Origin of the sequence: Curtobacterium sp. MCBA15_007, assembly GCF_001864905.1 — a bacterium.
Taxonomy (GTDB): domain Bacteria; phylum Actinomycetota; class Actinomycetes; order Actinomycetales; family Microbacteriaceae; genus Curtobacterium; species Curtobacterium poinsettiae.
The window spans coordinates 226,503-283,337 of sequence record NZ_MJGM01000001.1; the positions used below are offsets into that span (position 1 = coordinate 226,503).

54 protein-coding genes and 2 pseudogenes (1 of these 56 cut by a window edge) are annotated in these 56,835 nt (G+C 67.0%); 40 read left to right on the forward strand and 16 right to left on the reverse strand.

The annotated features are described in order from the left end of the window. The 4 genes from rsmG to BIU95_RS01090 form a co-directional block, all read left to right on the forward strand. On the forward strand, window positions 1-410 hold the 3' portion of the coding sequence (gene rsmG / locus BIU95_RS01075) for a 16S rRNA (guanine(527)-N(7))-methyltransferase RsmG (RefSeq protein WP_071249963.1). 250 nt of this gene lie to the left of the window's left edge; 410 of the gene's 660 nt are visible here — the last part of the coding sequence; its start codon lies off the left edge, out of view; it ends in the stop codon at window positions 408-410. An 81-nt stretch (window positions 411-491) separates the two neighbouring features. Then, entirely contained in the window at window positions 492-1,385 is an 894-nt protein-coding gene (locus BIU95_RS01080) for a ParA family protein (RefSeq protein WP_017887823.1), read from the forward strand. Further along, on the forward strand, window positions 1,385-2,353 hold the full coding sequence (locus tag BIU95_RS01085) for a ParB/RepB/Spo0J family partition protein (protein WP_071249965.1): 969 nt from the start codon (window positions 1,385-1,387) through the stop codon (window positions 2,351-2,353). The genes BIU95_RS01080 and BIU95_RS01085 overlap by 1 nt, the downstream gene beginning before the upstream one ends. 164 nt (window positions 2,354-2,517) lie before the next feature. Continuing rightward, complete coding sequence (locus tag BIU95_RS01090; RefSeq protein ID WP_071249967.1) at window positions 2,518-3,006, forward strand: RES family NAD+ phosphorylase; 489 nt, start codon at window positions 2,518-2,520, stop codon at window positions 3,004-3,006. 111 nt (window positions 3,007-3,117) lie between these two features. Here the strand turns inward: BIU95_RS01090 and BIU95_RS01095 are convergent, their stop codons facing one another. The 5 genes from BIU95_RS01095 to BIU95_RS19005 all read right to left on the reverse strand — a co-directional run bounded on the left by BIU95_RS01095 (window position 3,118) and on the right by BIU95_RS19005 (window position 11,215). Next, the gene (locus tag BIU95_RS01095; RefSeq protein WP_071249969.1) at window positions 3,118-4,080 is read right to left on the reverse strand and encodes a D-alanine--D-alanine ligase; all 963 of its coding nucleotides are present in this window, start codon (window positions 4,078-4,080) and stop codon (window positions 3,118-3,120) included. A 60-nt stretch (window positions 4,081-4,140) separates the two neighbouring features. Further along, window positions 4,141-5,445 (reverse strand): PLP-dependent aminotransferase family protein, encoded by a 1,305-nt coding sequence (locus BIU95_RS01100; RefSeq protein ID WP_071249971.1) that lies wholly within the window; start codon window positions 5,443-5,445, stop codon window positions 4,141-4,143. A 150-nt stretch (window positions 5,446-5,595) separates the two neighbouring features. After that, a complete protein-coding gene (trxA, locus tag BIU95_RS01105; RefSeq protein ID WP_017887828.1) occupies window positions 5,596-5,922 on the reverse strand; it encodes a thioredoxin in 327 nt (108 codons plus the stop codon). 66 nt (window positions 5,923-5,988) lie between these two features. After that, window positions 5,989-6,987 carry a thioredoxin-disulfide reductase gene (gene trxB / locus BIU95_RS01110; protein ID WP_017887829.1) on the reverse strand — a complete coding sequence of 333 codons (999 nt, stop codon included), beginning with the start codon at window positions 6,985-6,987 and terminating at the stop codon, window positions 5,989-5,991. 94 nt (window positions 6,988-7,081) lie between these two features. Next, complete coding sequence (locus BIU95_RS19005) at window positions 7,082-11,215, reverse strand: DUF6049 family protein (RefSeq protein ID WP_254783234.1); 4,134 nt, start codon at window positions 11,213-11,215, stop codon at window positions 7,082-7,084. 127 nt (window positions 11,216-11,342) lie between these two features. On the opposite strand from BIU95_RS19005, the gene BIU95_RS01120 reads away from it, so the two are divergent. The 8 genes from BIU95_RS01120 to BIU95_RS01155 all read left to right on the forward strand — a co-directional run bounded on the left by BIU95_RS01120 (window position 11,343) and on the right by BIU95_RS01155 (window position 19,083). Next, a complete protein-coding gene (locus BIU95_RS01120; protein ID WP_042540011.1) occupies window positions 11,343-12,809 on the forward strand; it encodes a CCA tRNA nucleotidyltransferase in 1,467 nt (488 codons plus the stop codon). Window positions 12,810-12,985: 176 nt separating this feature from the next. Next, window positions 12,986-13,381 carry a 30S ribosomal protein S6 gene (gene rpsF / locus BIU95_RS01125; protein ID WP_042539967.1) on the forward strand — a complete coding sequence of 132 codons (396 nt, stop codon included), beginning with the start codon at window positions 12,986-12,988 and terminating at the stop codon, window positions 13,379-13,381. Window positions 13,382-13,384: 3 nt separating this feature from the next. Continuing rightward, window positions 13,385-13,954, forward strand: coding sequence for a single-stranded DNA-binding protein (locus tag BIU95_RS01130; RefSeq protein ID WP_017887833.1), 570 nt, complete (start codon window positions 13,385-13,387; stop codon window positions 13,952-13,954). Window positions 13,955-14,054: 100 nt separating this feature from the next. After that, window positions 14,055-14,312 (forward strand): 30S ribosomal protein S18, encoded by a 258-nt coding sequence (gene rpsR, locus BIU95_RS01135; protein WP_017887834.1) that lies wholly within the window; start codon window positions 14,055-14,057, stop codon window positions 14,310-14,312. A 14-nt stretch (window positions 14,313-14,326) separates the two neighbouring features. Continuing rightward, entirely contained in the window at window positions 14,327-14,779 is a 453-nt protein-coding gene (gene rplI, locus BIU95_RS01140) for a 50S ribosomal protein L9 (RefSeq protein ID WP_017887835.1), read from the forward strand. A 619-nt stretch (window positions 14,780-15,398) separates the two neighbouring features. After that, window positions 15,399-16,712 (forward strand): replicative DNA helicase, encoded by a 1,314-nt coding sequence (dnaB, locus tag BIU95_RS01145; RefSeq protein WP_017887836.1) that lies wholly within the window; start codon window positions 15,399-15,401, stop codon window positions 16,710-16,712. Between the two features lie 504 nt (window positions 16,713-17,216). Further along, on the forward strand, window positions 17,217-17,945 hold the full coding sequence (locus BIU95_RS01150; RefSeq protein WP_071249973.1) for a hypothetical protein: 729 nt from the start codon (window positions 17,217-17,219) through the stop codon (window positions 17,943-17,945). Then, entirely contained in the window at window positions 17,935-19,083 is a 1,149-nt protein-coding gene (locus tag BIU95_RS01155; RefSeq protein ID WP_071249975.1) for an ImmA/IrrE family metallo-endopeptidase, read from the forward strand. The genes BIU95_RS01150 and BIU95_RS01155 overlap by 11 nt, the downstream gene beginning before the upstream one ends. A 152-nt stretch (window positions 19,084-19,235) precedes the next feature. Here the strand turns inward: BIU95_RS01155 and BIU95_RS01160 are convergent, their stop codons facing one another. After that, window positions 19,236-19,589: a metalloregulator ArsR/SmtB family transcription factor gene (locus BIU95_RS01160; RefSeq protein WP_071249977.1), complete on the reverse strand. Its 354-nt coding sequence runs from the start codon at window positions 19,587-19,589 to the stop codon at window positions 19,236-19,238. A gap of 116 nt (window positions 19,590-19,705) precedes the next feature. Here BIU95_RS01160 and BIU95_RS01165 point away from each other — a divergent pair, with 116 nt between their 5' ends. The 6 genes and pseudogenes from BIU95_RS01165 (at window position 19,706) to BIU95_RS01190 (ending at window position 25,299) form a co-directional block, all read left to right on the forward strand. Continuing rightward, window positions 19,706-21,109, forward strand: coding sequence for an FAD-dependent oxidoreductase (locus BIU95_RS01165; protein ID WP_071249979.1), 1,404 nt, complete (start codon window positions 19,706-19,708; stop codon window positions 21,107-21,109). Window positions 21,110-21,120: 11 nt separating this feature from the next. Next, window positions 21,121-22,515, forward strand: a complete 1,395-nt coding sequence (locus tag BIU95_RS01170) for an arsenic transporter (protein ID WP_254783236.1) — start codon at window positions 21,121-21,123, stop codon at window positions 22,513-22,515. A gap of 20 nt (window positions 22,516-22,535) precedes the next feature. Further along, window positions 22,536-22,952: pseudogene (locus BIU95_RS01175) on the forward strand (arsenate reductase ArsC). 20 nt (window positions 22,953-22,972) lie between these two features. Continuing rightward, window positions 22,973-24,370 carry an FAD-dependent oxidoreductase gene (locus BIU95_RS01180; RefSeq protein WP_071249981.1) on the forward strand — a complete coding sequence of 466 codons (1,398 nt, stop codon included), beginning with the start codon at window positions 22,973-22,975 and terminating at the stop codon, window positions 24,368-24,370. A gap of 14 nt (window positions 24,371-24,384) precedes the next feature. Next, a complete protein-coding gene (locus tag BIU95_RS01185; protein WP_071249983.1) occupies window positions 24,385-24,780 on the forward strand; it encodes a low molecular weight phosphatase family protein in 396 nt (131 codons plus the stop codon). A 114-nt stretch (window positions 24,781-24,894) separates the two neighbouring features. Then, window positions 24,895-25,299: a hypothetical protein gene (locus BIU95_RS01190; RefSeq protein ID WP_139179581.1), complete on the forward strand. Its 405-nt coding sequence runs from the start codon at window positions 24,895-24,897 to the stop codon at window positions 25,297-25,299. A gap of 80 nt (window positions 25,300-25,379) precedes the next feature. On the opposite strand, the gene BIU95_RS18045 is transcribed toward BIU95_RS01190, so the two are convergent. After that, window positions 25,380-26,123 carry a hypothetical protein gene (locus BIU95_RS18045; protein ID WP_139179582.1) on the reverse strand — a complete coding sequence of 248 codons (744 nt, stop codon included), beginning with the start codon at window positions 26,121-26,123 and terminating at the stop codon, window positions 25,380-25,382. A gap of 106 nt (window positions 26,124-26,229) precedes the next feature. Next, the gene (locus tag BIU95_RS01205) at window positions 26,230-26,817 is read right to left on the reverse strand and encodes a hypothetical protein (RefSeq protein ID WP_139179583.1); all 588 of its coding nucleotides are present in this window, start codon (window positions 26,815-26,817) and stop codon (window positions 26,230-26,232) included. A gap of 837 nt (window positions 26,818-27,654) precedes the next feature. Here BIU95_RS01205 and BIU95_RS01210 point away from each other — a divergent pair. From BIU95_RS01210 to BIU95_RS18055, 7 genes are all read left to right on the forward strand, one after another. Further along, a complete protein-coding gene (locus tag BIU95_RS01210; RefSeq protein ID WP_071249993.1) occupies window positions 27,655-28,605 on the forward strand; it encodes a hypothetical protein in 951 nt (316 codons plus the stop codon). Further along, window positions 28,602-30,728: a Mu transposase C-terminal domain-containing protein gene (locus tag BIU95_RS01215; RefSeq protein WP_071249994.1), complete on the forward strand. Its 2,127-nt coding sequence runs from the start codon at window positions 28,602-28,604 to the stop codon at window positions 30,726-30,728. Before BIU95_RS01210 ends, BIU95_RS01215 begins: the two co-directional genes overlap by 4 nt. Beyond that, window positions 30,725-31,858, forward strand: a complete 1,134-nt coding sequence (locus BIU95_RS01220) for an ATP-binding protein (protein ID WP_175470698.1) — start codon at window positions 30,725-30,727, stop codon at window positions 31,856-31,858. Before BIU95_RS01215 ends, BIU95_RS01220 begins: the two co-directional genes overlap by 4 nt. A 49-nt stretch (window positions 31,859-31,907) precedes the next feature. Continuing rightward, window positions 31,908-33,863: a TniQ family protein gene (locus BIU95_RS17645; protein WP_175470699.1), complete on the forward strand. Its 1,956-nt coding sequence runs from the start codon at window positions 31,908-31,910 to the stop codon at window positions 33,861-33,863. Window positions 33,864-33,965: 102 nt separating this feature from the next. Further along, the gene (locus tag BIU95_RS01225) at window positions 33,966-36,998 is read left to right on the forward strand and encodes a DEAD/DEAH box helicase (RefSeq protein WP_083389168.1); all 3,033 of its coding nucleotides are present in this window, start codon (window positions 33,966-33,968) and stop codon (window positions 36,996-36,998) included. A 79-nt stretch (window positions 36,999-37,077) separates the two neighbouring features. Further along, window positions 37,078-38,661 (forward strand): ATP-binding protein, encoded by a 1,584-nt coding sequence (locus BIU95_RS18050; RefSeq protein ID WP_139179584.1) that lies wholly within the window; start codon window positions 37,078-37,080, stop codon window positions 38,659-38,661. Continuing rightward, window positions 38,661-39,857 carry a hypothetical protein gene (locus tag BIU95_RS18055; RefSeq protein ID WP_139179585.1) on the forward strand — a complete coding sequence of 399 codons (1,197 nt, stop codon included), beginning with the start codon at window positions 38,661-38,663 and terminating at the stop codon, window positions 39,855-39,857. Before BIU95_RS18050 ends, BIU95_RS18055 begins: the two co-directional genes overlap by 1 nt. A gap of 642 nt (window positions 39,858-40,499) precedes the next feature. Here the strand turns inward: BIU95_RS18055 and BIU95_RS01230 are convergent. Further along, window positions 40,500-40,985 (reverse strand): GNAT family N-acetyltransferase, encoded by a 486-nt coding sequence (locus tag BIU95_RS01230; protein ID WP_017887837.1) that lies wholly within the window; start codon window positions 40,983-40,985, stop codon window positions 40,500-40,502. 68 nt (window positions 40,986-41,053) lie between these two features. On the opposite strand from BIU95_RS01230, the gene BIU95_RS01235 reads away from it, so the two are divergent. Continuing rightward, entirely contained in the window at window positions 41,054-41,623 is a 570-nt protein-coding gene (locus tag BIU95_RS01235; RefSeq protein WP_017887838.1) for a GNAT family N-acetyltransferase, read from the forward strand. 134 nt (window positions 41,624-41,757) lie between these two features. Beyond that, on the forward strand, window positions 41,758-42,132 hold the full coding sequence (locus tag BIU95_RS01240; protein ID WP_017887839.1) for a DUF3021 family protein: 375 nt from the start codon (window positions 41,758-41,760) through the stop codon (window positions 42,130-42,132). A gap of 69 nt (window positions 42,133-42,201) precedes the next feature. On the opposite strand, the gene BIU95_RS18060 is transcribed toward BIU95_RS01240, so the two are convergent. Together BIU95_RS18060 and BIU95_RS01250 are read right to left on the reverse strand one after the other, a co-directional pair. After that, window positions 42,202-43,020, reverse strand: a complete 819-nt coding sequence (locus BIU95_RS18060) for a hypothetical protein (RefSeq protein ID WP_139179586.1) — start codon at window positions 43,018-43,020, stop codon at window positions 42,202-42,204. A 209-nt stretch (window positions 43,021-43,229) separates the two neighbouring features. Beyond that, window positions 43,230-43,697: a tetratricopeptide repeat protein gene (locus tag BIU95_RS01250; protein WP_017887842.1), complete on the reverse strand. Its 468-nt coding sequence runs from the start codon at window positions 43,695-43,697 to the stop codon at window positions 43,230-43,232. Window positions 43,698-44,021: 324 nt separating this feature from the next. Here BIU95_RS01250 and BIU95_RS01255 point away from each other — a divergent pair, with 324 nt between their 5' ends. After that, window positions 44,022-44,444, forward strand: a complete 423-nt coding sequence (locus BIU95_RS01255) for a hypothetical protein (protein WP_017887843.1) — start codon at window positions 44,022-44,024, stop codon at window positions 44,442-44,444. A gap of 78 nt (window positions 44,445-44,522) precedes the next feature. Here BIU95_RS01255 and BIU95_RS01260 read toward each other — a convergent pair whose 3' ends face one another. Next, window positions 44,523-44,957 carry a hypothetical protein gene (locus BIU95_RS01260; protein ID WP_139179587.1) on the reverse strand — a complete coding sequence of 145 codons (435 nt, stop codon included), beginning with the start codon at window positions 44,955-44,957 and terminating at the stop codon, window positions 44,523-44,525. A gap of 283 nt (window positions 44,958-45,240) precedes the next feature. Between BIU95_RS01260 and BIU95_RS01265 the strand changes: the two genes are divergently transcribed. The 4 genes from BIU95_RS01265 to BIU95_RS01280 are packed head-to-tail and all read left to right on the forward strand — an operon-like array spanning window position 45,241 to window position 47,756. Next, window positions 45,241-45,705 carry a hypothetical protein gene (locus BIU95_RS01265; protein ID WP_139179588.1) on the forward strand — a complete coding sequence of 155 codons (465 nt, stop codon included), beginning with the start codon at window positions 45,241-45,243 and terminating at the stop codon, window positions 45,703-45,705. 54 nt (window positions 45,706-45,759) lie between these two features. After that, the gene (locus tag BIU95_RS01270) at window positions 45,760-46,179 is read left to right on the forward strand and encodes a MauE/DoxX family redox-associated membrane protein (protein WP_017887847.1); all 420 of its coding nucleotides are present in this window, start codon (window positions 45,760-45,762) and stop codon (window positions 46,177-46,179) included. A 48-nt stretch (window positions 46,180-46,227) separates the two neighbouring features. Further along, window positions 46,228-46,788, forward strand: a complete 561-nt coding sequence (locus BIU95_RS01275; RefSeq protein WP_017887848.1) for an MOSC domain-containing protein — start codon at window positions 46,228-46,230, stop codon at window positions 46,786-46,788. Beyond that, a complete protein-coding gene (locus BIU95_RS01280) occupies window positions 46,788-47,756 on the forward strand; it encodes an NAD-dependent epimerase/dehydratase family protein (protein WP_017887849.1) in 969 nt (322 codons plus the stop codon). Before BIU95_RS01275 ends, BIU95_RS01280 begins: the two co-directional genes overlap by 1 nt. Before the next feature lie 23 nt (window positions 47,757-47,779). On the opposite strand, the gene BIU95_RS01285 is transcribed toward BIU95_RS01280, so the two are convergent. After that, window positions 47,780-48,226, reverse strand: a complete 447-nt coding sequence (locus tag BIU95_RS01285; protein ID WP_139179589.1) for a MarR family winged helix-turn-helix transcriptional regulator — start codon at window positions 48,224-48,226, stop codon at window positions 47,780-47,782. A 174-nt stretch (window positions 48,227-48,400) separates the two neighbouring features. On the opposite strand from BIU95_RS01285, the gene BIU95_RS01290 reads away from it, so the two are divergent. The 4 genes from BIU95_RS01290 (at window position 48,401) to BIU95_RS01305 (ending at window position 51,698) form a co-directional block, all read left to right on the forward strand. Next, window positions 48,401-49,054 carry a hypothetical protein gene (locus tag BIU95_RS01290; protein ID WP_017887851.1) on the forward strand — a complete coding sequence of 218 codons (654 nt, stop codon included), beginning with the start codon at window positions 48,401-48,403 and terminating at the stop codon, window positions 49,052-49,054. Between the two features lie 105 nt (window positions 49,055-49,159). Next, window positions 49,160-50,044 carry a S26 family signal peptidase gene (locus BIU95_RS01295; RefSeq protein WP_017887852.1) on the forward strand — a complete coding sequence of 295 codons (885 nt, stop codon included), beginning with the start codon at window positions 49,160-49,162 and terminating at the stop codon, window positions 50,042-50,044. Then, the gene (locus tag BIU95_RS01300; RefSeq protein ID WP_071250004.1) at window positions 50,041-50,898 is read left to right on the forward strand and encodes a LamG domain-containing protein; all 858 of its coding nucleotides are present in this window, start codon (window positions 50,041-50,043) and stop codon (window positions 50,896-50,898) included. Before BIU95_RS01295 ends, BIU95_RS01300 begins: the two co-directional genes overlap by 4 nt. 230 nt (window positions 50,899-51,128) lie before the next feature. After that, window positions 51,129-51,698 (forward strand): manganese efflux pump MntP family protein, encoded by a 570-nt coding sequence (locus BIU95_RS01305; RefSeq protein WP_017887854.1) that lies wholly within the window; start codon window positions 51,129-51,131, stop codon window positions 51,696-51,698. 83 nt (window positions 51,699-51,781) lie between these two features. Here the strand turns inward: BIU95_RS01305 and BIU95_RS01310 are convergent, their stop codons facing one another. After that, window positions 51,782-52,117 (reverse strand): DUF4190 domain-containing protein, encoded by a 336-nt coding sequence (locus tag BIU95_RS01310; RefSeq protein ID WP_017887855.1) that lies wholly within the window; start codon window positions 52,115-52,117, stop codon window positions 51,782-51,784. A gap of 86 nt (window positions 52,118-52,203) precedes the next feature. Here BIU95_RS01310 and BIU95_RS01315 point away from each other — a divergent pair, with 86 nt between their 5' ends. Next, window positions 52,204-52,560 carry a hypothetical protein gene (locus BIU95_RS01315; RefSeq protein WP_071250006.1) on the forward strand — a complete coding sequence of 119 codons (357 nt, stop codon included), beginning with the start codon at window positions 52,204-52,206 and terminating at the stop codon, window positions 52,558-52,560. A gap of 29 nt (window positions 52,561-52,589) precedes the next feature. Here BIU95_RS01315 and BIU95_RS01320 read toward each other — a convergent pair whose 3' ends face one another. Beyond that, entirely contained in the window at window positions 52,590-53,990 is a 1,401-nt protein-coding gene (locus BIU95_RS01320; protein WP_017887857.1) for a hypothetical protein, read from the reverse strand. 139 nt (window positions 53,991-54,129) lie between these two features. Between BIU95_RS01320 and BIU95_RS01325 the strand changes: the two genes are divergently transcribed. Together BIU95_RS01325 and BIU95_RS19205 are read left to right on the forward strand one after the other, a co-directional pair. Then, the gene (locus tag BIU95_RS01325) at window positions 54,130-54,852 is read left to right on the forward strand and encodes an SDR family NAD(P)-dependent oxidoreductase (RefSeq protein WP_017887858.1); all 723 of its coding nucleotides are present in this window, start codon (window positions 54,130-54,132) and stop codon (window positions 54,850-54,852) included. Between the two features lie 67 nt (window positions 54,853-54,919). Beyond that, window positions 54,920-55,390: pseudogene (locus tag BIU95_RS19205) on the forward strand (DUF6766 family protein); the annotation flags it as partial. A gap of 206 nt (window positions 55,391-55,596) precedes the next feature. Here the strand turns inward: BIU95_RS19205 and BIU95_RS01330 are convergent. Further along, the gene (locus tag BIU95_RS01330; protein ID WP_017887859.1) at window positions 55,597-55,992 is read right to left on the reverse strand and encodes a MerR family transcriptional regulator; all 396 of its coding nucleotides are present in this window, start codon (window positions 55,990-55,992) and stop codon (window positions 55,597-55,599) included. A gap of 95 nt (window positions 55,993-56,087) precedes the next feature. On the opposite strand from BIU95_RS01330, the gene BIU95_RS01335 reads away from it, so the two are divergent. Beyond that, on the forward strand, window positions 56,088-56,789 hold the full coding sequence (locus BIU95_RS01335; RefSeq protein ID WP_017887860.1) for an SDR family oxidoreductase: 702 nt from the start codon (window positions 56,088-56,090) through the stop codon (window positions 56,787-56,789). Window positions 56,790-56,835 lie beyond the last annotated feature (46 nt).

The following is a 56,835-nucleotide window of genomic DNA, read 5'->3' on the forward strand; positions in this document are numbered from 1 at the left end:
GGGCAGGACTGCCAGGCCTTGTGCTCGCCATCGCCCGCCCCGACGTCGAGTTCGTGCTCATCGAGCCGATGGAGCGTCGGACGGATTGGCTCCGCGCTGAGGCCGACCGGCTCGGCCTGCAGAACGTGACGGTGCTCCGTGGCCGTGCAGAGGACGTCGCTGACGAAGTGGTGGTCGACCAGGTCACCGCTCGGGCCGTCAGCGCGCTCTCGAAGCTGATCCCCCTGACCGTGCCCTTGGTTCGGTCCGGTGGCCAGCTCATCCTGATGAAGGGTGCGCGTGTCGACGAAGAGATCGAGAAGGCCCGCAAGGTGATCCTCCGGAAGCGCCTCTCCGACGTCGAGGTGCTCGAGCTCGGAGACGGTGTGGTCGACGAGACCACTCGCGTCTTCCGGGCTACAGTTGACTGACGCTGCGGCTCGGGCCGGGTCATCCGGCCGCCAGTGGCTCCGCGTTCCACGTGAAACATCGAACCGGGGAAGAGGCACTCGTTGAGTTCATCGACCGACTACGACGCGTCGACACCGCTCGCTCGCGAGATCGCCGACCTCAACCGTCGCCGCCGCGCGATTGCGACGCAGCAGTTCCCGCTGCCTGCTGAGACGCGGATCATCACCGTCTCGAACCAGAAGGGTGGCGTCGGCAAGACGACATCGACGGTCAACCTCGCAGCGGGACTCGCCCACGGTGGCGCTCGAGTGCTCGTGATCGACCTCGACCCGCAGGGCAATGCGTCGACCGCACTCGGCGTCGATCACCAGGCCGAGGTCGCGAGCATCTACGACGTCATCGTCGATGAGGCACCGATGGCCGACACTGTCCAGGCCTCCCCCGAGTCGGACACGCTCTGGTGTGTGCCGGCAACGATCCACCTCGCCGGTGCAGAGATCGAGCTCGTCTCCCTCGTTGCACGTGAGCAACGCCTGCGGACCGCGCTCGACATGTACCTGCAATCGCTCGACGAGCCGTACCACTACGTCTTCATCGACTGCCCGCCGTCGCTCGGTCTGCTGACGATCAACGCGTTCGTCGCGGCACAAGAGGTCCTGATCCCGATCCAGTGCGAGTACTACGCGCTCGAAGGGCTGAGCCAGCTCCTGCGGAACATCGAGCTGATCGAGCGCCACCTCAATCCGAACCTCCGGGTGTCCACGATCCTCCTCACGATGTACGACAGCCGCACGAACTTGGCGAACCAGGTGGCGAACGACGTCCGGGAGCACTTCGGTGACCAGGTACTCAAGGCGATGATCCCCCGTTCCGTCCGAGTGAGCGAGGCACCCAGCTACGGGCAGAGCGTCGTCGCGTACGACGTGAACTCCACCGGGTCGCTGTCCTACCTGGAAGCGGCCGCCGAGATCGCAGCACGAGGAGCGAAGCACTGATGGCACCGAAGCGAACCGGGCTCGGCCGAGGCATCGGCGCCCTGATCCCCACAGCGACGGACCAGCAGGACCGTCCCGTGGATGTGTTCTTCCCGACCGGGGGCTCCCCCGCCTCCGCGCCGACGGCGGACGATCTCGTGGCAGTGCCGGGCGCCCGTCTGGCGAACCTCAACCCGCTCGACGTGATCCCCAACGCGCAGCAGCCGCGGAAGGAGTTCCGCGAAGAGGAGCTCCAGGAGCTTGTCCACTCCATCCGCGAGATCGGCGTCCTACAGCCCATCGTCGTGCGTCCCATCGCCGGCGCGACGGGGACGGAGCCGCAGTACGAGCTCATCATGGGTGAGCGTCGTCTGCGAGCCACCAAGGAACTCGGGCTGAGCACGATCCCTGCGATCGTGAAGGACACCCCTGACGACGCGATGCTCCGGGATGCACTGCTCGAGAACCTCCACCGGGCACAGCTCAACCCCCTCGAAGAAGCGTCTGCCTACCAGCAGCTCCTCGCGGACTTCGGCATCACGCAGGAGCAGCTCGGTCAGCGCATCGGTCGGTCTCGACCGCAGATCACCAACACCATCCGGCTCCTGCGCCTCCCCTCCCCCGTCCAGCGCCGAGTGGCCGCAGGTGTCCTCTCTGCCGGGCACGCTCGTGCGATCCTCGCTGCGCCGGACGCAGAGGCGATGGAGTACCTGGCAGAGAAGATCGTCAACGAAGACCTCTCGGTCCGGGTGGCTGAGGCGATCGCGCAGCAACTCGCCGCGAAGACCCCGCAGACGAAGCCGAAGCCCGAGCCGTCGAAGCGTCAGGCGCACTTCGACGACCTCGCAGAGCGGCTCGGTGACCGGTTGAACACCCGGGTGAAGATCGCGGTCGGCGCCCGGAAGAGCTCGGTCACCATCGACTTCGCGAACGGCGACGATCTCAACCGGATCCTCGCCGAGCTCGGCGTGCGGGACCTCGAGAGCTGAAGCAGGCCTCACGCGGCGCTGTGGGGCGCTGTGAGCCTCTGGGACGCCGGAGCCGGGGTCCACGGACGCGCTACTCCTGCCGCGCGCTCTGGCGGCAACGCAGCGCTCCGGACGATGCTGCGCCTTCGGTGGACGCGATCGGCCTCAGCTGAGATGGTGGCGTCGTGACCACCAGCGGCTCGCCTTTCACGCCGGCGATCCGGGGGACGTTCTTCCGGGCCGTAGATCCGAGGTTCCGAGAGTTCGCGATCGCGGGATCGCGCTCCGTGGGCCGGTATTCCAGGGCCGATGAGCCGACGTTGTACCTCAGTGCGTCGGTCGGAGGAGTCGAAGCTGCGATGGTCGCGCACAGGGACGTCCGTGCGGAGACGTTGGAGATCGTCGCGATCGATGTCGACGCTGCACGAATCGTCGACCTGTGTGATCCAGGCACGCTCGATTCGATCGGCATCGACCTGCAGGACACTGTTGCTCCATGGCAGGACATCGCCGCCGCCGGTGGTACGCCCGGCTCGTGGCAGGTGCGCGACCGCTTGCTCGAGATCGGCGCCGACGGACTCATCGATCCGTCTCGGAAGAGCCCCGGCCTGTGGCACTTGGTGCTGTTCCGGTGGAACGAGGACGACGCGCCAACCGTTGTGATCCGTCGATGAGATCGGCCGGATGAGCAGTGCGACGTTCCACGTGGAACATCGAAGTCCGTCAACCACGCCGGCGTGGTCCCGAGCGCGCGGTGTTCCACGTGGAACATCGCGCGGCACTGATCAGGCGCGGTGGTCCCGGATGGCCTGCTCGGCGAGCTCGGCGTAGGTCCAACCGAGGTCGAAGCCCGACGCTGAGAGCGCTTGCGGCAGCAAAGACGTCTCCGTGAGCCCGGGGAGCACGTTGGCCTCGAGGAACCACGGTGTTCCGGCGCCGTCGATGATCAGGTCAACGCGCGACAGGTGACGGAGTCCCAAGGCCGTGTGCGCGGCGACTGCTGCTTCTGCCGCTGCCGCCGCGAACTCGTCTGACAGCCGCGCCGGCGTGTAGAAGGTCGTCTCCCCCGCGTTGTAGCGAGCCTCGAAGCCGTAGATACCGTTGCGGGGCACGATCTCGACGGCGGAGAGGGCGACCGGGCCGTCGCCGGTGTCGATGATCCCCACGGCCACCTCGGTGCCGCGGATGAGCTGCTCGACCACGACGTCGTCGCAGTACGTGTAGGCAGTGACCATGGCGCGTGGCAGGTCGTTGACGTCGTCGACGAGGGTCACGCCCTGGGCGCTCCCGCCACGTGCGGGCTTCACGGCGAGTGGCACCGGGTGCTCGGTGGCGATCGACTCGAGGACGCCGACAGCGCCGAGCTCACGGAAGACGTCGTGGGACAGCGTCACCGAACGAGGGGTCCGGACGCCGGCGCGGGCGACCAGTGCGGACGCCGTGGGCTTGTCCCATGCCAGCCGAGCCGAGGTCGAACGCGAGCCGACGAACGGGATGTCCACGGCCTCCAGGATGCCCCGCAGGGCCCCGTCTTCACCGGAGGCTCCGTGCAGTGCCGGCCACACGACGTCCGGGCGGGACTCCGCGAGGGCGGGCAACAGGAGCGCGTCGGCGTCGCGGAGATCGACATGCCAGCCGTAGCCGGTCAGTGAGTCGGCGACCCGGCGACCGGATCGCAGGGAGACGTCCCGCTCGTGCGAGATGCCTCCGGCGACGACGACGACGTGACGACGGGTGAGCTCGGCCATGCGGGGTCCTCCGGTGTGGAACTGCGGTGCTGTGCGATCAGCGTCGCGCAAAAGTGCTGATCAGGAGATGTTCGGCGGCGGTGCACTGACGGACGATGTCGCTCGCACCACCGTGTTGGGGCGCGTGGTCGGCCCGAAGGTCTCGATGAGTTCGAGCTCGTCGTTGACGACGTTCGCCAACCGCTTGACGCCGACGCGGATCTGCTCCGGCGTCGGGTAGCAGAACGACAGGCGGATGTGTCCACCGCCACGTCCGTCGGCGTAGAACGCCGTCCCCGGCGTGTAAGCGACGAGCTCCTTGACAGCACGCGGCAGCATGCCCTTGGAGTCGAGCGACTCCGGCAGCGTCAGCCAGACGAAGAAACCACCGTTCGGCTTGGTCCAGGACAGGTCGGGCAGGAACTCCCCCAACGCGGACAGCATGGCGTCACGTCGCTCGGCGTAGATGCCCCGGAAGGTGTCGACCTGACCCTTCCAGTCCGCGGCGTCGAGGTAGGCGTTCACGACGTACTGGCCGAAGGAGTTCGGCGCGAGGACGGCCGACTCGTTGGCGAGCACGAGCTTCTCGCGGATCGCGTGCGGCGCGAGTGCCCAGCCGACGCGGAACCCGGGCGCGAGCGTCTTGGAGAAGGAGCCGAGGTACACGACGCCCTCTTCGTCGATCGAGCGGATGGCCTGGGGTGCCGGCTCGTCGAACCAGAGGAGTCCGTAGGGGTTGTCCTCGAGCACGAGGATGTTGTTCGACCGGCAGATGTCGAGCACCTCGATGCGTCGCTCTCGGCTCATCGTGACGCCGGCCGGGTTGTGGAAGTTCGGGATCGTGTAGAGGAACTTGATCCGCTTGCCCTGGGTGCGGAGGTTCGCGATCGCCTCACGCAGCGCCTCGGGGACCAACCCGAGCTCGTCGGTCGTCACGTGCACCGTCTCGGCCTGGTACGACCGGAAGACACCGATCGCACCGACGTAGGACGGCGACTCGGCGAGCACGACGTCGCCGGGATCGATGAACAGCCGCGTGACGAGGTCGAGCGCGTGCTGTGAGCCCGTGGTGACCACGACGTCCTCGGCGCTGGCACGGATGCCCTCGAGGCTCATGACGTCCACGATGTGCTCGCGGAGGGAACGCAGGCCCTGTCCCCCGCCGTACTGGAGCGCCATGGCGGCGTGCTCGTTCATGACACGGTCCAGAGAGCCCGTGACGAGCTCCCTGGGGAGCGCGGAGACGAACGGCATGCCGCCGGCCAGCGAGACGACTTCGGGGCGCGAGGCGACGGCGAACAGGGCTCGGACCTCGGAGGCGCTCAGCCCGGCGGTGCGCTGGGCGTAGGAGTCGTACCAGGGGTCGAGGCTGTTGCCGTTCGTCATCGAGTGCTCCGTTCAGTGGGACATTCCCGCCACACTACGACATCGGCCCGGGGAACCCGGGTTCCGCGACGGGGCCGATCGGCATCCGGTGGCTCCGGACGAGAACGGCCCCGCTCTCCGGGGAGAGCGGGGCCGTTCGTGCGGGGCGACCTACGCGAGGAACTCGGCGAGGTCGGCCTCGAGCGCGGGCTTCGGCTTGGCGCCGATGACGGTCTTGACGACCTCGCCACCCTTGAAGACCTTCATCGCCGGGATCGACGTGATCTGGTAGTTCATGGCCGACTGGGGGTTGTCGTCCACGTTGAGCTTCACGATCTCGATCTTGCCGGCGTGCTCTTCGGCGATCTGGTCGAGGATCGGCGAGACGGCGCGACACGGGCCACACCACTCGGCCCAGAAGTCGACGAGGATCGTCTTGTCGGACTTGAGGACCTCGTCCGAGAAGGTGGCGTCGGTGACAGCCTTGGCGTTGGACATGTGTGCTCCTTCGAGAAGTCGTTCAGGGGGTACAACGGCGATGCCGTCGTGGTATTCCGAGACTGCTCAGGCCCGGGAGGCGATGACATCGACCATGGCGGGTTCGGTCGGACCGACACCCTCGGCCTCGTTCGTCAGTTCGTCGTCGAGCTCGGCGAGGTACTTCTCGGCGTCGAGCGCGGCGACCGTACCCGAACCGGCGGCCGTGATGGCCTGGCGGTAGGTCGGGTCGATGACGTCACCGGCGGCGAAGACACCCGGCAGGTTGGTCTTCGACGAGCGGCCCTGGACAGCGATCGTGCCCTCGGGCGCGATGTCGATCTGGCCGTGGATCAGGTGCGTGCGCGGGTCGTTGCCGATCGCGATGAACAGGCCGTCCAGTGCGAGCTCGGACTCCTCACCCGTCACGGTGTCCGTGAGGGTGACGCCCTCGACCGCGGAGTCACCCGTGATGCCGGTGACCGCCTTGTTCCACGCGAACTCGATCTTCGGGTCGTTCATCGCGCGGTCCTGCATGATCTTCGACGCACGCAGCGAGTCCTTGCGGTGGATGACCGTCACCTTGTCGGCGAAGCGGGTGAGGAACGTCGCCTCTTCCATCGCGGAGTCGCCACCGCCGACGACAGCGATGTTCTTCTGGCGGAAGAAGAAGCCGTCGCAGGTCGCGCACCACGAGACACCGTGGCCGGACAGGCGCTCTTCGTCGGGGAGACCGAGGTGGCGGTACGCCGAGCCGGTGGCGTAGATGACCGCGAGGGCCTCGTACGTCTCGCCCGAGCCGACGGTGACCTTCTTGACCTTGCCGGTCAGGTCGACGGAGACGGCGTCGTCGTACAGGACCTCGGCACCGAACTTCTCGGCCTGCTCCTGCATCTTGATCATGAGGTCGGGGCCCTGGATCCCCTCGGGGAAGCCGGGGAAGTTCTCGACCTCGGTCGTCTTGGTGAGTTCACCGCCCGTCTCGACACTGGAGGCGACGATGAGCGGCTTGAGCTCTGCGCGCGCTGCGTAGATGCCGGCGGTGAACCCGGCCGGACCGGAACCGATGATGATGAGCTGGCGCATGCCTGATTGCCCTTCCGTTGCGTCTGACCGGGTCAACCCATCGTACCGGCGTGGCATTCCGCACGACCCGTGAGCGTGCGGTGCTCGGCTGGGATCAGCGGCCGAGCTTGCTGCGGAGCATCCGGACGGCGTTGCCGATCTCGCCGTTCTTCGCGACGACCAGGGCTCCGAAGTACACGGCGACCATCGCGGCGCCGGTCAGGACGATCGTGATGAGGGCCCCGGTGCGGTCGGACATCGCGAACCCGGACTCCGAGAAGGCACCGAAGAAGTTCACGACGAGGAGCCCGACGACGCCGGAGATCAGCGCCGCGATGACGAACTGGACGTGCGACCGGGTGATCACCGGCCCCTCGATGTGCCCCAGCCGCTTGCGGACGACCACGAGCGCGACGATCGTCTGCGCCGATCCGGCGATCGTGGTGCAGGCGGCGACACCGATGCCGATGACCGAGGTCGGGAACGTCGAGACCGCCAGGGCCCCGATGACGAAGAGCACCGACTGGATGCACTGCATGAGGAACGGGGTGCGGTGGTCGTGCATCGCCCAGAAGACGCGCTGGATGACGAACAGCATGCTGAACAGGACGAGACCCGGCATGTAGGCGACGAGCACGGCACCGACCTGCAGCGCGCTCTCGAACGTTCCCTCGTACAGGCGGCCGAACGGGACCGCGACGACGATCAGTGCCACCGAGGCGAAGACGGTGAACAGCCCGACGATGCGCAGGGACAGCGACAGGTTGCGGCGGACCGCGTCGAGGTCACCGCGCTCGGCGTCGTGGCTCATCCGGGTGAAGTAGGCCGTCGCGATGGACACCGTGATGATCGAGTGCGGGAGCATGAAGATCAGCCAGGCGTTTCCGAGCACGGCGTTGCCCGGACCGTCGTCCCGTCCGAGCCACGCGACCTGCGACTGCACGATGCCGGCGATCTGGGTGACGAGGATCATCGCGAAGAGCCAGCCGGCAGCGGTCCCCGTGGACTTGAGGCCCACGCCGCGCCACCGGAAGTCGGGGCGGAACGACAGGCCGGCGCGCTTCCAGAAGAACGGCAGGAACGCGGCCTGGGCGAAGACACCGAGCGATGCGCTGCCGGCCAGGAGTGCGATCTTCGCCGGCGTCCACTGGTCGAGCTGGCTGCCGCTGGTGCCGTACAGGGCGATGAACACGACGAGGCCGCCGATGGCGATGACGTTGTTGAGCAGCGGCGCCCACGTGAACGGCCCGAAGACCTGCTTCGCGTTGAGGACCTCGCCGAGCAGCGAGTACATCGCGTAGAAGAGGATCTGCGGCAGGCACCAGAACGCGAAGGCGACGGCGAGGTCGGTCGCCTCGGGCCCGGAGCCGACCGATGAGCTCGTGTAGAACCGGACCAGCAACGGTGCGAACACCGTCGCCACGATCGCGATGACGATGAACACGGATCCACCGAGCGTCACGATCTTGTTGACGTACGCCTGGCCGCCGTCCGTGCCGGTCTTCATCGCGCGGACGATCTGCGGGATGAGCACGGCGGACAGCAGACCGCCGGCGATGAGCGCGTAGATGTTGTTCGGCAGCTGGTTCGCGACCGCGAAGGCGTTGGCCGAGGGGCTCGCGTTCTGCCCGATCGCGTACGCGAGCACGAACGTCTTCGCGAAGCCGAGGATCCGGCTCACCATCGTGCCCGCCGCGAGCATCGCGCTCGCCCGGCCGAGACTGCGCTCGGCGACCGGCTCGGCGTCGACGTCGGGCTGGGGCTGGCTGGCGCTGATGGTCGGCTCCTCGGCGTCGCGGTCGTCCGCGACGGTGGTGCGTGCTGCGTCGGACGGGAGGCGCGGCTCGGCCCCGGCGCGCGCGATGGCGTCCTGCAGGGGGCCGTGGTCCACCGCCGCGGCCGGCGCCGTGGTCGACGTGGCGGCCGGCGTTCCTGCGGCCGCAGCGGCCGTGGACGCGGCCACGCTGGGTGCGGTGGCTGCTCCGGAGGGGCGATCCGTGCCTCCAGGCCGGGTCGTCGTCGCCTGCGCGCCCCCGACCGTCGGCTGGACCGCCAGGGGGCGGTTCGGGTCGTCGTCATCCTCGTCGTCGAGTTCGCCGTTGCGGCGCCGGATGCGCTTGCGGATGCTGCGGAAGATGCCGAAGCCGAAGATGCCGATCAGGGCGATCGCAGCGACCGCGGTGATGACGGTCTCCCACTGCGCCTGCACGTTGAGCTCGACCGTGGCGGGCTGGGCGACGGCGACACCGGTCGGACTCGAGAGCGACATCGTCAGTTCGACCGTGCCGTTCGCGACCGACTGCACCGGGACGGTGGCACGGGTGGAGGAGTCCGGCTGGATCTCGACGACGATGTCGTTGCGGACGACGCGGAGCGCCGAGTTGGACGGCTGCACGGACAGGTGCACCGTGACCGGGTAGTCGGAGCTGTTCCGGATGGACACCGGCAGCGACGACCGGTCGCCGAGCAGGGTGAGACTGCTCGAGTCGACGATGCCGACCTCGGTCGTGCTCTTCGCCCACGCGGCCGCTCGGGCCTCCACCGCGGCTGCGAGACCCTGGTCGTCATCGCGCCAGGCGTTCGAGGCGAGGGCGAGCAGGCGGAGCCGTGCCGGGGCCGTCAGCTGGTTCGGGTCGCCGAGGATCGTCGCGAACGCGGTGAGGCCCTGCTCCCCCCGCACGAGCTTCTGGAGCTGGTCGATGCGGGATTCGCCGGTGGACGCGCTGGCGAGCGTCAGTGACCCGGGTGTGGCGTCCGAGGCGGTGGAGAGGTCGGCGGGAGCGACCCACGGCGTGCCTTCGAGCGCGTCCAGCGCCTGGCTGAGCCGCGTGGAGTCGGACGGCCACTCGCGACCCAGGGTGAGCAGGATCGGGCCCGTCGCCGAGCCTTCACGGGCCGAGGTGGCCAGTGTCGCGGTGAGCTCGGACATCGTCGACGACCAGCTCTGGCGGTCGGGGGCGGTCGCTGCGCGGCGGAGCATCGACGACATCGACTGGTCGGAGACGAGCACGTGGTCGCCGCCGATCTTCTCGGACGCGGCGATCGTGGTGTCCGCGCCGGCCGAGGTGTTGCCGCTCGAGACGATGGTGGTCTTGGTACCGGCTCGCCGGAGTGCGGGGAGGTCGTCGGAGGACACCGTGCCGTCGGTCGGCCAGGCGATCGGGTCCATCGAGTAGGGGAAGTCGAGCAGGGACTCCGTGGTGGGCAGGGTCTCCTGCGCCTGGTCGGTCCCCGGGTCGGTCGTGGCGTCGTCCGGGGCCTGGGCGGGCGCCGGTGACGAGGTCTGCCCCGGGGTGGCGCTCGGCGTCGGCGCCGGGGTCTCGGCGCCGGGGAAGTTCTCGGCCTTGACGGACTCGTCGAGGGAGATCGGCGACAGGATGCCGTCGGACCCGGCCTGCCGGAGCCCGGTCACGTCCGCGTCGGCGTATGGCAACGCGAAGGTCTCGTTGCGCATGGCCTGCAGGCGTTGGAGCCAGCTGACCGCGCTCGAGGGGGCGTTCTCGCCGAGGATCCGGATCGAGGCGATGATCCGGGGGTCGACGGCCACGGCGACGTTGTGGTCTTCGGCCGCGTCGAGCTGCTGCGTGAGGGTGCCGTCCACCGAGGTCGCGGCGGCCAGCACCGGGGCGGTGAGGATGCCGTCGGTGGACTTCGGCACCGTGACGGGCATCGCGACGGACACGCTGACCGGAGCCTGCTCGAAGTCCGGGTACCAGGTGATCGCGGACCGGTCGACGGCGAAGGCGTCACCCGCCGTGTACTCCGCCGCGATGCGCCGGGCACCGAACGACGAGTACCCGCCGAGTGCCACGTTGCCGGAGACGATGTCGACCGAGTCGATCGTGACCGAACGGTGCGCCGGGACCGCCGGGATGTCCACGGAGTCCATCGGGGCGCCGAGGTAACCGGTTGTGGTGGTGTCGTTGAGCCAGCTCGCCAGGACGTCCCGGGTGCTCACCGAGCGGAAGATGTCGAACTCCGCGGTGCCCGCCGGCAGGGCTGCGTCGGTGTCGTTCGTGACGGTGACCGACAGGGTGAGGTCCTGGTCGCGCTGGACGATCCCCCGGTTCGCGGGGGCGATCGAGATGGTCGCCTTCCCCGCGTCGGCGGCGGCTGGGTCGGCGACGTGGCTCTTCGGTGCGGAGACCGTGGCGGCCGAGGCGTGGTCGGTGGTGACGGGCGCGACGACCAGGCCGAGCGCGACGAGGGTCGACGCGGCTGCGGCGAGCGTGGTGCGGAGCATCTGCATACGGGGAGCGGGCCACGGGGTCGGTTCGGGCCGAGCACGAGTGTATGAGGCGCGACCATGAACAGGACCCGTGCGCGCGCGGCTTGTGGAGAACTCGGGCCCTCGATCTGGGAGGATGAGCACCGTCATGCAGTCCGTTGCCCAGGCCGTCGAACGACTCGACGCACTCGCCACCACCGAGCCCGTCGACCTCCTCGCTCGGGCCTTCGCCGACGCCGGACACGAACTCGCCCTGGTCGGCGGGCCCGTCCGTGACGCGTTCCTCGGCCGTCCGGTGACCGACCTCGACTTCACGACCGACGCCCGGCCCGACGACATCCTGCGGATCGTCGAACCCATCGCGAGCGCCACGTGGGACGTCGGCCGCCAGTTCGGCACCATCGCCGCACGGGTCGCCGGCGAGCAGGTCGAGATCACCACGTACCGCAGCGACGTCTACGACGGCGAGACCCGCAAGCCCGAGGTCGCGTTCGGCGACACCATCGAGGACGACCTGCTCCGTCGCGACTTCACGGTGAACGCCATGGCGCTGCGGCTGCCGGCCCGCGAACTCGTCGACGTGCACGGCGGTGTCGAGGACCTGCTCGCCGCCCGGCTCCGGACGCCGCAGACCGCGGTCGTCTCCTTCCGCGACGACCCCCTGCGGATGATGCGCGCGGCCCGGTTCACGTCCCAGCTCGGGTTCACCGTCGACGACGACGTGCGCGCCGCGATGCAGGAGCTCGTCGCGTCGATCGACATCGTGTCCGCCGAGCGCGTGCGCGACGAGCTCGTCAAGCTCCTCAACACCAGCGACCCCGTCCCCGGCATCCGGCTGCTCGTCGACACCGGCCTCGCCGAGCGGTTCCTGCCGGAGCTGCCCGAGATGCGGCTCGAGGTCGACGAGCACCACCACCACAAGGACGTCTACGAGCACTCGCTCACCGTGCTCGAGCAGGCCATCGGGTACGAGGCCGAACGGCACGCCGGCGATCCCCCGGACACCGTGCTCCGGCTCGCGGCGCTGCTGCACGACATCGGCAAGCCCGCGACGCGCAAGCTCGAGCCCGGCGGCGCCGTGAGCTTCCACCACCACGACCTGGTCGGCTCGAAGATGGCGAAGAAGCGACTCCGTGCGCTCCGCTTCGACAACGACACCATCGCCGCGGTGTCCCGGCTGATCGAGCTGCACCTGCGCTTCTTCGGGTACACCGAGGGCGCCTGGACCGACTCGGCCGTCCGCCGCTACGTCCGCGACGCCGGGGACCAGCTCGAGCGACTGCACGAGCTCACCCGCTCGGACGTGACCACCCGCAACCGCCGCAAGGCCGACCGGCTGGCGTTCGCGTACGACGACCTGGAGGAACGCATCCGGGTGCTGTCGGAACAAGAGGAACTCGAGTCGATCCGTCCGGACCTGACCGGCGACGACATCATGCGCATCCTCGACATCCCGCCGGGGCGTGCCGTGGGCGAGGCCTACCGGTTCCTGCTCGAGGCCCGGATGGACGAAGGACCCCTCGGCGAGGAGACCGCCGAGGAGCGCCTGCGCGCGTGGTGGGCCGCCCGGGGCGAGACCGGCGGCACCGGCGCCACCGGCGCCACCGGCACCTGAGACGCGACCGCCTGACGGGCGGAACCGTTCTCCACAGGCCGGTGGCGCGCCTCCAGGCAGTCCGGTAGGCTACCCAGGTTGCCCCACGCGCACCTGCGTGGTCTGGGGCACATGCATCAACCCTCCTGCCCCGGGAACCGCCCGGGGCCGCTGAGACCAGAGGAGGTGGGTTCCGCATGCACCAGTACGAACTGATGGCGATCCTCGACCCCGAGATCGATGAGCGCACCGTCGCTCCCAGCCTGGACAAGTTCCTGGCCGTGATCCGCAACGCGGGTGGCACCGTCGACAACGTGGACGTCTGGGGCCGTCGCCGGCTCGCGTACGAGATCGCGAAGAAGTCCGAGGGCATCTACGCCGTCGTCGACTTCACGTCGTCGCCCGAGGCCGCCAAGGAGCTCGACCGTCAGCTCGGTCTCTCCGAGGCCGTGCTCCGCACGAAGGTCCTCCGCGCTGAAGAGGGCATCGCGCAGGTCGCCGCCCAGAAGCAGCGTGACGAGGCACGGGCGGCCCGCAAGGCCGCCAACGCCTCCCAGGCCGCAACCGCGACCGCGACCGCGAGCGCCGAGTAACCCGTGGCCGGCGAAACCGTCATCACGGTGGTGGGCAACCTCACCGCGGACCCCGAGCTGCGCTACACGCAGAACGGGCTCGCCGTGGCGAACTTCACCATCGCGTCGACCCCTCGCACGTTCGACCGTCAGGCGAACGAGTGGAAGGACGGCGACGCGCTGTTCCTCCGTGCGAGTGTGTGGCGCGAGTTCGCCGAGCACGTGGCGGGGTCGCTGACCAAGGGCTCGCGCGTCATCGCGCAGGGTCGTCTGCGTCAGCGTTCCTACCAGGACCGTGAGGGCCAGCAGCGCACGAGCATCGAGCTCGAGGTCGACGAGATCGGCCCGTCGCTCCGCTACGCGACCGCACAGATCACCCGCGCAGCGGGTGGCAGTGGCGGCGGTCGTGGCCAGGTCGGCGGCGGCGGCAACGCCCCCGCGGGCAACGGCGGCGGCAACTGGAACAACAACGGTGGCGCTCAGTCGGACGCGCCCTGGTCTCCCCAGGGCGGCCAGCAGGGTGGCGGCAACGCACAGTCGAACGACGTGTGGAGCACCCCCGGCGGCAACTTCGACGACGAGACCCCGTTCTGATCGGAGCACGCAGCGCCGCCTGACAGCGGCAACTGCGAGTTCCGGACTGATCCTCCCGGTTCCGACGGACACACAACTTTTCTTCTAAGGACAAATCACTATGGCTGGAAAGAGCACCGGCGACCGCCGGAAGCCTCGCGGCAAGGGCGGCAAGAACGCTGCTCCCGCGAAGTCGATCAAGGTCGGCGTCATCGACTACAAGGACGTTGCGACCCTTCGCAAGTTCATCTCGGAGCGTGGAAAGATCCGCGCCCGTCGCATCACCGGCGTCTCCGTCCAGGAGCAGCGCCTCATCGCCCGTGCCGTGAAGAACGCCCGTGAGATGGCGCTCCTCCCCTACGCCGGCTCCGGCCGCTGATCGGAGGTCGACACATGTCGAAGCTCATCCTCACCCACGAGGTCTCCGGCCTCGGTTCCGCTGGTGACGTCGTCGACGTCAAGAACGGCTACGCCCGCAACTACCTCATCCCCCAGGGCTTCGCTGTCGCGTGGTCCAAGGGCGGCGAGAAGCAGGTCGAGTCGATCCGTGCCGCGCGTACCGCGCGCGAGCTCGCCACCATCGAAGAGGCACAGGACCTCAAGATGAAGCTCGAGAACGCGACCATCACCCTGTCGGTCAAGGCCGGCAAGGACGGTCGTCTGTTCGGCTCCGTCCGTCCGGGTGACGTCGCTGACGCCGTCCAGGCGCAGGGCGTCGGCTCGCTCGACAAGCGCAAGGTCGAGGTCCCCGCGACCATCAAGACCGTCGGTGACCACGAGGCCACCGTGCGCCTGCGCGAGGACATCACTGCCGTGATCTCGCTCCAGGTCGTCGCTGCCAAGTAGCACTGACGTTCCGCTCCACGACGGGCGGGTCTCCTCCGGGAGGCCCGCCCGTCGTTGCGTTCCAGGGGCGGTCGCGCGGCTTGTCGTACGGCTGTCGCCGAGACGGTCACCGGCCTGGAGGCGCGGGTCGACTCGGCTGGCTGGTTACGTTGCAGGCGGGGTCAGGCTGGCTGGGAGCGGGCCGAGAACTCTTCCCACAGGAGGGGTGCTTGTCAAGTCGTTTTACACAGTGGAAACGTGTCAAATCGGAACCTTCAACGGGTAGTTGAACCCCACTTTTCCACACATCGTGTGCAACACAAAAGCCCAGTTCAAGCGGTCGAAAGTGTGTTCGTACGGGCCTTTTTCCACAGGCTCCTCCACAGTTGTCCACACAGCAGTTCGGCGTGTTCCGCAACCTCTCCACAGAGTTATCCACAGGGCCGTTTGTTGGGGATAACTCTCGGGCCATAGGTTGGGCCAGCGACTCGGGGATGTCGGTCGCCGGGGGTAGAAACAGGGGTGCGGGTTCCGGCCGGTGGGTGCTGACCCGCCGCTTCCGGTCCGTGTCGTCAACAGAGGAGAGCGTGTGTCGATCGCACATCTTGAGCCCGCACCGCAGGACTACGCGGAGCGCGGCATGGAACGCACCCCGCCGCACGACATGCTCGCGGAGCAGTCGACCATCGGCGGCATGCTCCTGTCGAAGGACGCCGTCGCCGACGTCATCGAGACCGCACGCGGCGTGGATTTCTACGTCCCCAAGCACGAGGTCATCTTCGACGCGATCCTGTCGCTCTACTCGCACGGTGAACCCACCGACGTCATCGCCGTCACCGACGAGCTGACCAAGACCGGCCTGCTGTCCCGCGCCGGCGGCGCCGAGTACCTGCACAGCGTCACGAGCATGGTGCCGACCGCCGCGAACGCCGGCTACTACGCCGGCATCGTCGCCGAGAAGGCCGTGCTCCGTCGGCTGGTCGACGCCGGCACCCGCATCGTCCAGATGGGCTACGCGTCGGAAGGTGAGGTCACCGACCTCGTCAACAGCGCCCAGGCCGAGGTCTACAACGTCGCCGGTGGTGTGCAGACCGAGGACTACGTCCCGCTGACCGACGCCATCTCCGCCGCGCTCGACGAGATCGAGGCCGCCAAGGGCCGCGACGGCCAGATGACCGGCGTGCCGACCGGGTTCGCGCAGCTCGACGGCCTGACGAACGGCTTCCACCCCGGACAGCTCATCATCGTCGCCGCCCGCCCTGCGCTGGGCAAGTCGACGCTCGCGCTCGACCTGTGCCGCGCCGCCGCGATCAAGCACGACCAGACCGCCGCGTTCTTCTCGCTCGAGATGGGCCGCGCCGAGATCGCCATGCGTCTGCTCTCCGCCGAGACCAGCGTGCCGCTGCAGAACATGCGCAAGGGCACCGTGGACTCCCGCGACTGGACCACCATCGCGCAGACCCGCGGTCGCATCAACGACGCCCCGTTCTTCATCGACGACTCCCCCAACATGACGCTCGTCGAGATCCGCGCCAAGTGCCGTCGACTCAAGCAGCAGCACAACCTGAAGCTCGTGGTCATCGACTACCTGCAGCTGATGACCTCGGGCAAGAAGGTCGAGAGCCGCCAGCAAGAGGTCTCCGAGTTCTCGCGTGCCCTGAAGCTGATGGCCAAGGAGCTCCAGGTGCCCGTCATCGCCCTGTCACAGCTGAACCGTGGGCCCGAGCAGCGTGCCGACAAGAAGCCCGCGATCTCCGACCTGCGTGAGTCCGGCTCCATCGAGCAGGACGCCGACATGGTCATCCTGCTGCACCGGGAGTCGGCGTACGAGAAGGACAACCCACGTCAGGGTGAGGCGGACCTGATCGTGGCGAAGCACCGTAACGGGCCGACGGACACCATCACCGTGGCGTTCCACGGGATGTTCTCGCGGTTCGTCGACATGCCGCAGTAGGCGCCTGTCGTCGCGCACACATGTGAAGTGAAAGACAAGTCGTCGTTTTGAAGCGCAAGTTGTCGCGATTGAAAGCCAACTTGTCGCGACCCGCGGCGCTGGACACGCTCGCGAACCTCCCGGGCTGATTCGGCTCAACTTGACGCCGGGTCGAGGGCCCGCCCGCTTCTGGTATGCCAAGCAACGTGTCCAACTGCCACCGAACAGGTATCGGTCACGGCGGTGAACACGTTGTACTCAGGGGCGACATTGATGTTCCGTCGCCTAACAGCACCGTGGGCACCATCAGGTCCAAGGGAGGCGAGGCGGGCGGCAGACCAGCCCGGCTCACGGCGGCCGACCGTCCGGGCGCGCCTTCCGCGTTGGCTCGGGCTGGGTGAGTGGCCGCGGAGTGTCCGCAGCTAGCGTCGAGACCAAACCGTAGATGACTGTTTGGAGCACTTTTCTAAAGTTTCGATGTATGATTGTTGACGACGACGACCCTCGACTCCCGGGAGCAGGACAATGAGCAGCACCGATTACCGGCCGACTTACTGGATGCTCGAGGCGTTCGGCGCTGACAGCGCGGACGTTGCCGCGGGGCTCGCTCGCGCCGCGGCGTCGGCTCAGGCAGATGGGCATGACGCGAAGACCAGTAGCCGCCTGCGCACCAATGAAGCGTACGGCGCGACCACGTGGATCTCGCTCGCGCATCACGTAGCGGCGGAGCTCGAAGACCTTGGCGCGGAGGTCGTTCGGCCCGCGGGTGGCCGTTACCGTGTCGCCGTCCTCAACACGACGCTGGTGTTGGCGGCCAAGCTCCCGGCGAGCACCAACGGGATCGACGACTTCAAGATCACGTCCGCGATTCGCCAGCGCATCCTGCGGCTCTCGCCGGTCGAGGTGGACACTCCTCTGAACTTCGGGGACGACTACGACCTCCTCGACGCGGGCGGAGAGGTCGTCAATGACTCGGAGTTCGGTACGGCCACTCGTGCAGTTCTCGTTGTCGTCGAGGGCTCCGACCGCAGCGGCGTCGAACGGATCCACATCGGAGACGTGCGCGTCAGTGACGACGGAACGGTGCTCTGGGTGCACCGCGAGCAACTCCCGACGGCGGTCGAAGTCGCGGCCGACCTGGGACTTGTGGCCCTCGATCTCGAGCAGCCAATGGATTCCTTCTCGGCCGGCGATGCGCCGGAGGTGTCGCTTGGGCTCGTCGAAGGCGAGGACACTGGTACCGATGAATCTTGATCGAGCATTCGGTACTGCCGGACGGGTGTCCCTCTCGCTAGAGAAGGTCGCCGAGGCCTTCGACGGTGATCGGCTCCGGCAAGCACGTCAGCTTGCCCTGAAGACGAAGCAGGACGTTGCGGCAGCTATAGGTGTCTCCGCCGCCGCGGTGGGTCAGTACGAATCGAATGTCATGGCACCGCGCCCTGAACTCGTGGGCGCACTCGCCTCCGCTCTCGACGTTCTACCCGAGTTTTTCTCTGCTGGACGCCCGCAGTCCAAGCTTGAGTCCGGAGACGCGTTCTTCCGCAGCCTTCGGTCAACGACGGCTCGTCAGCGAGCGAAGGCGACGTCTTACACGGAGCAGGTGTGGGAGCTCGTCAACGTCATCGAGCGGCATGTTCGCCTGCCCGAGGTCAGCCTGCCTCGTCTTGACTCTGAGGCCAGGCAACCGTTCGATCCGGTGATGACGGCCCGAGCTGTTCGTCAGTTTTGGGGGTTGGGCGGTACGCCCGTCCGTCATCTCGTACGACTGCTCGAGAGCAAAGGCATCGTCGCAGTGCTCGTGCCGATGGTGGAGGAAGAGGTGGCTCGCATCGATGCGTTCTCGACTCTCGCGTTCGATCGGCCGCTCATGGTGCTCTCGGTCGACAAAGTGGATGACGTGTTCCGGCACCGTTTCACTGCTGCGCACGAACTCGGTCACCTGCTCATGCATGGGGAGTACAGCGCGGGAGACCCTGCCCTAGAGCGGCAAGCAGACCGTTTTGCTGCTGAATTCCTCATGCCGACCAACGTCGTCCGACACGAACTTCCGAGCAGGTTCGACATGCGAAAGCTTGCTCAGCTCAGTGAGCACTGGGGAGTGTCGGTTCAAGCGCTGGTTTACCGCAGCAAGGAGCTCGGACTGATCTCGGACTCTGCTGCGCGGCGTGCGTACATCAAGCTCCACGAGCTCGCCGGGACCCCAGCGGTTACTTCGCGACCTGTACGTCAGTATCCGGGCGAGGTGCCCGGGATGCTTGCTCAAGCAGTTGAGCTCGCGAGCAGAAGCAACGTGACGATCGCATCTATCGCGGCCGAGCTCGCATGGAAGCCGTCACGGGTGCGTCGTCTCCTCGGCGAAGTCGACTCTCGTCCAACGCTGACGCTCGTCTAGACGGAGTCGACCGTGATCGAGTTCAGGCCCGCCGTCCGTCCGGTCAGCGGGCCTGCACCAGTTCCTGCAGTACCAGCAACCCCAGGGGGCGAAGGGCAAGTGCCCCGCCGCTCGGCCCACCACTCGCAGAGAACGTCGGGCGTGACTGAGGGCTATCGCGTCGGCGCGGTGATGAGGCCGGCAAGGGTGTCGAGGGCACCAGGGATGAGTGAGAAGTAGGCCCAGGTGCCGCGCTTTTCGCGGTGCAGGATCCCGGCGTCGACGAGGACCTTGAGGTGGTGCGACACGGTCGGCTGGGACAGGCCGAGCGGTTCCTGCAGGTCACACACGCAGGCCTCGGCGCCGTCGTGTGCGGCGACCATCGAGATCAGCCGGAGCCGTGCCGGGTCGGCGATCGCTTTGAGCGACTTCGCGAGGACCTCGGCGGATGCCTGGTCCATCGCCTCGGTGGTGACGGGCGAGCAGCACGCCGTGACGTCCTGGATGGGAAGCAGCTCGATCGTCATGGGCTCATCCTCCCACGTGCTTCGACACGCGTCTATATTTGCGTTCATCGATATCGACGTGCTTCGATGTGGACGCCGGGTTCCGGCTCCCGCTCGATCCGTGAAGGACCAGCTTGATGACTCACCTCCTCGCCGTCGGTGGCAGTGACGCCGGCATCGCCGCAGCGCTCCGCGCCCGTGAACTCGACCCGTCGACCGATGTGACGGTGGTGCTCGCGGACGAGTTCCCGAACTTCTCCATCTGCGGCATCCCGTACTGGGTCTCCGGGGACGTCGCCGCGGAAGCGTCGCTCGCGCACCGCACCCGCGCGGACCTCGAAGCCGCTGGCATGACCGTCCGCTCCTCCACCTGGGCTTCCGCGGTCGACGTCGACCGCCGCCGGCTCACCGTCACCGGCCCTGCCGGAGTCGAGGAGATCGACTACGACGAGCTGCTGATCGGTACCGGCGCCGAGCCGGTGCGCCCGGCAGGGGTGCCGTTCGGGGAACCGGGCATTCACCTGCTGCACTCGATGACGGATGCCGAGCAGGTCGTCGCTGCCCTCGAGCTGCTGCCGGCGGGGAGCCGTGTGGCGGTCGTCGGTGCCGGCTACATCGGCCTCGAGATGACCGAAGGGCTCGTCGCGCGCGGGTTCGACACGACGCTGATCCAGCGTGGCCCGGAAGTGCTCTCAACCCTCGACCCGGAACTCGGGTCCCTCGTCACCGCCGAGGTCCGCCGCCATGGCGCAACCGTCCTGACCGGTTCCACCGTCACGGGCATCACCCCGGGCGGCAACCGGCAGTGGCGCGTCGCCACCAGCTCCGCCTCCGGTGACGCGGAGGGCACGTTCGCGCTCGTCGTGGTCTGTGTCGGCGTCCATCCCGTCACGGACCTCGCGGTCGCCGCTGGGGCACGGCTCGGTCAGGCCGGCGCGATCGTCGTCGACGCGAGCATGCGGACCGGGGTACCGCACGTGTGGGCTGCCGGTGACTGCGTCGTGACGCACCACCGCCTCCTCGGCACCACCTGGTTGCCGCTCGGGACGACAGCGCACAAGCAGGGCCGCGTCGCCGGGGAGAACATGCTCGGCGGCTCGAAGACGTTCGCCGGGTCGGTGGGGACGCAGGTGGTGAAGGTGTTCGACCTCGTCGCCGCCCGCACCGGCCTCCGCCAGCACGAGACCGGCCCACTGGACGTGTCGCCGCTCACGCGGGTGACAGTGGCGGATGACCACAAGCGGTACTACCCGGGTGCCGTCCCGTTGACGATCAGCGTCACCGGCGATCAGCCAACCGGCCGGCTCCTCGGTGCGCAGATCGTCGGGCAGCGCACGGCGGAGATCAGCAAGCGCATCGACACGTTCGCCACCGCCCTCCACGCCGGCCTCTCGGTCGATGACGTGATCGATCTCGACCTCAGCTACACGCCGCCGCTCGGGTCCCCGTGGGACGCCGTCCAGGTCGCCGCGCAGGGGTGGGAACGCGCCGCCGCCGCGGCGAACCAGGCTGCAGTGAATCAGGCCGCGGTGACGGCCTGATGGTGCTGGCGGTGGTCGCGGCAGCGATCTTCGTCGCGACGCTCGTGGTGGTGATCTGGCAGCCCAAGGGATTCCCGATCGGCTACACCGCGCTCATCGGCGCCGTCATCGCCCTCGCCACCACCGTCGTCGGCCTCTCCGACATCCCGACCGTGGTCGGGATCGTGTGGAACGCGACCCTGACGTTCGTCGCGGTGGTGCTGATCTCGTTGATCCTCGACGAGGCCGGGTTCTTCGAGTGGGCGGCCCTGCACGTTGCCCGCTGGGGCCGCGGTAACGGACGGCTGCTGTTCGTGCTCATCGTCGGCCTCGGTGCCGTCATCGCGGCGGTGTTCGCCAACGACGGTGCTGCGCTGATCCTCACCCCGATCGTCGTCGGGATGCTCCGGGCACTGAACATGCCGCAGAAGGCGGCGCTCGGGTTCATCCTCGCCACGGGGTTCATCGCCGACACCGGCAGCCTGCCGCTGGTGGTGTCGAACCTGGTCAACATCGTCTCCGCCGACTACTTCCACCTCGGCTTCGCCGAGTACGCCGCCGTCATGATCCCGGTCGGCATCGTCTCCGTCCTGGCCTCCCTCGGCATGCTGCTGGCCTACTTTGGTAGGAGCATCCCGAAGCGGTACGACGTCCTCGCCCTCACCAGCCCCGCCGCCGCGGTCACGGATCGTGCGACGTTCCGCGCTGGCTGGGTCGTCCTGGCGCTGCTGCTGGTCGGCTACTTCGCCGCCGATCCGATCGGCGTCCCGCTTGCGGCCGTCGCCGGCGTCGGGGCGGTCGTGATCGTCCTCGTCGCGGCTCGGCAGCCCGCGTTCCTCTTCGCCCGTGACGAGGCCGCGCCGGTCCTCGTCAGCACCGGCGGTACCGCCACCGTCAACGCTGGCGGTAATCGTGGCGCCGGGATGCCGTCGGGGCGGGTGATTCCGGTGTGGAAGACGATCCGGGAGGCGCCGTGGCAGATCGTGCTGTTCTCCATCGGCATGTACCTCGTCGTCTACGGCCTCCAGAACCAGGGCCTCACCGACCACCTCGCCAAGCTCTTCGACGTGTTCGGCGACCACGGGGTCCTCGTCACCGCGCTCGGCGTCGGGTTCACCATCGCGATCCTCGCGTCCCTGATGAACAACATGCCCACCGTCCTCATCGCCGCCCTCGCCATCGGCGGCGCCGGCGCGACCGGGCTCACGCACGAGGTAATGGTCTACGCCAACGTCATCGGCTCCGACCTCGGCCCGAAGATCACCCCCATCGGCTCCCTCGCGACGCTGCTGTGGTTGCACGTGCTGGAGAAGAAGGGCATCCACATCGGGTGGGGGCAGTACTTCCGCACCGGCATCGTCCTCACCATCCCCGTCCTCGCCGTCACCCTCGCCGCCCTCGCCGGCTGGCTCACCCTCATCCACTGACCCCGGAAAGACACACACCCATGAGCGACAAGCCCACGATCCTGTTCGTCTGCGTCCACAACGCCGGACGCTCCCAGATGGCCGCCGGCTACGCCCAGGCCCTCGGCGGCGACCGCGTCGAGGTCCTCTCCGCCGGCTCCGAGCCGAAGAACCAGATCAACCCGATCGCGATCCAGGCGATGGCCGAAGACGGCATCGACATCGCCGGCAACCAGCCGAAGATCCTCACCACCGACGCCGTCCGCGACTCCGACGCCGTCATCACCATGGGCTGCGGCGACGCGTGCCCGGTCTTCCCCGGCAAGCGGTAAGAGGACTGGGAACTCACCGACCCCGCCGGCCGCAGCATCGAGGACGTCCGCCCCATCCGCGACGACATCAAGCACCGCGTCCAGACGCTCCTCGCCGAGCTGCTGCCTACCGAAGCAACCGCGTAACGACCAGGAAGCCGCAGACCATGACGATCACCCTCACCGTCCCACCACGCACCGACGCGGACCGCCTCACCGGACTCCCCGTCGCCGTCATCGGCGCCGGCCCCGTCGGACTCGCCGCCGCCGCGCACCTCCTCGAGCGCGGCCTCGACGTCGTCGTCTACGAAGCCGGCCCGACCGTCGGGACCAGCGTCCGCGCGTGGGGACACACGCGCCTGTTCTCCCCGTGGCAGTACGTCATCGACCCCGCCGCGCAGCGTCTCCTGGAAGCCACCGGCTGGGAAGCACCGCGTGCGTCGTCTCTGCCCACCGGCCAGGACCTCGTCGACACGTACCTGGCACCCCTGGCAGCCACCCCGCAGCTCGCACCGGTGATCCAGTACGGCATCCGCGTGGAGGCGGTGTCACGGCAGGGAATGGACCGCACCCGCTCCACCGGCCGCGACGACACCCCGTTCCTGCTTCGCCTCCACACCGCCGACGGCGTCACTGACGTGACCGCGCGTGCGGTCATCGACACTTCCGGCACCTACACCTCCCCGAACCCCCTCACTGCCGCCGGGCTCACACCCGCCGCGGACCTCGGCGACCGGGTCGTCCACGCACTTCCCGACGTCCTCGGCGCCGACCGTGCCCGGTTCACGGGGAAGCGGGTCGTCGTCGTCGGTGCCGGCCACTCCGCGGCGAACACGCTCATCAAGCTCGCCAGCCTTGCGAAGACCGCGCCGGGTACCGACGTGCTATGGGCTGTCCGGAACGCCGGCACGGCCCGGCTCGGCGCGGACGCCGCTGACGGGCTCGCCGCTCGCGGGCAGCTCGGCTCCACCGTCCACGGGCTTGTCGAGTCCGGTCAGGTGCAGCAGATCGCCTCGTTCGAGATCGACGATGTCCGACTCGACGGCGACCAGGTCACCGTCACCGGCCGCCGTGCCGGAGAGCCCTTCGCGGTGACGGTGGACGTGATCGTGAACGCGACCGGGTTCCGGCCCGACCTCGACATGCTTCGCGAGATCCGCCTCGGCCTCGACGACATCGTCGAAGCACCCCGAGCCCTCGCACCGCTCATCGACCCGAACCTGCACTCCTGCGGGTCCGTGCCCCCGCACGGCGTCGCTGAGCTTGCGCACCCGGAGCCGAACTTCTTCATCGCCGGCATGAAGTCCTACGGCCGCGCCCCCACGTTCCTGCTCCTCACCGGCTACGAGCAAGTCCGCTCCATCGCCGCCGAACTCGCCGGCGACCACACCGCAGCCCGACAGCTCGAACTCGTCCTCCCCGAAACGGGCGTCTGCTCCACCGACATCGGAGGCAGCTCCTGCTGCACCACCCCAGCCGCCACCGCCACTCCGGACGTTGAGGACGCGACCTGCTGCACTCCGCCAGAGCCGACTACTGACAGCACCTCCTGCTGCACCAACTGACCAGACCTGCATCCATGACCACGAAGCCCACTGTCCTGTTCATCTGCAAGCACAACGCCGGCCGCTCCCAACTCGGCGCCGCCCTCCTCGAACTCGCCGCACCTGACCGGTACACGGCCACCTCCGCCGGCATCGCACCGGCCGGCGAGGTGAACCCATCGATCGCCGCGACCGTGCGCGAGCTCGGCCTCGACATCACCGGACGCGTACCCCGGCGCGTGACGGCCGACCTGCTCGAGCAGGCGGACATCGTCGTCCTCATGAAACCCGGCCTCGAACTCCCCGCAGAACCACGCGGGACAGTCCTCGAGTGGTCGTTCCCCGACCCCGCCTCCTGGTCACCGGCAGACGTGCGACCGATGCGGGACGCCGTCACAGAACGCATCGAACGAGAGCTCCTCAACCCGTAGTGACCATGCCGTCCGGATAGGGAGCGAAGCCAGAAGCACGACTCAGACCGAAGCTGCCTACTGTTGTATATCGCCAATGCCCGATGCATCTTGCTGTGGCGGGAGGGGGAAGTCATGCCAGAGGATCCAGAAGGGCAGGCGTTCAAGGACGCGCGAGCGCAGGTGCGCTGGATGATAGAGCAGCAGAACCGGCAGCCCAACGTCTTCACGGGGGTGAAAGACCGGGATCTGATCACGCTGATGGATCGGTTCGCGGGATCGCTCGAGTTCCACTCGATGTTGGTCGCCGGGCAGTTGATGGCCGAGGTGAGCCGTCGCCAGATGTGGGACGCGGTCCTGGAGCGACGGACCGCGATGCTGTCTCGTATGCACCCCGCAGAGGATGTTTCGACGCTGCGGGACAAGGCTCGGGCGTCGCTCGATCACTTCCGGAACGAGCACTTTCCGGTTGATCCCGACGTTTTCGGGGAGGACGGGTCAGATGCGGAGCGGGACTGGAACGGGTACATCCAGTTCTGACGTCTACATTCGTGAGGTCCTGCCGCCCCATTAGGTCGGGGATATTGCGAGTGGGGCTGAGCAGGTCTTCGGTGCAGGATCTATCTCAAGCGCCGGGTCTCGAGTAGTTCTAGCAACGGCTGCACCCCGCGGCCCGCGGTGAGCCATTCGACAGGCGTCGCCGGTTCGCCGTGGATGCGCGTGTACGGGTGCGTTGTCGTCATGAAGCCGAGGATCGACGTCGGGTGCATGTCGTCGTCGAAGGCTCCGGCCAACGTCGATAGGTGGTCCAGCACGGGGTGGTTCGGGTCGTCGGTGAACTGCCATGCCGGGAACCGAAGCTCGTCGTCGCATACGAACGCGAACAGGTCGCCGAACGCGAGCTGGGTGAGGACCCGTGCGCTGCCGGCATCCAGCCAGTCGGCCGCCTCCTCCAGGGTGAGGGAGGCGCTCATTGCGCGCTGCCAAGAGCGGCGTTCGGCTGCTGCGAGCTCTCCGCGTGCGACTGCAGCCTTCGCTGCTTCGTACCGCTCCCGGGTGCCGAACGCGGACTCGATGAGTGCGTCTTCCTCGTCAGGTGTGAGCTCTCGGTGGGTTCGACGACGCGGCGGGTTGTGGCGCGGCCCGAAGTCTCGACCGTCGGCGTGAACACCGATCAGTCGCGTGAAGGCGCCGTCTTGCCGCGGCGGGGCAAGCTTGCGGTCCCGGGCAACCAACACAGCATCGTCCGCATCCGCGAAGTCGATGGCGGCGGTGCTGCGGACGCTGTCGGGCAGGTCGTCACCCGTCAGGGCGGCGAGAGCAACACGTGCGCGTGCGCGTGCGATCTGTACTCGTGACGTCATCGGGCACTCCCCTCGTGTTCGAGTTGTTGGTCCTCCACAAGCGCCGCCAGGAGGGATGGGTGAGTGGAGGGCGATTGTGAGACGCGAATCGGCGCTCGAGGTGTTCCTACTGCCAGCTCGCGGCTTCGAGATGGTCGAGGACGACCTGGACGTCGCCGCCGATCGTCAGCCACTCGACTGGTGTGAAGGACTCATCGGTTCCCTCGATCTCGAGGTCCGCGTTGTACATGAAGCCGAGGATCGTGGACGGGTGCTTCTGCTCGCCCCACGCCGGCGTGAGTCGCGCGAGGCCGGGCAGGACAGGTATCGCTGGGTCATCGGTGAATTGCCACGCCGGGTACCGCAACTCACCGTCCCAAACGAAGGCGGTCACTTCCCCCACAAGGAGGAGCGCATGCAGCTCAACGTTGCTGACGCCCAACCACTCCGCGGCTTCGTCGGCTGTCAGCGAGGCGATGAGGCCCTCGAGTTCCGTGCGGCGTTCGATCTCCTCCAGCTCGCCGCGAGCGACTGCCGCCTTCGACTCCTCGTACTCGGCGCGGGTCATGCTGCCGGAGCCGATGAGGAAGTCCTCGTCCTCGGGCGTCGCTTGGCGTCCGCGTGGTCCGCTCTGAGGTTCCTCGATTCGTCCGTAGTCGCGGCCATGAGCGATGACACCGACCATGGACCCGAAGCTCAGTTTGGGGATGGTCACGACACTCACTCCCTCTGATGAATCATCTCTGCGCGTTAAGGAGGGCCAGCCGAGGCGTCGGACCGGCGGGCAGTTGGAGTGAGGAACCGGAACGGGCTGCAACGAGCGGGGCACTCGCCGCCGGGACCACGATCCGATTGCCACAGAGTCCCCCGAGATCCGCTCGTTTACGAGCAGAAACGGGCGAATCTACGGCATAGTCAGGTCCGAGAACGATGGGATCGATACACGACCTCGCTACTGGGAGGGTGGTTACACTTGAGCTTCGAACGCAGGCATGCTGAAGATCGGGCTGGCTTCGGCCGCCCGTGCTTCGGACGTGAGGAGTCTGCCAGGGCTCCACTGTCCACGCTGCGTTCAGTTTTCGTCGCTGCCTGTCGAGCAGCGACGTGCTCAATCCGTTCCTCGGTTCCGTCCCGGGATGTTCGCACGCCCTCTGGCGTGTGACAACTCGGGCTCGTCTCACGGACCGAAGGAACCAGCGCAGTGTCAGACCTGAACCGCAAACCCGCCGGACGGCCTCGGCGGAAAGTTGCCGACCCCGAGGAAGCAGCTCGCATCCTTGCGGCGTTGAGGCAAGAGCACCTTGCGCAGATCCGAGGTGCCGAACGTCGCCGTCGACTCGCCTTGGAGGCAGCGGAGCTCGGCGTGACGGCTTCGAACATTGCGGAGGCAATCGGGTCCAAGCAGACAACGGTCTCCCTATGGATTCGGAGGGCTCGCGACGAACGCGGCCCCTCGGCACCATCTCAGCAGAAGGACGGCTGACTTTCCAGCATCTATTGCTGTGAACCTGCCGTTGTGCCTACGCTGATCCCATCGGCGACGAGGCGGGTGATGGCGATGAGCGACGTGTTGGACGCTTGGGCGGACGAGTACTGGCCGGACGCGGTGACAGGACTGCAACTCGGCGGCGAGGACCTCGAACAGGTCCTCGCCCGACACGCAGGCTTCGAGCGGCACCGCCACGGTTCTCGAGCACGACTGGCGCGCTCGATCCGCGGGGTGCGCCATCTTGACTTCCCCGACACGGCGGGCTTGCGCAGCCCACGACTGGTGTTCAGCGCGGATGGCTACGCCACCTACCCTCGGGACCTTGAATCAGTCCGATGGAGCGACTTCACCGAGGCTCACCCGCTGCGCGACTTCTCCCGTCGACCCGGGCAGAAGAACAAGCCGATCGCGTTCTACAGCACGACCGTTCGCGACCTGGTTAACTGCGAATCCCGACTCGAGCGTTCCTTCGTCCTCGTCGCCGACTACGACCCACGGGTCGTGCACATCGGCGCGCAGTCGGTCGCGATCCAATTCCCGCCAGGCGACGAGCTCCGCCGCCACACCGTGGACTTCGTCGTTCTGGCACTCGGTCGGGTACCTGTCGCTGTTGACGTGAAGACGCCCTCCGAGGCGGCCAGGCCGGAGGCGATTGCTCGACACGAGCGTGTCCGCAAGATCCTGAATCGCGCAGGGATAGGACACGTCGTGTGGACCGGCCGCGACCGTACGGTGATCGAGAACCTTGCCTTTCTCGCGTCGTCGAAGGTGCCTATGGCCGTCGCCACTACGGTCCGGGCTCGCGCTGTCCAGCACAGCCGCGGAGGCATTGCCGCCGGTCAGCTCGCCACGGAGATCGCGCCGTGGATCGGTGACTGGCCAGCCAGCAGTGGTCGCACAGCGCAGCCCCGATCGATCGCCCTCGTCGTCGTTCGGAGTCTGATCTGGGACCGGCACCTGACAACGGACCTTACGATTCCGTTCACGCAAACGAGCCGAGTGTTCGCAGCATGAACCAGTGGGTGCGGTGGCTCCGCGACGACCGACAGATCACCTGGCAGGGGCAGGAAGCGAAAATCCTTCGCATGGGGACGACCGTGCAGCTCGAGGACCTCAACGGCGAGCGGCTGCCGGACGTCCCTGTCTGCGATTTTGCTCTCGCTGTCCGAAACACACACCTGCCGGCGTCGGACCGGCCGCGGTCCTTCGCCGTCGAGAAGAAGATGACCTCGAGGGCGTTGAAGCGGTTCGAGAAGGACAAGGCGATGCTCTTGCTGCTGCAGACTGGGCTTAAGCCTTCAGATCCGGTCAACACTGTTCCTCAGCCCGCGCTGAACCCGAAGTTCCACACGTTGGCGGAGCGCACCACAACGCTCGCGAAGATGCGGGCTCGTAAGCCGAGGAAGAACGGCCGGCAGAAGAAGCACCGAGTGGAATGGTTGTCGGAACGGCGCCGCCTCGAGCGCCTCCTCAAGCGGTACCGCGAAGGCGGATCGCAGGCACTCATCGATCCCCGATACATCGCGCCTCGGAAGATTCAGACCGGTGAGGCGCTCCTCGACGAGCTCACAACCTTCCTCAACGATCGTCGCGTGAAGTCGACGACGACCGTGTCGGCGAAGATCGTGCTCTTCCGCAAGCACTGTCGCAAGAACGGCATCTTCCCCGACTTGCCAACCGACCGCACCATCCGCAGCCGCATTAACCTCCTGATGGCTCGTCGGGAAGAGTTCCGCGGATCTGCGTCGGCCAGGATCTCCGCCGGAAAGCGGCCCGACCCGGCGGAGTTCCAGCGTTTGACGAGCCGTGCCGGGGAACTCGTTCTGTTCGACACCACCACCGTGAACGTGTGGGTCATCGACCCTGTCACGCGCGAGACCTATCGGCCAGAGTTGACCATCGCGCTGGATCACTACACCCGCGCGATCGTTGGTATGAGCGTGACCAAGACGACCTCCGCCTTCGGCGTCGTCCTCTGCCTCGCCGATGTCCTCCGGCCGAAGACGACCGAACTCGTGGCCGAATGGACAGAATCTGGCGAACAGCCCGCGCTCCAGACGTTCATCGGCGTCCCCGCCGGAATCGCCTGGTTCCCCGGATTCCATCCGGAAGCCGTCGGCGTCGACAACGGCATGCCCTTCCGAGCAACGGCCACATCAGGCGAGATGGCCCGCATCGGAACCTCCCTCGAGCCGCAGCGCGCGCTGACGCCGACGGACAAGGCGCAGGTCGAGCGAGTGTTCCGGACAATCAAGGACCTCTTCGAGTCAATGCTCTCGGCCTTCACGGGCGGATCCGTGCATGAGAAAGGCGAAGATCCCCGTGCCGAAGCGGTGTGGACAGGCGAGGAGTACGAGCGCCGCATGCGCCAGTTCATCGACCTCTACAACCACCGCCTGCACGCCGGACTCCGGCACGAGCGCGACCCCTACGTCGACCTCAGCCCCTACGTGATGTGGGCGCTCTCCCTCGAAGAAACGGGCATGCTGCCAGACGTCACCGCCGCGCACGAGTGGATTCGCTTCCTCCCGTCCGTGCAGGCGACCATCTCTGCCAGCTCACTCACCGCGAGAAAACTCAAGTACAGAAGCGCCCACCTTCGCGAGATCCAGCGCGACGGCCGCGCACTCGACGGCAACAAGATCAGGGTCTACTACGACCCATCCGACCTGCGCCGGACCTACTGCTTCGACGGCGACGGCATGCTGCACTCCCTGCGCTGGGACAAGCTCACCGCGCACACGCCGAGATTCGGTGAGACCGCATCGAACTGGATCGATACAGCGCTCCTCGAGAAACCGCCGACCCAGGCACAATTCACTGAACGCCTGCTCGACCTCCTCGACGAGATCGACTCCGACACCCCTGAAGCCGTCGCGGTCCGGCGGAAGAGCATCGGGGAGCGCATCGTCGGAAGTCAGACGGACAAGCTCCGCAACGAAGACCTCGAACCCATCATCGACGACCGCGTCGAACCGCTCAACACCGAGCAAGATCCACCCGCCGAAAGCATCCCAGTAGTTGAGCCTGCTCCTGTCGCTGAGCCGGAGCCCGTCGGGTCGACCCTTGCGCCCGTGACGCCACTCCACCCGCGGCAGCGCCTTCGTCGAGCAGAGTCGAGAACGAACGGATGGTGAGCGGCAACGCAGAAACCACGGCAGCCGACGAGGACGAGCACCTCCAACGGCTGAGCGAGGCGGACCGAGCCTTCATAGATGAAACCGAGAACCCGTCGACGCCGGACCCAGGCCTCCGCACAATGCAGCAGATGGCCTCAATGACTCCAGACGATCGCATGCTCTACCAGTACGAACGGGCACAGTGGCACGCGAGTATGCCGTTCCTCTACACGGCGACAGCGACACCGGTGATGAACTCACTGACCGTGAGCGCCCTGACGGCGACGAACAAGCCGATCCACCAGCGCGGCGTTCCCGTCGTCTCAGGCCCTCCTGGTGTTGGGAAGTCCTTCATCGTTCGGCAGTTCACAGCCAACGAACTCCGACGTCTCGCTCGACTCGACCACATACGAGGCGTTCAGCCAAGCCCATCTCGCGATTTCGACGTCATCGAGCGCTCTGCGCTCTACATCGTGCTGGAGGACGGCGTGGACGTGCGAGGCATGTACTTCACGATTCTTCGCGAGCTTGGGTGGCCAGCAGAACGCCGAGAGCCGTCCGTTCAGGTGCAGCGTGCGCTGAGTGCTTGCCGAACACGCCTGTTGGTGCTCGACGAGATCCACAACGTCAAGTTCGATGGCCAGACCGGTCGCCACGTGCATCTTGCGCTCAAATGGTTGACGAACATCGGAACGCGCGTCGTCCTCTGCGGGAACGACATCGGCTGGATGCTCACCGACCCGCCGAAACGGCCGATCGAATCTTCTCGTCGAGGATCAAAGGGCCGATGGATACCGATTCCGGTCCGGCCAATGGGTCATCAGTCGACGCTCGAGCGGGAGGCGTGGAGCGACCTGCTGGTCGAGTACGAAGACCGTTTACGGTTGCCCGGTCAACCGCGCCGCGCAGGCTGGCTGTCGGCAGAGCTTGCGGACTATCTCTGGGTGTCGACCCTCGGATACATGAACAGTCTCGCCACGCTCATCGACTCGGCAGCCGCCGCGGTTGCATGGGACGGCACCGAGCACATCACCCGCGCCGTCCTCGACGAGATCCTCCTCGAAGAACACGTGCAATCTGGACGACCCGCGCGTCTGGCGCTCTTCGACCGCAACAAATACGACTTCAATGTCGGTACCGATGCCTAACCGATCACGGCCACTCTGCCAGCCGACCGTACTGGCGGTCAGACCGCGGGTGTACCGCGGGGAATGGCTGCAATCGGCCATCACCCGATGGGCATGGTCCATCTTCGGAGTTTCGCGCGGCACCCTTCTGGATGCATTCGGGCTCTCTGACCTGAGCGAACACGAGATACGTCAGTTGGGCCAGCACGCCAGCGAGGACGTGCTCGAGAACATCGAAGAATCGATCGGGCTGCCCGTGGATCTACTGCGCCGGATGACCATGGAAGGTGCCATGACCGGGGGTCCCGAGATCTCGAGGACTGGGGTGCCCTCGATCGCATCTCGGTACCTATGGGCGCGGCGCACTGGCACGCGCTACTGTCCGGACTGCCTGCTCGAGCGGCCTGGGGTGTTTTACGCCGCGTGGCGTCTGAACTGGACCTTCGCGTGTATGCGCCACGAGCGGATCCTCCTCGACGCTTGTCCGGAGTGCTTGCTGCCGCTCTCTGAATCGACGGCTCGAAGCCGATACTTGGGGGACCCGAACCGGTGCCGAGCCAACGTCGGCGGAGGCCTTCCCGTCACCCGGTGTGGCGCGGACCTGACGGCCGCATGGGACGAATCACCGCTGCCCAATCACAGCTTTGTCCTCCTCACCCAAGCGCAGATCACGAGAGCCATCGATCGCGCGGACGGCGGCGGCTTGTTTCACACGCTTCGGGGGAACGTGTCTGCCCTCCGTGCCGCTGGCGAACTCGACGTCGTCGCAACGCTGAGCGGCCTACCAGCGCGGGAGCTCGCCGGCCTGGTCGAGGCTGAAAGGCGTGTCGGAGCGAGCGCACCGAACAGCGCATATGCCACCGCGGCGCTGGTGACCGCAGCTTTCATGCTGACCAGGGTCAACGATGTGAGCATCGGGTCGTGGATCCGACGGGTGACTTTCTCCCGATCGCCCGCACCAGTGCCCCGCGGCGCCGGCTACGGGCCCGGAAGTCCTCGCGAACTGCTCACCCGATGGGGCCAACCCGACGGAGCGATGCGGGAAAAGATCCTCGCCGCACACGACCAGGACTTCACCATCTCGCAGCGCCTCGTCTATGGCTCCGCTTTGTCGTCGGTGCGCAAGAGCGTTGAGTCGTCCAACCTTGCAGACGGCCGACCTTGGGTTCGAGTGCAGCACGTACCCGAGCTTCTGTGGACGGAATGGGCGACACCATTGGATGCCGGCGGACCAGTGACAGAGTGGGCGCTTCGATCGGCACTGAGTGCTGCGCTACGAACGGTCGACACCGGAGAGCAGCTTCCGGAATACGTCGACCGTGCTCGGACCGCGGATGCACGGTCAGAAGAGCGGGTCCGCCGCCTCACGCGGCTCCTCCGACCGAAAATGATCGGCGCACCTCGCGACGCCGATCGGCTCGTGCGAGGGATCACCGAGCTCGCGATGCTCCTTCATGCGCATCCCTCACCCATCGACTACGCAAAACGCACTCAGTTGCCTTGGGCTCGGATCCTCCCGAAGACGCACTGGGTGGATATTTGTGACGCCGCAGCACACAACCCAGGCGGCGAGGTCCGACTCCGCAACGCACGGCGCTACCTCTTCAAGCGAGCGACGCAAGCTAGCCCCGGTGCTCTACCAACCGAACTCGCAATCGGACGGCATAGGCAGGACGCCGCTGAGTACTCCAGCTTCCGTGCGGCAGTCACGCTCGAATTGCAGCAAGGCCTCGACTCATACTTGCTCGGGATTTTGCGGTCATCGGGCATCGAAGAGCCAAGCGTCTGGGCACCCTCGCGGGCGCTCGCTCGAACTACCGCGTCGGGAAGGGAGCTGGACGACATCGACTGGCTTCGTCTTCACACACTTCGTGCCGAAGGCTGCACCGAAGCCCGCCTCGCCAAGGAACTCAACAGGAGTATTCGACACTGCCTCTGGGCCGGCGACGCGAGACCGCACCCAAGTGCGGCAAACGTCGAGCGAGTCGATTGGACGCAGGCGTTCGCACATCATGTCGCGGGGTGACAGAAGAAGCAGCGCCCATGGACGGCGGACCTGAGCGGGCGTCCTCGTGTGCCTTTGGCCGTGTTCTGAGTTCTTTGCCGCTAGATTCTGGTGGGGGGCAAAATGGCCGACAAGACTGACGAGGAACCGCGCACCTCAACAGAGCGCCGCGGATCGAAATGGCGAGCCAGCCAGATACTGACGTCTGCGAACGGCACGGACCCTCAGCCGATGGGTCCGGCCGCAGTGATTGATACCTGGCCAACGAACTTCCCCCTGGTCGAGGAGAGCCCAGACCGCCCGGGACTTCGCACACCCCAGGTCGGTGCGGTCCACGCACTCCTCGGGTACTGGACCACCGACCCTCACGTCCCCGCCACTATCGTCATGCCGACCGGCACGGGAAAGACCGACACGATGGTGACCGCCATGGTCGCTACTCGCACCGAGCGTCTTCTGGTTGTCGTCCCCTCCGACGCGCTCCGCGACCAACTCGCCGCAAAGTTCGCAACACTCGGCGTACTCCCGTCGCTCGACCTCGTCCCTGAATCCTCCGCGATGCCCGTCGTTGGGAAGCTCTTCGGCCGACTCGATGACGTCGCGGACGCGGACACCCTTGCCGACACGTGCAACGTCGTGATCTCCACGCCAAACGCTCTGACGAACACTTCCGCTGAGGTGCGCTCCGCGTTCCTGTCGCGGTTCACGCACCTCTTCATTGACGAAGCACATCACGTGTCCGCCCGCACATGGCGAACCATCCGTGACGGATTCGTTCCAAAGCCTGTTGTTCAGTTCACGGCCACGCCCCATCGCACTGACGGACAGCACCTCGGCGGAAGCCTTATCTACGCGTTCCCGCTTCGCGAAGCGCAGCGACAGGGTTACTTCTCGAAGATCCGGTTCGCATCCGTCCTCGAGCTTGTCAACCCCGACGTTGCGGTCGCCAAGCGTGCGATCGCCGCGCTTCGAGCAGACCTCGCAGCCGGCCTCGATCATCTCGTCATGGCGCGAGCGAACACAGTCAATCGCGCCCAGGCGATTCTCGCGATCTACGGGGCCGAAGCAGCCGACCTTGGCCCTGTCCTAGTGCACAGTGGCACGAAGAAAGCCGACGCGGATACGGCGCTGGCGAATCTGGCGTCCCGTGAGTCGAGAATCCTGATCTGCGTCGACATGTTCGGCGAAGGGTTCGATCTCCCTCAGCTGAAGATCGCGGCGATGCACGACCAACACCGTAGCCTCGGCATCACCCTCCAGTTCGTTGGCCGCTTCGCGCGGAGCGGTGGCGCAACGATGGGGTCGGCGACCGTGGTTGCCGCACGAAGCGAAGTACGGCACAACGACGCGCTCCGTCGCCTGTACGCGGAAGACGCCGATTGGAACCTCATCATCGAGGACCTCACCGCTCGAGCGGTGGAGGAACAGCAAGAGATCGACGAATTCACGAAGGCTTTCGGCAGCCTCCCCGACGCGATCTCAATCCACTCGATCACTCCGGCGCTGAGCACGGTCATCTACAAACCGACCACCCTGACCTGGCACCCTCAGGGTGCGAGCGAATTCGTACCACCAGACAGGTTGGTCACCTACCCGATTCCAACGAACGAGCGCGACCACGTGCTCTGGTACGTCACCGCCTCACGAAGCGAACCGCGCTGGGGCATGGTCGACAACGTCGACGCAATCGAGTACAACCTCTTCATCGTGTATTGGGACGAGAAGCACGGCCTGCTCTACATCCACAGCTCCGACAACAGCTCCGTTCACGAGAAACTGGCTGCTGCCGTCACTGACCAACATGGCATCGCCCCACTCAGCGGAGAGGACGTCTTCCGCGTCTTCCACGAAGTACAGCGCCTTACCCCGAACAACGTCGGACTCCTTGACACACGGAACCGCAGCCGCCGCTACACGAGTCATCACGGGAGCGATGTCACGGAAGCCTTCCCCGCGGTGGAGGCTCAAACCAAAACGCAGACGCACATCGCGGGAACCGGGTTCCTGAACGGCACGCAGTACTCCATCGCAGCATCCTTGAAAGGTCGAGTGTGGAGCCACCGGACCGCGAACGGGCTGAAGCAGTGGACGGAGTGGTGCGACGTGGTGGGGCCGAAGATCATCGACCCCACCATCAGTGTTGATGAGATCATGAGCGGGTTCATCCGCCCAGTGACCGTGGACGCGTGGCCGGCTGATCGCATCGTTCTCGACCTGGAACTCAGCGCGGCGCTCGGCGACGTTCTCGAGCCAGCCGACGTGACCGTACATGGCGTTTCAGTTCAGTTCGCGGATGTATCGCTCGTCGTGGGCGAGCGGACGGCTCCGTCAGATCTTTCGTTCACGGTTCAATCGCCACTTTGGAGTGTGCAGTACGTGATGCGTCTCACGGCATCCGGACTGACCGTCCACCCCGCAGATCCTGCCCGGGAAGTCGGGATCGTTCGAACGCGGAAGACCCAGCCGCTCTCAGAACTTGCGAACCGATTCGGCATCCGTGTGTTGCTCGACAAGGACGCAGTCATCGAGCCTCCCGGCCTCCTCCTCCAGCCCAATCGAGAAGTGCCGCCGTTCGCGGCAAATCGACTCACGCCACTCGATTGGGACGGCGTCAACATCCGGAAGGAGTCGTGGGGCCAAGATCGCGACCCGAACACCGTCCAAGGGCGAGCAATGGAGGTTGTTCTGGAGGGCACGTGGGACGTGGTGCTCGATGATGATGGATCCGGTGAGGTCGCGGACATCGTTGCCCTTCGCGAGGTCGATGGGGTACTCGTCATTCAGCTGACGCACTGTAAGTTTTCGAGCGAGGATCAGCCCGGTGCTAGGCTGGTCGACCTCTATGAACTTTCTGGCCAAGCGCAGCGATCCGCTGGCTGGCGGAGAAATACTGAGCGGATGATGCAGCGGCTGATTCGCCGAGAACGAACGCGCGCTGCGTCGAACCGCACGGGGTTCGTGCTCGGAACCATCGAGGACCTTCAGCGACTCTATGAAAGGTCCGAGGCGCTCCGCCCTCGCCTCGACATCGTGATAGCTCAACCTGGTCTCAGTAAGAAGCTCGTCAAGCACAACCAGCTCGAACTCCTCGCCAGCGTCGATATGTACCTCAGCGAAACGGCGCTCTCGAAGCTGACCGTGATCTGCAGTGAGTAGTCCAGTGCCGCAGGAGGCTTGGACCGAGATAGCCAGATTGGGTCTCCCGCAGGCTGCGCGAAGGGCTTATGCTATCGAAGTGACGGATCCCCAAAGGCGAAGAGGAAAGACCAACAATCAGGCGGCGCTTGACGACCATAAGCTGCGTTTTCGTCGGTCCAGCGTCGCTGCAAGCCAGTTTCTTGACTACCTCGGAGCAAGTGAGGTTGGGGTCTGGCGGGTCGAACCGGACAGCAACCCCTCCCGCTGGTGGCTGAATGTAACATTGCCACAGCATCAGCAAAATATCTTTGATCTGCAGCGAGAGATCAAGGTGCTTTTCACCGATTACGAACGTGTAGAGCCTCGAACTCTTGCAGTTATACATGAGCGCGTTCGGAGGGACATCCGAGTAGAATCGGACCTTGCAATACTTGTTAGCAATGACGCAGGTGCAAGAGACAAGGCTCGACGACGCGCCGGTGAGATGGCAATCATCGCGGTTGAACCTAATGCCTTTGTCGGCGATAATCCGCCAAAACTGCATGAGCTGATAGCCGAAGCAATTGCGACCGTTGATCATTACGATGTAACAACGGCCATCCGGGACCCCAGCGGATTCTACGGACGCACGGCGGAGGTGGAGTCAATTGCTGCGGATTTGAAGAGGGCCGTCTCTGTCGGAGTTTTCGGTTTGCGGAAGGCGGGAAAAACTTCTCTTCTGAACGCTGTTACCACGCTCCGCAACAACGAAGGCGGGCACGTAACTATCCACATTGACGTAAGTGAGATTGTTACCGCCGAGCAGTTCCGCTCGGCGGTGCTGGAGAAACTCTGGTTCGCAGTTCGAGACCTTTCCTCGCCTGCGCAATTCTCCCCACGTCTGCGGACGTTAACGCGGTCAGGAACTCGGAAGACCGAAGTTCTAGATTCAGCACCTCTCTGGGTGCAGGACATTCGCGAAATACTTGGCGAAGTTGATTTCCCTGCCGCTTTGGTCGTGGATGAGATCGATCAGGCGTTCCCGCTGAGATCAAACTTGGAGCCTGACGAAGCGCGTGCGTTGTACACCGCGCTGGTGCAGCTACGTAGCCTTCTGCAGGAGCAAGAATCATTAGTCCTGCTATGCGCCGGCGTCGACCCGGCGCTATTCGAGCGACCACTTTTCGATGGTCGAGACAACTTGCTATACAAGCTAGTACGTCTCCTATGGCTCGCACCGATGCCTCGCGAGGAGATGGCGGCGATGGTTCGCTCTCTCGGACGGCGTATGGGTGTGCGCATCCGTGACCACAAAACCATAGATTCCCTGTTTGCGCAGTTCGGGGGCCATCCCCTGCTCACTCGGAAAGCGTGTTCCATAGCGGCTAAAGCTCGAACGGCGGAATCGCTTCCGTTCCATCTTACAACTGAGATTCTGAACCGTGCGATCGAAACGCGGGCGTATAGTGGACCGCGGGAGGAAGCCGCTGATGTACTGAAATCATTCACGGAGTGGTTCCCAGATGAATCCGCATTACTACATCTCTACTTTTCCAAGGATGTAGATGAGGCCGAGGGTGGTCGCGAAATCCTCCAGGAAGAGCCGGACGCGCTGGCTCATGCGATTGCCTATGGATTGTGTTTCTCGGATTATAGTGCGCGGATTTCAGCTGCTATTTCCGCACTCGATAGAACAAACTGATGACCAGGTCGACCAGTGCTTGGATCGAAGAAGTCGCCTATAAGCTTGTGGGAGGACAGCGATTCATACTTCGACTTCCGCCACGGGTAGGAAAGACTTACCTGATTCGCGAGCTCGCGGAATTTATCGGCTCGAGTGCCATATATGTTGACGGCAATGCCTTCACTGATATGACTCACAAGGCCGAGCGCGAAGCCCTGGCGAGCCGGATTGAGGAAGCGGTAAAAGGGCCAGGCGGAGCACAAGTGCTCTTTGATTCCTATGACACGGCGGTATCCCGGCCAGGCGGAGCGCGCTTACAAAACTGGTTGAGCCGTCGTTTCATTGATGGTGACAATGCGCAGGACATTGGGGCAATGTTTACCGCGCGATGCTCAACTCAGGTCGAGAGGCCGGGCGCCGGAAGTCCGCTCCTCTCTCGGGTCTCACCGATCGATCCGCCAAAGCTCGGTATTAGCCGGAGTGCAGACGTAGCGCCGGAAGTACAAGAATGGTTCGGCGATTCTTCGCTCTTCGCGGACCAAGCAATCAGTGCCGATAGTTTCTCGCCTACTACGGTCGCGGATCGCTGTGAGCAAGATCGGTCCTACTTACAAGACGTTCGCGAAGCCGCAACTGAAGTGCTCCGACGGCAGCGGATCGATGAGCAGTTCGATTCAGTAGGTGCTCGAAGCGCCGCGAGCGGTCTTTTCACAAGTGAGGGGCCCACCTTGCTCTTCAAGCGGTTGGAAGCATCCTTGCAACCGCCGCCGTCTATCGACCCAAGATGGCCGAGTGTCCTTTCTGGAAGCGTGCAGAAATTTGTAGAGATGGTCGCAGGCGCTCAGACGATCACGTGGTGCGACCGCTATATGTATAGGGACATTCAGCCCCTTCGAAACTTCTTGCAAGCAGTGGTAACAACTGTTGGGTGCCAAGTTCGCTTGCTTGGTGCTCCCGCCGTAGGGGATCGCGTGATCTCTCGGGCTGAGATGCTTCGGTTGAACCTCATACCTGGCGTTGAAGCGCGTTTCATCACGTCGGCCGACCATTACGATCTGCATGACAGGCACGTCTTCGTTGGCTCGGGAGGGTTCGTTGTTCCGCAGGTGCACGTGATTGTCGGTGAGCAAAGGCCGGGGAGTGCGGTGGCTGCGGCTGTTTCGAGGTTCGGCGTGAATTACGATGTGGTCTGGGAGCGGTCAATTCAGCCCTAGTATGGGGCAGCTCCGATTGGGTCTGGCAGATTATCGGCGCCGAGGGACATGGGTATGCCGCTTCGGAGATTCGATGCGCGAGGAAGGCATCGTCGTCGTTTCAAAAGCCGCGGCGAACCCCGTTCAAAGGGGGCGAGAGCACCCCGGGCCACCCACTAAGATGAGGTGCAGACGGTGCCCCCCCCGGAAGCGCGCGAGCGCGACGGTGTTTGTCCCTGTCTCGACCCGCAGTAGGAGGTACGCCGACGCCGCGCGAGTACGCCCCTTCGGCGGCACTCACGTGTTTGCGACAACTTAACTTTCAGGACGCTGCGACGATATGCCCTTCCATCTCTGATCAGTCGCTGACGGACACGACAGTTTGCCTTTCTCTCGACAACACAATTTGTCTCCTTCGCGCACAACTTGTCGCCGTTCAGCGCGGGCGGGGTCACCCTGGTCATCCGCGCGAGCCCTAGGCCTGTCAACTCGCGCGAAGCGTCCGTATGACGCACCTTCACTGCGAGGGACCGCGGACCACCTATGTGAGACGGAGTCTCGCGGCAGCCAGCGCGAGGATGGGGATCTCAGCGATGCAGCGACTTCGGTCGCGGGAACTGACTCCGCGTTCGGTGCGAGCAGCTGAGTCCGGCAGCCGATCGGCTATTGAGGCGCAAGGCTGCGCCTGTAGTAGACAAGCGACTCGTCACGGTCGATCTCAAGGAACCCGTTCTTGATTAGGACCCGTTGCGACTCGATGTTCTCGAGGTCGGTGTCGGCGACGGCGAAGCGAGCCCCCCACGACGACGCACTCTCGAGCGCCAACCGAACCGCTTCGGTTGCAAGACCTACCCCTCGTGCCGACGGGACGAGACCGTAACCGAACTCCACCTGGTCCGTCGTATCTGGCGGACCGAAGAAGCCGAAGCCTCCGACTGCTCTCCCATCCTCAGTTCGCCGGAGCAGGTACATCGTGAACGGTGTGTTCGTCGGTTCTGCAGCCGCGAGGGATTTCAGCGGGTTGAGCTCATCGTCCAAGGGATACTCACGGTGCCAGTCGTCCCCAGGCAGCTCCTCCCGCTCGATGATTCGCCGAGCGAGGTCGGGAGAGATCGGCTCCAGCGATAGACGAGCACTTCGAAGAATCATCTGCCGATCATCCCATCGCGTCCGTTTGGTGATCAGTCACCGAACCTGACTCTTGAGAGGATGACGGGGTGCGCACTTCTCCGTGGCCCGCTCAGAGCGGGGCTCTCCTCCTCCGCGATCCTCGGCCCGAGGACGCAGACCAGCTCGTCGCCCTGCGGAACAACCCGGTCGTCAACCGGTTCATGCTCCGCACTCATGTCAATCCGGACGCCTACGCCCAAGAGTGGGCCAGCATTCCCGACAGCGACACCGACTTCTCCTGCATCGCGGAGCTGGACGGCCAGCTCGCCGGGCTGGGCTTCCTCGACGTCGTAGACGGCCTGGGACAGCCGGGGATGCCGCTGGCGACGCAAGGCGTCATCGGTTACATGCTGCAACCCGACCTCGCCGGACAGGGACTGGGAACAGACCTGGCACGCGGTCTCCTGACCGCGGCGTTCGACGTGCTCCGGCTCAGACGCGTCACCGCGAGCTGTAACGCTGACAACATAGCCTCCGCCCGCGTACTCGAGAAGAACGGCATGCGACGTGAGCAGCACGGCGTCGAGGACTCCTGGCACGCTGACTTGGGCTGGGTCGACGGCTACCAGTACGCCATGCTCGATCGCGAGTGGACCGCCGCTCGGACCGTCCGATAGCCGATCCGCTATCGGACACCAGCCGGCCGGTCGACAGGTCGTCCTTTGAATGGGCTGTACGAGCGGACTCTGATGTGTGGTCGACTGGGCGCAAACCAGGGGGCACCATGCAACAACCACGTAGGCGAATCGCTTTGCGCGCCGTCCTCCTGGCAGCGATCCCGCTGGTGCTCATGTCCGCGATCGGTGCTTTCCTCCTCCACGACGGACAGGCCGAGGACGGTCGCAGCACCTTCACGGTCGGCGTAATCATTGCAGCTGTGTCCGCGTCGTCCGTCATCTACCAGGTGGACCGTTGGTCCCTCATGCGGCAGTCGCTCACGCACCTCACCATGATGCTCGTCACCGTCCTCCCCGCGCTGCTGCTCAGCGGCTGGTTCCCGGTGGACACGGTCGGCGGCGTGCTCCTCGTCGTCGCGGTGTTCGCGCTCGTGGGCTTGGTCCTCTGGTCGTCGCTGTTCCTCATCATGCGCTTTGTCGAGCGCCGCCAGGCCGCGCGCGTGCAGTAGCCCTCTCTGACTGGCGGCTCGGCATACGTTCGACTCGTCATCGCGCGGCGTCGTCCGGACCGGGATCGGCTACCGGACGCAACACACCACGTGTGCGTGGGCGCTCGGGCCTGTCAGTCGTCGGGCCGATCGCGCGCTCGCCGCGCCAGAGAACTGAGCCCCACGGCAGCGAGGACCGGGCCGAGAAGCGCGATCGGAAGCGGCGTTGACAACGCGATCAGCGTGAGGGCCATGATGCTCGCGCCCACGAGCAATGCCAGGATCGCGAAAGCTGGTTGCATGTACCGCTCCTTCGGTCGGATGAAGACGACGGCCGAGACGTTGCCGACTGCCCCGTTCTCGACAGCATGGTAGGAGGATGCCGCGCGCTTCGTTGTGGTTCTTCTTGCAACTGTCTGCGTTCAGCCACGCCAACGCCGCGCCGGAGTCGGCCTGGTTGCCGGAGCCCTTCTCCTTGTCCTCAACGTTCCAGATGGGCGCGTTCGCACCGAAATTGGCGTCGTGCAACGACCCGAGCTTGGTCGACTTGCCACTGGTGTCGTCCGTCGCCATGTCGAGGTGTTGCAGCTTCGCGCACTTGTTGATGTCGAACTCCAGGGTCGCGACGTCTCCCGGATCGGTCTGCCCAGCGAAGTAGTTCGCGAACTTCCAGTGGCCTCCGAACTCCCACCCGTACAGAGTGTTGACCTTGACGACCCAGACCTTGTAGACGTCTGTCGGGAGCGAGGAGAGCGTCGTCGTCGCCTGTCCGCGATGAGCCGCAGCCGCGTCTGCAGCGTCCTTCTGACGCTGCGCTGTGGTGCCGTCGACGAGCTTCGGCTGGCCTTCGAACCGTACCTGGATGTGAGTGTCGAACAGGCGCAGCGCTTCGGCATCTTGGGCAGCCAAGCGGCAGGGGCCGGGGGCAAGAACCCTTGAAGCGCTCGAATCTCACGATCTGGTGACAGACCTGTCCGAGCGCCTCCCCGAAGGAGCGGCGACCGGAACCAGTCAGCCCGCGCTCGGGCTCGTCGATAGGGCGAACGCGAGTGCGGGTACCGCGCGGAGCGCTGACGGCGCCGAGATCGGAGGTCTCACGACACCGGTTCGGCCGGCGATCATCCGATGTCCACGCGACTGCGTGCGACCGCCAAACCCTGCTCTGCTGAGGCGAGGAGCACCGGGTCTGCTGTTCGTCGGAGTTCGACGGCTTGCTGGAAGTCCTCGATCGCGCGTCTTATTTCGCCGTTCGCGAGGAGGGCTTTCCCCCGGTGTTGCCGCATCACGGCCTCGCGTGCCGTGCCCAAGCTCTCTGCGACAAGGACGTCGTACTCCCCCACAGCAAGAGCGGTGTCCCCGAGATCGCGACGGCAATCGGCAGCAAGCGCCCGCACTCGGGGCGTCTGCTGGAGCGATTCGAGGCCGTGAAGAGCAGCGCGGGCGTTCCCGGTCCACAGCAGTTCGATCGTCTCGGCAAGTGGATCCCCAGCGAGGCCGGCTCGGAAGGCGTCCAGGTCGGTGACGGCGGGGCGGAGGTCGGCAGCTCTGATGATCCAACCGGGTCCACCGTCGACGTCGCTCACCATGCAACGAGGGTAGGTGCCTGTCGTGGCTGCCGGCCGGACTGTTCGCGACCGGACACATCGTGGTGATGCGCCGGGTGGCGGCGACCGGGACAGCTCCTTCGGTACGAAGACGGTCTTGGATGCGGCAGCAGACCGAGGAGAATTGGCTCATGTTCGACTGGCAGACGGGACCAACGGGTGATCCGACACCGTAGGCGCTTGACTCTGGTGGGTGCGTTGATCTCGTCCGCTGCGCTTCTGATGACTGCGTGCGCCGATCACGGTCCGCATACTCCGGCGAGCATGGACTCTTCGTTGACCCCAGAACAGTCACACGACAACGTCATGGACATCTTCCAGGCGGTGAAGTCCGTCGTGGGTGAGGGGGGCTGGGACGAGGGAACCGAGTTCGAGTGGAACGACTGTTCGTCCAATGGCGAAGACGGAGCGCAATTCACGCTCACAGCCATCCGCAAGCACCCGCTGCTTGCCACTCCAGCCGTCGTGACCGGGCGAGTTGCTGCAGCGTTGAAGACGTCGGTCGGGTTGGACGGTGCCCCTGTCGAGCACGATGACACGCTCAAGCCCGCACGAACCGTGATCGCCTACCCGAACGGTTACAACGGCGGCACTTCTGCCGATGGGTTCGGTGTCGAATTCCAGTCCGGCACGGACTTCGCCAGCCTTCTCGTCTACGGGCACTGCGTGCCAGGGAAGCCCCCGAAGTTGGGAACTCCGCTCAACCCGCGCCCTTCCGACGCTCCGTAGCCGCTGCGAGCCGGGCCGTCGCTCCGCTCCTGAGCCTGATCGCTCACGAGACGGGCAACTGGCTCGTCGCTCGCCGTGTCAGCGGCACGCCCAATCGGTCCCGAAGGCTTCGTGCACGCGCCGGAGTGCTTCGGGGTTGCCCCACTCGTCGATCTCCGAGCAGTCGGCGGAGGAGCGCGCTGCGACGAGACCCCAGTTGCCGACGCTCTGCCACGAGTACCGGGTGTCGGAACTCGAGCCCGAGGATGCGCCGCCGCCACCTTGCTGCTCCGGAAGCTGCAGCTGCTCACCGTCGGGGAAGACCAGCACCTGACCCAGCGGGTCACAAGTCGGCAGGCGCGTCGTGTCCAGCTGCTCGACCGAGACCGGCGCTGCGGTGGTGCAGGGCGACAAGGTGGCTTCCCCCGCAGAGAGCGTCAGGAAGTCGTCGTCCCGATCGTGCTGGGCACAGCCGACGAGTGCGACTGCAGCCACTGCGAGGATCGCGGGTACGGTCAGGAACTGAGGGATCACCACCTCAGTCTTGTCCTCGCCCGGCTTCTCGGGTTCACTGCGCTCATGGGTCTCGTCGAAGCAACAGCGTCGTGTGTCGAGTCAGTTCCGGAATGCAACGACACGATGAGCGCATCCACCGACCTGCTGTCGGCGGCGTGGCTCGCATCGGCAGTGGTCGTCGCGGTGCTCGTGGTCTTCGTCGTGATCGTCCTGCGGCGTCGTCGCCGACGGTAGGGCTCTCGCCTCTGGCCCACTGGACACCTCGACGTGTTAGGTTGTGCACAACCTAATGGAGCACATCGTGAAACTGACCAGCTCGATCGATCTCGTCACCGGCGTCCTGCTCGCCGGGCACGGCATCGTCATGGTTCGCCGCACTCCGCTGCGCGCCCGAGCCCAGCAGATGCAGCGCCGGGGCTTCGAGCCGGGCGTCCCGCACGCACTCGGCATCCCGGCGCTGCAGGTCCTGTCCGGGCTCGGAGTCGCTGCCGCAGCGGTTCGCCGTGCGCCCAGGCGCGACCTGGTCGGCACCGGCGCCGCCATCGCGGCGACCGCCCTGGGCGGGACCCGGCTCGCGATCGACCTCGAAGACCAGTCGGTGACGACCACGACCGGTGCTGCCGCGGCACTCACGTTCGCCGGTGGGCTTCGACTCCTCACCTCGACCCGCGGCCGTCCGGTCGCCCGGATCCTCACGCTCGGTGCCGCCGCTGCCGCGATCACGTTCGAGGCCGCACGCCGACGCCGAGTCCTCCGCAGCCGCTGACCTCGTCCTCCCACTCCACCGAACCCCACCCCGATCGTGAAAGGCACCACTCCGATGGCAACCCGCACCCCCGCAGTCCGCTCAACGCTCCCCCGGACCATCGTCCGCATCCTGTTCGGCGCGATGCTCACGTGGGCTGGCATCAGCCACCTGACCGTGGCGCGCGAGGAGTTCCAGGCGCAGGTGCCGAAGTTCGTGCCGCTGCCGACGGACGTCACGGTGATCGCGTCCGGCGTGGTGGAGATCTCGCTCGGCGCTGCGCTGATGCTCCTGGCGCGGCGACAGGTGACCGTGGGGTGGGTCGTCGCGGTGTTCTTCCTGGCGGTCTTCCCGGGCAACATCGCGCAGTGGATGCACCACCGCGACGGCTTCGGTCTGGACACTGACACCAAGCGCTTCGTCCGCCTGCTGTTCCAGCCCGTGCTCATCGCGATCTCGCTCTGGTCCACGAACGCCCTGCGCAAGCGCCGCTGAACAACGCCGCACTCGCGCCGCGCGGACGATGGGTGCAGAATCGGCCCCATGAGCGGGGACGACGAGGACCAGCCGCGCGTGGTCGCGGTCAGCAAGGACGGCGAGCACCGGTTCAGCAAACCGTTGGTCGACGCGGTGACCCTGGTCGCCGGGTGGGGCATCGAGGGGGATGCTCACGCCGGTACGACCGTGCAGCACCGCTCCCGGGTCGCGCGTGACCCGTCGCAGCCGAACCTGCGACAGGTCCACCTGCTCCACGCCGAGCTGTTCGACGAGGTCGCCGAGGCCGGGTTCAGCGTCGAGCCGGGCCAGATGGGCGAGAACGTCACGACGAGCGGCATCGACCTGCTCGGGCTGCCGGAGGGCACGGTGCTGCACCTCGGCGGCGACGCCTCGGTCCGGGTCACCGGCCTGCGGAACCCCTGCCAGCAGATCAACGGCTTCGAACCGGGGCTGCTCCGCGCGGTGCTCGGACGAGCCGAGGACGGCACCGTCGAGCGCAAGGGTGGTGTGATGAGCGTCGTGCTCACCGGTGGCACGGTCCGACCGGGCGATCGCATCCGGGTGGAGCTGCCCACCGGCGAGCGACGAGCACTCGAGCCGGTCTGATGCCCCAGCCCTCGCGACGCGTCCTGGTGCTCGGTGGAACCGGCTGGCTCGGACGGACGATCGTCGACGAGCTGTTGATCGAGGGTGCCGACGTCACGTGCCTCGCCCGGGGCACCACCGGCAGCGTTCCCGAGGGAGCGCGCTTCGTGCAGGCGGATCGGTCCCTGCCCGGCGCCTACGAACCGGCCACCGGCACCTGGGACGAGGTCATCGAGCTCGCTCACGCCCCCGAGTTCGTCGCACCGGCGCTCGACGCCCTCGCCGACCGGGCCGCCCACTGGACGCTGGTGTCCACGGTCTCCGTCTACGCGCAGAACGACGAACCGGGCGCCGATGAGTCCGCCCGGCTGGTGGAGCCGGAGGACCCGTCCGCCTACGCCGACGCGAAGGTCCTCGCCGAGCGCACCACGCGGCTCAGGCTCGGGTCGCGGCTGCTCATCGCACGCCCGGGGTTGATCGTCGGCCCGGGTGACCCCAGCGACCGGTTCGGCTACTGGCCGGCACGCCTCGATCGCGGCGGGCCCGTGCTGGTGCCGACGACGGCGGAGCGCTTCGTGCAGGTGATCGACGTCGCGGACCTCGCCTCCTGGCTCGTCCGGGCGGGGCGCGACGGGTCCGTCGGCACGGTCAACGCCGTCGGGGCACCGGTGTCGATGCACGACTTCCTGCGGTGCGTGGCCGAGGTCACCGGGTTCGACGACGAACTCGTCGCGGTGGAGGACGACGTCCTGCTTGCACACGACGTGGCCTACTGGGCGGGCCCCCGATCACTCCCCCTGTGGATCCCGGTGTCGGACGCGGGGTTCGCGCAGCGCTCCGCAGTGGCGTTCACCGACGCCGGCGGGGTGACCAGACCCCTCCGGGACACCGTCGTGCGGGTGCTCGAGGACGAGCGTGCCCGCGGGACGGATCGGGAACGCCGTGCTGGCCTCACCTCGACCGAGGAACGGGCGGTCCTCGCCAGGTAGACCCTCGGTCCCCACCAGGAAGGTCAGGACGCAGCGGCAGCCTGCTCGTACAGACTCGTCGCCAGGTCGTTGAGCACCTCGTGCAGTTCACCCTTGTGCGCCCCGTCGACGGCCCGGAGCATCGCCGCGTACCGCTCCTGGTAGTCCGACACGACGACATGGCCCGGGGGCAGCAGCCGCAGCAGTGATCCTCGGCGATCGGCCGGGTTCGGTGCGCGCTCGAGGAGCCCGGCGGCGCTCATCCGGTCGATCATGTTCGTCACCGCACCGGAGGTCAGCCCCAGGTACCCGGCGACCTCGGTCGGCGTGGAGTACCCGGTGTCGCTGATGAGCACCATGGCCCGGAGCGCGTTCTCGTGCACGCCCGCGCGAGCACTCAGCTGACTCACCAGGCTCGCGTTCGCGCGCACCACAGCGGTGAACGCGGTCATGAGCTCGGCTGCGCTGTCACCGCTTCGTGCTGCTGTCACGACGGTCTTCCTCCGGGTCGGGTGATGGGGGGACAAGGGCCGTCCCCCGCACTGGGGTAAGTATACGAGTCGCACACATGCTCAATCACTGACTATCTTAACCATTGAAGCAAAACAGCCCGAATGTCTTGCTCCCCCCCGACCACTGAGCATCACCGAACGAAGAGGTACCCCGTGTCCACCAAGCTCCGCACCTCCGCACTGAAGCGGATCCGCTTCGCCCCCGTGGCCCTCCTCGCAGGCATCTTCGCCGCCGTCCTGCTCTCCCTCTCGCTCACCGGCACCCTGTCAGGATTCGCCGCGAGCATCACGAACAGCAGCAACACCGCCGCCAGCGGCACGCTGATCATGCAGGAGCAGAACGCCGGCGCGACCGTCACCTGCCTCAGCACCGACGGCGGCTCGGTCTCGACGAACTCGGCGACCTGCTCGACGATCAACAAGTTCGGCGGCAGCACGACGATGACCCCGGGCAACACGGTCAACACCGCGATCTCGATCAAGAACACCGGCACCGCGAACGCCAGCACCTTCACGCTGAACCCGGGCGCCACGTGCACCCAGTCGGCAAACGGTTCGGCCAACGGCACCGCGACCGACCTGTGCGCCAAGATGAACCTCGTCGTCACCTCTGGCTCGACCACCGTGTTCAGCGGCACCCTCGCCAGCTTCAAGGGTGCGGCCGCGTCGGCCATCACGATGCCGCAGGCCCCGGCCGCCGGTGCGAGTGTCCCGTTCAACTTCGCGGTGACCCTGGACTCCTCGGCCGGCAACACCTACCAGGGCCTCGCCGCCTCGGTCCCGATGACCTGGACGTTCACGGCCTGATCCGGCCCGATCCGGTCCCCATCACCACTCCCCAGACCGGCGACGCTCGGCCGACCCCCCCTCCGGTCGAGCGTCGCCATTCCCTGAACCCTCGGAGCAGCACCCATGAGCCAGACCGCAGCGATGCCGCTCAGCGGCATGCTCGACCGCTCGGTCCTGCGCGGCCGTCCGGTCACCCGCTCCGAGACCGTCCTGGCGTGGTCGGTCGCCGCGATCGCTGCACTCCTGCTCACCGCCGCCGTCCTGTTCCTCTCCGCCGGCGGCCGCTGGTTCGTCGTCGAGACCCCCTCGATGGGCGAGGCTGCCCCGGTCGGCACCCTCGTGCTCGACCTGCCGGTGGACGCCTCCACCCTGCGGGTCGGCGAGATCGTCTCGTTCGAGACCTCCGCCAACCCGGACGTCGTCTACACGCACCGCATCGTGTCGATCGACGCGGACGGTGGGCTCCACACCCGTGGTGACGTCAACGGCGCGATCGACCCGTGGACGCTCACCCAGGCGGACGTCATCGGCACCCCGGCGCTCCTGGTCCCGCACCTCGGGTGGCTGTTCCGGGCCGCCTCGGTCCTGCTCATCGGCACGCTGATCATCCTGACCCTGACCAGCGCGTTCACCGACCGGGTGACCCGTTCCTGCCTGCGGATCACCGGCGGCGCCCTCACGGCCGCGTACGCGGCCTTCGTGTTCAAGCCGTTCGTCAACGTGACGACGATCACGAACACGTCGAGCCCGAACGGGGTCGAGGCGACCGTGGTCTCGTCCGGGATCTTCCCGGTCCGCATCGACGCCCACGGCGGCAACAGCGTCCACCTGGTCGACGGCGAGGTCGGGCGCGTCGTCATCCACGAGCTCACGGAGCACGGGAACTACCAGCTCATGTCGAACATCGACCTCGACCCCCTGGGTTGGGTCGCCTTGATCGCCGTGTGCTTGGTGCCGCTCGTGGCCTGCCTGGCGGTCGGCCGTGTCGAGGCGGTGCGTCCCTCGTGATCCTCGGTCGCCTGCGCGACGGCCGCGTCGTCGCTGTCCTGCTCGTGGTCGCCCTGGCTGTCGTCGTCCTGCTCAACCAGTTCGCGCCGACCCGCTCGGCCTTCAGCGCACGTGTGACGAACAGCACGAACACCGCGGCGACCGCGCCGTACTTCACGTGCACGGGTGCGGTCGGCGCCGACACCGCGAACGCGCTGTTCGCCTACCGCCTGACCGAGGCCTCGGGGTCGAGGACCGCGACCGACTGGTCGGGTCGCGGCTCCAACGGCACCTACCAGGGCACCATGACCGCGACCACGCCGAGTCCGAACGCCTGCCCACGTGACAGCGGCAGCGCCTACGCGCTGAACGGTTCCACGAGCTACGTCTCGACCCCCCGCTCGGTCGCGAACCCGACGACCTTCAGCGAGGAGGTCTGGTTCCGCACGACCGTCGCGGGCGGCATGCTCATCGGCTTCGGGAGCAGCCAGACCGGCGCGTCGAGCCAGCACGACCGGAAGCTCTACGTGACCACCACGGGGCAGCTCGCCTTCGGTACCTACACCGGCAGCGCCACGCAGGTGCTCACGTCGCCGAGGTCGTACACCGACGGCAGCTGGCACCACGTGGTGACGACGATGTCGCCGACCAACGGCATGCGCCTGTCCGTCGACGGCAAGCTCGTCGCGTCGAACGCGGCCTTCACGACCGCCGAGAACTTCACCGGGTACTTCCGCATCGGCTACGACGTCGTCAGCGGCTGGCCGGGTGCTTCCAGCAACCCGTACTTCACCGGGTCCATGCGGTACGCCGCCGTCTACAGCACCGAACTGACGGCCAGCCAGATCGCCGCGCACGCGGCCGCAGGTTCCTGACGCACTGACTGCCGGCCTGGAGGCGCATCGCGGCGCCGCCACGGGCCTCCAGTCCGTCCCCTGGGCACGTCGACGACGTGGGCCGGGTTGGCGGACCGGGCCCACCAACCCCCAGATTCGGCGCGACGAATCCCGCTGATCAGGCCTTTTCGTGCCCCGGACCGTGCCAGGATCGTCAGGTCCTGAGACGTCGGCGTCTCCGTCCGACCCTCTCGAAAGGCGCCGTTCCCATGTCGTTCTGGGCCCTCTTCCTCATCGCGCTCGGCGTCTCCGCAGACGCCTTCGCCGTCGCCCTCGGCAAGGGCCTGCACATGAAGCGCTTCGACGTGCGGCACGCGATCGTGATCGCGCTGACGTTCGGGGTGTTCCAGGCGGTGATGCCCCTGATCGGCTGGCTGCTCGGGTCCGCGTTCGCGCAGTACATCGCGGCCTTCGACCACTGGGTCGCGTTCGGGCTGCTCGCGCTGATCGGCGGGAAGATGCTGTGGGAGGCGTTCTCGAAGCACGAGGACACCGAGCAGGACACCGATCGGCTGCCGGTCCGGGAGCTCCTCGTGCTCGCGGTCGCGACCAGCATCGACGCCCTGGCGGTCGGGGTCACCCTGGCGTTCCTGCCCGTGTCGATCGGCGGCGCGGTGCTGCTCATCGGGATCACCACCGCGGTGCTGTCGTTCGTCGGGGTCCTGGTCGGTCGCCGTGTCGGTGCCCGCTTCGGCAAGCCGGCGGAGATCGCGGGTGGTGTCGTGCTGATCCTGATCGGCCTGAACATCGTGCTGGAGCACACCGGCGTCATCGGCTGAGGCCGCGTCTCCGGAACCGACCCCGGACACACCGGAGGCCCGTGGCGAGCTGCCACGGGCCTCCGGTCTGGTGCTGGTGCGCGTCAGTAGCCGGTGGTGCTGCCTGCCGGGGCGTTCGCGACGGCTGTGATCACGAGGATGATCCACAGGATGCCGAACACGACCGACAGGGCGCTGATGATGACGCCAGCGAGGGCCAGGCCGCGGCCGCGCTCCCCGGTCTTCTTGATCTGCGAGAGGGCGATGATCGACACGACCAGGCCGGCGATGTTCACCACGAAGGCCAGGACGAACCCGACGATCGCCATGACGTTGAAGCGGTCGGACGACGGCTGCATGGGCGCACCGTACGGCTGTGGTCCGCCGCCTGCGTAGGGGTTCGGGTTCTGCTGGTTGAACTGGGGCGTGCCGTCACTCATGGCGCCGCGTCCTCTCTGGTCAGGGATTGTCGACACAGGAAACGTACAGGACCAGCGGGCTGATCGGGGGGTGGGATCATCGGAACATGGGATGGCTCCGCCGACACGTGCTGCACGGCGGCCGGTACGACGAGCGTGATCGACGTGACCAGCTCCGGCGGTACGTCGCCCGGGGCGACCGCCTCGTCGCGTTCCTCACCGGTCACGGCGATCCGTCCGCCGCGCGGGTGCGGGCTCGCGTGGACCACGCGCGGGAGCTGCTCGAGCACGGATGGTCCCGTGACGACCTGCTGACGGTCGCCGCCCCGGTGTGGGCACCGTGGCCGAGCAGCGAGGGGCGTGATGCGGGGGCGCCTGCTCCGGAGTACGCCGACCGGGCGGACGGGTTGATCGCGGACCTGAACGCCGTGGCACTCGAGCTGCGGGCCGTCGCCGAGGTCTGACGGTGCACTGACCGGCAGCACGACACCCGTCAGATGTCGAGCACCCCGTCCACCGCGTCCGACCGGTCGGCGATGTGCCCGGTGGCGATCTCCTCCTCCAGGTGCACCGTGACGTACGTCCAGTCCTCCACGTGCCCGGCGTCGTCGAACACCCGGTAGCGCCGGCGGAGCCGCAGGTACGGCACGGCGCGGTGCTCGAACGACACCACGAGCTCGGTCGCCGGCCACTCCCCCTCGATGGTGGCGTCGACCGCCCGGTAGTCGCTCGCCGACCGGCGGGGCTCGGGGTGGTCGCGGGTCCACAGGATGCCGGGCTGGTCGAGGGCTTCGAACACGGCCACGAGGTCCGCGACCGCGCGCTCCCGTGCGGCAGCGTCCAGGTCGTGCAGCGGCCAGTGCGCGCCCTCGACGTCGGTCAGGTCGAACCGCTCCGTCCACGGCGCGAGGGCTGCTTCCAGACGCTCCTGTTCGTCCTCCCACGACGTCTCGTCCTCGTCGCTCGCGGCACGGGAGGGCAGGTCATCGGTGGTGACGGTGACGGGGAGGCCGCCGCTCACGTCGAGGTCGACCTCCCGGGACACGTAGACGATGCTTCGGAACACGGACGCGTCGGGGTCCCGTCGCGGACCGGTCGGTGCGTACCGGATGGTGAGCACCGAGCCCGTGCGGCGGACGTCCTCGACCAGGTGGTCGACGGCGATCGTCGTCCGGCTGCCGTCGTTGCGGACGAGCACCAGTTCAGTCGGCGGGGTCGGCAGGGGCGGAGCGGGTTCCGCCTGCGGTTCAGGCGGCGGGACGAAGCCGCCCTCGACGCCGCCGAAGCTGACGCTCCAGTACCGGGGCCCATCGTCGTCATCGTCGTCCAGCAGCTCGGGGTCGTCGTCCTCCGGCTCCTCGCCGGCAGCGAGCGTCGCCGCCCACTGCTCCGGCGACGGCCAGAACGGCTCGGACGGCGCCCACGGCAGGGTCTCCGGGTCGACGCCGTCGAGCGGGTCGTCCGAGTCCCCGTCGTCGTCCTCGACCGCCTCGTCGTCCTCCGGATCCTCGGAGTCCTCGTCCTCACCCATCCACATCGACGCGTCACGCGGGTCGCCGATCCACAGCCCCTCGACGTCCGCCCCGAGCACGCGTCGATCCCCGAGGTCGACCGCGCACGTCACCCCGGCCGGCGTGACGTGCACGGCCGTCCGCGACTCTGTGTCGAGGTCGCCTTCAGCGTCCTCGCGCGACAGGTAGACCACCCAGGCGCCCCCGTCGGTCGCGAGGACCCCGACCTCGTCGACCGCACCGTCCGGCAACGGGGCGTCCGGCCACGTCACCCACCGCACGTCGTCGCCCGTGACGACCGCCGCGACCGGTCGCGTGGCGTCCGGCACGATCGTCGCGTCACCGACGCCGACGGCGTCGACGGGCTCGAGGAAGCTGCTCATGCAGCGACCGTACCGCGGGCCTGTGGCCAGCCCGTGAACCAGACAGGAGGCCCGTGGCGGGCCCGCACCGTGCCTCCCGTCCGACCGTTGCCCGTCCACCTGCCGGACCCGCCGCAGCGGCCGGGCGCATGATGGGCGGATGGCACGCATCCTCGTCACCGGATCCACCGACGGCCTCGGGCGGGGGACCGCCGACTCGCTGCTCCGCAGCGGACACGACGTCGTCGTCCACGCGCGCAACACGGCCCGCGCCGAGGCGGTCGCCGACCTGGTGGAGCGCGGCGCCGAACTCGTCGTCGCCGACCTGGCGGACCGCGACGCCGTGATCGCCACCGCTCGCCAGCTCGACGCCGGCACCCCGCTCGACGCCGTCGTGCACAACGCCGGCGTGATCTCGGGCCGTTCCCTGGTGCCCGTCAACGTCGTGGCGCCCTACCTGTTCACCGCGTTGCTGCGCTCGCCGGAGCGGCACGTGTACCTGAGCAGCGGGATGCACCGGGGCGGCCGTCCGCGCCTGGATACCATCGACTGGACCGGCGCGTCGGAGACGAACTCGTACTCCGACACGAAGCTGTTCGTGACGGCACTCGCCGCCGAGGTGCCGCTCCGACGCCCGGGCGTGCTGAGCAACGCCGTCGACCCGGGCTGGGTGGCGACCAAGATGGGCGGGGCCGGCGCTCCCGACGACTTCGAGCTGGGACACCGCACGCAGGAGACGCTCGCGACCGACCCGGACCAAACCGTGACAGGTGGTTACTGGTTCCACGGAGAGCGGCAGGAACCGCACCCGGCGGTCGCCGACCAGCGGTTCCGCACCGAACTGCGCGACGCGCTCGCCGAGGCCACCGGCATCACGCTCTGAGTCGCTGACGGAACCGCCGCGACCGGTCGGGTGCTCCTGCGAAGGCGTTCGTCGCGCCCGGACGAGGATGGCGTCGACACGACGAACGGAGGACCCGGTGACCCTCGGCCTGCACAACGGATCGAGCGGGTGGCAGCGCGTGCGACGGCACGGCCTGCTCCTCGCGAACGTCGCCGTCTTCGTCGTGTGCTTCGTCGGCATGGTGTTCTCCGGGTGGCGGGTGTCCGTGGCGGACGCGATGCAGCACGGCGAGGCGGCCGTGTCGCTCTGGGGCTTCCTGACCAGCGGCGACTTCGCCGAGGCCACGTTCGAGAACTGGGAGAGCGAGTTCCTGCAGATGGGCGCGTACATCGTGTTCACGGTGTTCCTGTTCCAGAAGGGGTCGAGCGAGTCCGAGCCCCTGGACGAACAGAGCCCGCAGGACGATGACCCCCGGGAGCACGCCGACGACCCGAAGGCGCCGTGGCCGATGCGCCGGGGCGGGATCGTGCTCGTGCTGTACGAGAACTCCCTGCTGATCCTGTTCGCGGTGCTGTTCCTCGGCAGTGTCGGCCGACTTCGACCGCGTGGCTGCGACGGCCGTCGGGGTGCTCGTCGCCCAGCTCGAGGAGGGTGCCCCGGCGACACCCGGGGTGCTGCGCTCGCGCCACGCGCTGGTGGTGCGGGCGTCGTCAGCGACCCGTTCGGGACGGGAGGCCCGTGGCGGACCCGCCACGGGCCTCCCGTCCGTCCTGGGGTGGTGTCTCAGGCCGCGACCGGCTCCGCAGGTCGGTCACGCAGTGCCGGGCAGTGCTCGGCGGTGGGGTGCTCGGTGATCGCGATGACCTGCTCGAGGCGCCCGCGGACCGCCTCGAGCTCGGCCAGCTGCGCGGTGATCCGGTCCCGCTCCGCGAGGAGGAGCGCGAACGACTCTGGCGTCGACTCCCCGCGGTCGACGCACGGCAAGAGCTGCACGATCGTGCGGCTCGCGAGCCCGGCGGCGAACAGTTGCTGCACGAGCTGGACCCGCTCCACGGCTGCGTCCGTGTAGATCCGCTGCCCGCTCGCGGTGCGCGACGCGGTGAGCAGTCCCTGCTCCTCGTAGTACCGCAGCGAGCGGACGCTGACGCCGGTCGCGGCTGCGAGGTCACCGATGCGCATGTCGACTCCGATCCGGGCTTGCCCCTGACATGGATGTGAGGTCTTAGCGTAGCCGAGCCACTGCGGGAGACACCCGCGCGGCAGGAGGAGACACCATGGACATCGCTGGATCGGTCGCACTCGTCACGGGCTCGAACCGGGGCATCGGACGCCGCTTCGCGCTGCAGCTGCTGGAGCGCGGCGCCACCAAGGTCTACGCGACCGCACGTCGACCCGAGCGCGTGGACATCGAGGGCGTCGTGGCGCTGCCGCTCGACATCACCGACCAGGCATCGGTCGAGGCGGCGGCCGCCGCCGCGGGCGACGTCACCCTGCTCGTGAACAACGCCGGCATCTCGACGACGGGCTCGTTGCTCACCGACGACCTCACCGATGCGCGCCGCGAGATGGACACGCACTACTGGGGGAACCTCGCGATGATCCGGGCGTTCGCGCCGGTGATCGAGCGGAACGGTGGCGGCGGCATCGTGAACGTCCTGTCCGCACTGTCCTGGTTCGTCTACCCGGGATCCGGCGCGTACGCGGCGGCGAAGGCCGCCGAGTGGAACCTGACGAACGCCGTCCGGTTGGAGCTCGCAGGCAAGGGGATCAGCGTGCAGGGGCTGCACCTCGGGGCGGCGGACACCGACATGATGGACGGCTACGAGGGGCCGAAGGTCGACCCGGCCGACGTGGCGCGGGCCGCGCTGGACGGCGTCGAGCGCGGTGCGGCCGAGGTCGTCGTCGACGACTGGAGCCGGATGGTGAAGGCATCGCTCGCCGATGCACCGGAGCGCTTCTACGCGCAGTTCGCCTGAGGGTCGCCCCTGACTGGGGGCATGTCCCCGCAGCGCAGTCCTGGAC

Coding starts and splice junctions, on each gene's coding strand:
- BIU95_RS01150 (WP_071249973.1), top strand. CDS start 17,217: ATGAGCAGCACCGATTACCGGCCGACTTACTGGATGCTCGAGGCGTTC.
- BIU95_RS01335 (WP_017887860.1), top strand. CDS start 56,088: ATGGACATCGCTGGATCGGTCGCACTCGTCACGGGCTCGAACCGGGGC.
- BIU95_RS01255 (WP_017887843.1), top strand. CDS start 44,022: ATGGACATCTTCCAGGCGGTGAAGTCCGTCGTGGGTGAGGGGGGCTGG.
- rpsR (WP_017887834.1), top strand. CDS start 14,055: ATGGCTGGAAAGAGCACCGGCGACCGCCGGAAGCCTCGCGGCAAGGGC.
- dnaB (WP_017887836.1), top strand. CDS start 15,399: ATGGAACGCACCCCGCCGCACGACATGCTCGCGGAGCAGTCGACCATC.
- BIU95_RS01095 (WP_071249969.1), bottom strand. CDS start 4,080: ATGGCCGAGCTCACCCGTCGTCACGTCGTCGTCGTCGCCGGAGGCATC.
- BIU95_RS01315 (WP_071250006.1), top strand. CDS start 52,204: ATGGGATGGCTCCGCCGACACGTGCTGCACGGCGGCCGGTACGACGAG.
- BIU95_RS18055 (WP_139179585.1), top strand. CDS start 38,661: ATGACCAGGTCGACCAGTGCTTGGATCGAAGAAGTCGCCTATAAGCTT.
- BIU95_RS01320 (WP_017887857.1), bottom strand. CDS start 53,990: ATGAGCAGCTTCCTCGAGCCCGTCGACGCCGTCGGCGTCGGTGACGCG.
- BIU95_RS01180 (WP_071249981.1), top strand. CDS start 22,973: ATGACGATCACCCTCACCGTCCCACCACGCACCGACGCGGACCGCCTC.
- BIU95_RS01250 (WP_017887842.1), bottom strand. CDS start 43,697: ATGGTGAGCGACGTCGACGGTGGACCCGGTTGGATCATCAGAGCTGCC.
- BIU95_RS01305 (WP_017887854.1), top strand. CDS start 51,129: ATGTCGTTCTGGGCCCTCTTCCTCATCGCGCTCGGCGTCTCCGCAGAC.
- BIU95_RS01215 (WP_071249994.1), top strand. CDS start 28,602: ATGAACCAGTGGGTGCGGTGGCTCCGCGACGACCGACAGATCACCTGG.
- rpsF (WP_042539967.1), top strand. CDS start 12,986: ATGCACCAGTACGAACTGATGGCGATCCTCGACCCCGAGATCGATGAG.
- BIU95_RS01120 (WP_042540011.1), top strand. CDS start 11,343: ATGCAGTCCGTTGCCCAGGCCGTCGAACGACTCGACGCACTCGCCACC.
- rplI (WP_017887835.1), top strand. CDS start 14,327: ATGTCGAAGCTCATCCTCACCCACGAGGTCTCCGGCCTCGGTTCCGCT.
- BIU95_RS18045 (WP_139179582.1), bottom strand. CDS start 26,123: ATGACGTCACGAGTACAGATCGCACGCGCACGCGCACGTGTTGCTCTC.
- BIU95_RS01190 (WP_139179581.1), top strand. CDS start 24,895: ATGCCAGAGGATCCAGAAGGGCAGGCGTTCAAGGACGCGCGAGCGCAG.
- BIU95_RS01085 (WP_071249965.1), top strand. CDS start 1,385: ATGGCACCGAAGCGAACCGGGCTCGGCCGAGGCATCGGCGCCCTGATC.
- BIU95_RS01165 (WP_071249979.1), top strand. CDS start 19,706: ATGACTCACCTCCTCGCCGTCGGTGGCAGTGACGCCGGCATCGCCGCA.
- BIU95_RS01330 (WP_017887859.1), bottom strand. CDS start 55,992: ATGCGCATCGGTGACCTCGCAGCCGCGACCGGCGTCAGCGTCCGCTCG.
- BIU95_RS01155 (WP_071249975.1), top strand. CDS start 17,935: ATGAATCTTGATCGAGCATTCGGTACTGCCGGACGGGTGTCCCTCTCG.
- BIU95_RS01210 (WP_071249993.1), top strand. CDS start 27,655: ATGGCGATGAGCGACGTGTTGGACGCTTGGGCGGACGAGTACTGGCCG.
- trxA (WP_017887828.1), bottom strand. CDS start 5,922: ATGTCCAACGCCAAGGCTGTCACCGACGCCACCTTCTCGGACGAGGTC.
- BIU95_RS01275 (WP_017887848.1), top strand. CDS start 46,228: ATGAGCGGGGACGACGAGGACCAGCCGCGCGTGGTCGCGGTCAGCAAG.
- BIU95_RS01295 (WP_017887852.1), top strand. CDS start 49,160: ATGAGCCAGACCGCAGCGATGCCGCTCAGCGGCATGCTCGACCGCTCG.
- BIU95_RS01230 (WP_017887837.1), bottom strand. CDS start 40,985: ATGATTCTTCGAAGTGCTCGTCTATCGCTGGAGCCGATCTCTCCCGAC.
- BIU95_RS01280 (WP_017887849.1), top strand. CDS start 46,788: ATGCCCCAGCCCTCGCGACGCGTCCTGGTGCTCGGTGGAACCGGCTGG.
- BIU95_RS01310 (WP_017887855.1), bottom strand. CDS start 52,117: ATGAGTGACGGCACGCCCCAGTTCAACCAGCAGAACCCGAACCCCTAC.
- BIU95_RS01185 (WP_071249983.1), top strand. CDS start 24,385: ATGACCACGAAGCCCACTGTCCTGTTCATCTGCAAGCACAACGCCGGC.
- BIU95_RS19005 (WP_254783234.1), bottom strand. CDS start 11,215: ATGCAGATGCTCCGCACCACGCTCGCCGCAGCCGCGTCGACCCTCGTC.
- BIU95_RS01270 (WP_017887847.1), top strand. CDS start 45,760: ATGGCAACCCGCACCCCCGCAGTCCGCTCAACGCTCCCCCGGACCATC.
- trxB (WP_017887829.1), bottom strand. CDS start 6,987: ATGCGCCAGCTCATCATCATCGGTTCCGGTCCGGCCGGGTTCACCGCC.
- BIU95_RS01325 (WP_017887858.1), top strand. CDS start 54,130: ATGGCACGCATCCTCGTCACCGGATCCACCGACGGCCTCGGGCGGGGG.
- BIU95_RS01160 (WP_071249977.1), bottom strand. CDS start 19,589: ATGACGATCGAGCTGCTTCCCATCCAGGACGTCACGGCGTGCTGCTCG.
- BIU95_RS01225 (WP_083389168.1), top strand. CDS start 33,966: ATGGCCGACAAGACTGACGAGGAACCGCGCACCTCAACAGAGCGCCGC.
- BIU95_RS01100 (WP_071249971.1), bottom strand. CDS start 5,445: ATGACGAACGGCAACAGCCTCGACCCCTGGTACGACTCCTACGCCCAG.